This is a genomic window from Caulobacter sp., assembly GCF_017744445.1.
GTDB lineage: Bacteria > Pseudomonadota > Alphaproteobacteria > Caulobacterales > Caulobacteraceae > Caulobacter.
Window position 1 is genome coordinate 281600 of the sequence record NZ_JAGIBH010000003.1, and the last position, 47579, is coordinate 329178.

The 47579-nt window shown below is 68.1% G+C and carries 56 protein-coding genes and 1 pseudogene (1 of these 57 cut by a window edge); 17 read left to right on the forward strand and 40 right to left on the reverse strand.

What is annotated here, in order from left to right; all coding sequences use genetic code 11:
- Both J7528_RS06430 and J7528_RS06435 read right to left on the reverse strand, forming a co-directional pair.
- Positions 1–1878, reverse strand: the 5' portion of a protein-coding gene (locus J7528_RS06430; protein ID WP_291872111.1) for an FkbM family methyltransferase. The gene continues 147 nt to the left of window position 1, outside the view; only the first 1878 of its 2025 coding nucleotides appear in the window; the start codon lies at positions 1876–1878; its stop codon lies beyond the left edge, outside the window.
- 19 nt (positions 1879–1897) lie between these two features.
- Entirely contained in the window at positions 1898–2359 is a 462-nt protein-coding gene (locus tag J7528_RS06435) for a tRNA (cytidine(34)-2'-O)-methyltransferase (protein ID WP_291872112.1), read from the reverse strand.
- 202 nt (positions 2360–2561) lie between these two features.
- Here J7528_RS06435 and petA point away from each other — a divergent pair, with 202 nt between their 5' ends.
- From petA to J7528_RS06450, 3 genes are read left to right on the forward strand one after another with little or no spacing between them, the layout of a single operon-like run.
- Entirely contained in the window at positions 2562–3113 is a 552-nt protein-coding gene (gene petA, locus J7528_RS06440) for a ubiquinol-cytochrome c reductase iron-sulfur subunit (protein ID WP_291872113.1), read from the forward strand.
- A gap of 5 nt (positions 3114–3118) precedes the next feature.
- On the forward strand, positions 3119–4405 hold the full coding sequence (locus J7528_RS06445; protein WP_291872114.1) for a cytochrome b/b6: 1287 nt from the start codon (positions 3119–3121) through the stop codon (positions 4403–4405).
- 5 nt (positions 4406–4410) lie between these two features.
- Positions 4411–5265 (forward strand): cytochrome c1, encoded by an 855-nt coding sequence (locus J7528_RS06450; RefSeq protein ID WP_291872115.1) that lies wholly within the window; start codon positions 4411–4413, stop codon positions 5263–5265.
- A 300-nt stretch (positions 5266–5565) separates the two neighbouring features.
- On the opposite strand, the gene J7528_RS06455 is transcribed toward J7528_RS06450, so the two are convergent.
- Both J7528_RS06455 and J7528_RS06460 read right to left on the reverse strand, forming a co-directional pair.
- The gene (locus J7528_RS06455; protein ID WP_291872116.1) at positions 5566–6036 is read right to left on the reverse strand and encodes a GNAT family protein; all 471 of its coding nucleotides are present in this window, start codon (positions 6034–6036) and stop codon (positions 5566–5568) included.
- 158 nt (positions 6037–6194) lie between these two features.
- On the reverse strand, positions 6195–6959 hold the full coding sequence (locus tag J7528_RS06460; protein ID WP_291872117.1) for a hypothetical protein: 765 nt from the start codon (positions 6957–6959) through the stop codon (positions 6195–6197).
- 95 nt (positions 6960–7054) lie between these two features.
- Here J7528_RS06460 and J7528_RS06465 point away from each other — a divergent pair, with 95 nt between their 5' ends.
- Complete coding sequence (locus tag J7528_RS06465) at positions 7055–7744, forward strand: TMEM175 family protein (protein WP_291872118.1); 690 nt, start codon at positions 7055–7057, stop codon at positions 7742–7744.
- A gap of 2 nt (positions 7745–7746) precedes the next feature.
- Here the strand turns inward: J7528_RS06465 and J7528_RS06470 are convergent, their stop codons facing one another.
- From J7528_RS06470 to ychF, 4 genes are all read right to left on the reverse strand, one after another.
- On the reverse strand, positions 7747–8448 hold the full coding sequence (locus J7528_RS06470) for a hypothetical protein (protein ID WP_291872119.1): 702 nt from the start codon (positions 8446–8448) through the stop codon (positions 7747–7749).
- Positions 8449–8523: 75 nt separating this feature from the next.
- A complete protein-coding gene (locus J7528_RS06475) occupies positions 8524–9204 on the reverse strand; it encodes a dienelactone hydrolase family protein (protein ID WP_291872120.1) in 681 nt (226 codons plus the stop codon).
- The gene (locus J7528_RS06480; RefSeq protein ID WP_291872121.1) at positions 9204–9884 is read right to left on the reverse strand and encodes a dienelactone hydrolase family protein; all 681 of its coding nucleotides are present in this window, start codon (positions 9882–9884) and stop codon (positions 9204–9206) included. The genes J7528_RS06475 and J7528_RS06480 overlap by 1 nt, the downstream gene beginning before the upstream one ends.
- A 63-nt stretch (positions 9885–9947) precedes the next feature.
- The gene (ychF, locus tag J7528_RS06485; RefSeq protein ID WP_291872122.1) at positions 9948–11048 is read right to left on the reverse strand and encodes a redox-regulated ATPase YchF; all 1101 of its coding nucleotides are present in this window, start codon (positions 11046–11048) and stop codon (positions 9948–9950) included.
- Positions 11049–11170: 122 nt separating this feature from the next.
- Here ychF and J7528_RS06490 point away from each other — a divergent pair, with 122 nt between their 5' ends.
- Positions 11171–12001 (forward strand): pirin family protein, encoded by an 831-nt coding sequence (locus J7528_RS06490; protein WP_291872123.1) that lies wholly within the window; start codon positions 11171–11173, stop codon positions 11999–12001.
- A gap of 5 nt (positions 12002–12006) precedes the next feature.
- Here the strand turns inward: J7528_RS06490 and J7528_RS06495 are convergent, their stop codons facing one another.
- The 3 genes from J7528_RS06495 to J7528_RS06505 all read right to left on the reverse strand — a co-directional run bounded on the left by J7528_RS06495 (position 12007) and on the right by J7528_RS06505 (position 13840).
- Positions 12007–12285, reverse strand: coding sequence for a hypothetical protein (locus J7528_RS06495; protein WP_291872124.1), 279 nt, complete (start codon positions 12283–12285; stop codon positions 12007–12009).
- A 170-nt stretch (positions 12286–12455) separates the two neighbouring features.
- Complete coding sequence (locus J7528_RS06500) at positions 12456–12746, reverse strand: hypothetical protein (protein ID WP_291872125.1); 291 nt, start codon at positions 12744–12746, stop codon at positions 12456–12458.
- A 59-nt stretch (positions 12747–12805) separates the two neighbouring features.
- Positions 12806–13840, reverse strand: coding sequence for an aldehyde reductase (locus J7528_RS06505; protein WP_291872126.1), 1035 nt, complete (start codon positions 13838–13840; stop codon positions 12806–12808).
- Between the two features lie 91 nt (positions 13841–13931).
- Here J7528_RS06505 and J7528_RS06510 point away from each other — a divergent pair, with 91 nt between their 5' ends.
- Positions 13932–14864, forward strand: coding sequence for an AraC family transcriptional regulator (locus tag J7528_RS06510; RefSeq protein ID WP_291872127.1), 933 nt, complete (start codon positions 13932–13934; stop codon positions 14862–14864).
- Here the strand turns inward: J7528_RS06510 and J7528_RS06515 are convergent.
- From J7528_RS06515 to lgt, 12 genes are all read right to left on the reverse strand, one after another.
- Positions 14856–15698, reverse strand: a complete 843-nt coding sequence (locus J7528_RS06515; protein ID WP_291872128.1) for an alpha/beta hydrolase — start codon at positions 15696–15698, stop codon at positions 14856–14858. The genes J7528_RS06510 and J7528_RS06515 overlap by 9 nt on opposite strands.
- Positions 15699–15724: 26 nt before the next feature.
- Positions 15725–15973 carry a helix-turn-helix transcriptional regulator gene (locus tag J7528_RS06520; protein WP_291872129.1) on the reverse strand — a complete coding sequence of 83 codons (249 nt, stop codon included), beginning with the start codon at positions 15971–15973 and terminating at the stop codon, positions 15725–15727.
- Positions 15973–16575 (reverse strand): DUF2975 domain-containing protein, encoded by a 603-nt coding sequence (locus J7528_RS06525; RefSeq protein WP_291872130.1) that lies wholly within the window; start codon positions 16573–16575, stop codon positions 15973–15975. Before J7528_RS06525 ends, J7528_RS06520 begins: the two co-directional genes overlap by 1 nt.
- Before the next feature lie 64 nt (positions 16576–16639).
- Positions 16640–17866: a Xaa-Pro peptidase family protein gene (locus J7528_RS06530; protein ID WP_291872131.1), complete on the reverse strand. Its 1227-nt coding sequence runs from the start codon at positions 17864–17866 to the stop codon at positions 16640–16642.
- A gap of 25 nt (positions 17867–17891) precedes the next feature.
- Positions 17892–18641 (reverse strand): tetratricopeptide repeat protein, encoded by a 750-nt coding sequence (locus J7528_RS06535; RefSeq protein ID WP_291872132.1) that lies wholly within the window; start codon positions 18639–18641, stop codon positions 17892–17894.
- Positions 18642–18690: 49 nt separating this feature from the next.
- A complete protein-coding gene (gene pth, locus J7528_RS06540) occupies positions 18691–19308 on the reverse strand; it encodes an aminoacyl-tRNA hydrolase (RefSeq protein ID WP_291872133.1) in 618 nt (205 codons plus the stop codon).
- A 90-nt stretch (positions 19309–19398) separates the two neighbouring features.
- Positions 19399–19998: a 50S ribosomal protein L25/general stress protein Ctc gene (locus J7528_RS06545; RefSeq protein WP_291872134.1), complete on the reverse strand. Its 600-nt coding sequence runs from the start codon at positions 19996–19998 to the stop codon at positions 19399–19401.
- A 156-nt stretch (positions 19999–20154) separates the two neighbouring features.
- Positions 20155–21222, reverse strand: a complete 1068-nt coding sequence (locus J7528_RS06550) for a hypothetical protein (RefSeq protein WP_291872135.1) — start codon at positions 21220–21222, stop codon at positions 20155–20157.
- 294 nt (positions 21223–21516) lie between these two features.
- Positions 21517–22455, reverse strand: coding sequence for a ribose-phosphate pyrophosphokinase (locus J7528_RS06555; protein WP_291872136.1), 939 nt, complete (start codon positions 22453–22455; stop codon positions 21517–21519).
- A gap of 138 nt (positions 22456–22593) precedes the next feature.
- Positions 22594–23385, reverse strand: coding sequence for a peptidoglycan editing factor PgeF (pgeF, locus tag J7528_RS06560; RefSeq protein ID WP_291872137.1), 792 nt, complete (start codon positions 23383–23385; stop codon positions 22594–22596).
- Positions 23382–24476, reverse strand: coding sequence for a class I SAM-dependent methyltransferase (locus J7528_RS06565; RefSeq protein ID WP_291872138.1), 1095 nt, complete (start codon positions 24474–24476; stop codon positions 23382–23384). Before J7528_RS06565 ends, pgeF begins: the two co-directional genes overlap by 4 nt.
- A complete protein-coding gene (gene lgt / locus J7528_RS06570; RefSeq protein WP_291872139.1) occupies positions 24463–25359 on the reverse strand; it encodes a prolipoprotein diacylglyceryl transferase in 897 nt (298 codons plus the stop codon). Before lgt ends, J7528_RS06565 begins: the two co-directional genes overlap by 14 nt.
- Before the next feature lie 115 nt (positions 25360–25474).
- Between lgt and J7528_RS06575 the strand changes: the two genes are divergently transcribed.
- From J7528_RS06575 to J7528_RS06590, 4 genes are all read left to right on the forward strand, one after another.
- Positions 25475–25732, forward strand: a complete 258-nt coding sequence (locus tag J7528_RS06575; RefSeq protein ID WP_291872140.1) for an accessory factor UbiK family protein — start codon at positions 25475–25477, stop codon at positions 25730–25732.
- 132 nt (positions 25733–25864) lie between these two features.
- Entirely contained in the window at positions 25865–26371 is a 507-nt protein-coding gene (locus J7528_RS06580) for a YbjN domain-containing protein (RefSeq protein WP_223392991.1), read from the forward strand.
- Positions 26372–26447: 76 nt separating this feature from the next.
- Positions 26448–27230 (forward strand): pyrroline-5-carboxylate reductase, encoded by a 783-nt coding sequence (gene proC / locus J7528_RS06585; protein ID WP_291872141.1) that lies wholly within the window; start codon positions 26448–26450, stop codon positions 27228–27230.
- A 137-nt stretch (positions 27231–27367) separates the two neighbouring features.
- The gene (locus J7528_RS06590; protein ID WP_291872142.1) at positions 27368–27901 is read left to right on the forward strand and encodes a TetR family transcriptional regulator; all 534 of its coding nucleotides are present in this window, start codon (positions 27368–27370) and stop codon (positions 27899–27901) included.
- Here J7528_RS06590 and J7528_RS06595 read toward each other — a convergent pair.
- The 3 genes from J7528_RS06595 to J7528_RS06605 form a co-directional block, all read right to left on the reverse strand.
- Positions 27898–29238 carry an ATP-binding protein gene (locus J7528_RS06595; RefSeq protein ID WP_291872143.1) on the reverse strand — a complete coding sequence of 447 codons (1341 nt, stop codon included), beginning with the start codon at positions 29236–29238 and terminating at the stop codon, positions 27898–27900. The genes J7528_RS06590 and J7528_RS06595 overlap by 4 nt on opposite strands.
- A gap of 124 nt (positions 29239–29362) precedes the next feature.
- Positions 29363–30064 (reverse strand): response regulator, encoded by a 702-nt coding sequence (locus tag J7528_RS06600; protein ID WP_291872144.1) that lies wholly within the window; start codon positions 30062–30064, stop codon positions 29363–29365.
- A complete protein-coding gene (locus J7528_RS06605; RefSeq protein ID WP_291872145.1) occupies positions 30061–30564 on the reverse strand; it encodes a MarR family transcriptional regulator in 504 nt (167 codons plus the stop codon). The genes J7528_RS06600 and J7528_RS06605 overlap by 4 nt, the downstream gene beginning before the upstream one ends.
- A gap of 80 nt (positions 30565–30644) precedes the next feature.
- On the opposite strand from J7528_RS06605, the gene J7528_RS06610 reads away from it, so the two are divergent.
- A complete protein-coding gene (locus tag J7528_RS06610; protein ID WP_291872146.1) occupies positions 30645–31535 on the forward strand; it encodes a branched-chain amino acid aminotransferase in 891 nt (296 codons plus the stop codon).
- A gap of 543 nt (positions 31536–32078) precedes the next feature.
- Here the strand turns inward: J7528_RS06610 and J7528_RS06615 are convergent.
- Positions 32079–32528 (reverse strand): phosphatase PAP2 family protein, encoded by a 450-nt coding sequence (locus tag J7528_RS06615; protein WP_291872169.1) that lies wholly within the window; start codon positions 32526–32528, stop codon positions 32079–32081.
- A 252-nt stretch (positions 32529–32780) separates the two neighbouring features.
- A pseudogene (locus J7528_RS06620) lies at positions 32781–33863 on the reverse strand (phosphatidylinositol-specific phospholipase C1-like protein); the annotation flags it as partial.
- A gap of 145 nt (positions 33864–34008) precedes the next feature.
- Here J7528_RS06620 and J7528_RS06625 point away from each other — a divergent pair.
- Positions 34009–34896, forward strand: a complete 888-nt coding sequence (locus tag J7528_RS06625; RefSeq protein ID WP_291872147.1) for a hypothetical protein — start codon at positions 34009–34011, stop codon at positions 34894–34896.
- A gap of 10 nt (positions 34897–34906) precedes the next feature.
- On the opposite strand, the gene ahpF is transcribed toward J7528_RS06625, so the two are convergent.
- Both ahpF and ahpC read right to left on the reverse strand, forming a co-directional pair.
- Positions 34907–36493 (reverse strand): alkyl hydroperoxide reductase subunit F, encoded by a 1587-nt coding sequence (gene ahpF / locus J7528_RS06630; protein ID WP_291872148.1) that lies wholly within the window; start codon positions 36491–36493, stop codon positions 34907–34909.
- A 144-nt stretch (positions 36494–36637) separates the two neighbouring features.
- On the reverse strand, positions 36638–37201 hold the full coding sequence (gene ahpC, locus J7528_RS06635) for an alkyl hydroperoxide reductase subunit C (protein ID WP_291872149.1): 564 nt from the start codon (positions 37199–37201) through the stop codon (positions 36638–36640).
- Positions 37202–38051: 850 nt separating this feature from the next.
- Between ahpC and J7528_RS06640 the strand changes: the two genes are divergently transcribed.
- Positions 38052–38477, forward strand: coding sequence for a hypothetical protein (locus tag J7528_RS06640; RefSeq protein ID WP_291872150.1), 426 nt, complete (start codon positions 38052–38054; stop codon positions 38475–38477).
- Between the two features lie 279 nt (positions 38478–38756).
- Here J7528_RS06640 and J7528_RS06645 read toward each other — a convergent pair whose 3' ends face one another.
- The 7 genes from J7528_RS06645 to J7528_RS06675 form a co-directional block, all read right to left on the reverse strand.
- Positions 38757–39743 (reverse strand): tetratricopeptide repeat protein, encoded by a 987-nt coding sequence (locus tag J7528_RS06645; protein WP_291872151.1) that lies wholly within the window; start codon positions 39741–39743, stop codon positions 38757–38759.
- 154 nt (positions 39744–39897) lie between these two features.
- Complete coding sequence (locus J7528_RS06650) at positions 39898–40311, reverse strand: hypothetical protein (RefSeq protein WP_291872152.1); 414 nt, start codon at positions 40309–40311, stop codon at positions 39898–39900.
- 3 nt (positions 40312–40314) lie between these two features.
- On the reverse strand, positions 40315–40683 hold the full coding sequence (locus J7528_RS06655) for a DUF4870 family protein (protein WP_291872153.1): 369 nt from the start codon (positions 40681–40683) through the stop codon (positions 40315–40317).
- 247 nt (positions 40684–40930) lie between these two features.
- Positions 40931–41482, reverse strand: a complete 552-nt coding sequence (locus J7528_RS06660; protein ID WP_291872154.1) for a hypothetical protein — start codon at positions 41480–41482, stop codon at positions 40931–40933.
- A gap of 3 nt (positions 41483–41485) precedes the next feature.
- Entirely contained in the window at positions 41486–41890 is a 405-nt protein-coding gene (gene folB, locus J7528_RS06665; RefSeq protein ID WP_291872155.1) for a dihydroneopterin aldolase, read from the reverse strand.
- Positions 41891–41901: 11 nt separating this feature from the next.
- A complete protein-coding gene (locus J7528_RS06670) occupies positions 41902–42660 on the reverse strand; it encodes an SDR family oxidoreductase (protein ID WP_291872156.1) in 759 nt (252 codons plus the stop codon).
- Positions 42660–42788, reverse strand: coding sequence for a hypothetical protein (locus tag J7528_RS06675; protein ID WP_291872157.1), 129 nt, complete (start codon positions 42786–42788; stop codon positions 42660–42662). The genes J7528_RS06670 and J7528_RS06675 overlap by 1 nt, the downstream gene beginning before the upstream one ends.
- A 29-nt stretch (positions 42789–42817) precedes the next feature.
- On the opposite strand from J7528_RS06675, the gene J7528_RS06680 reads away from it, so the two are divergent.
- Both J7528_RS06680 and J7528_RS06685 read left to right on the forward strand, forming a co-directional pair.
- On the forward strand, positions 42818–43288 hold the full coding sequence (locus J7528_RS06680; protein WP_291872158.1) for an NUDIX domain-containing protein: 471 nt from the start codon (positions 42818–42820) through the stop codon (positions 43286–43288).
- 265 nt (positions 43289–43553) lie between these two features.
- Positions 43554–44993, forward strand: a complete 1440-nt coding sequence (locus J7528_RS06685; RefSeq protein WP_291872159.1) for an aldehyde dehydrogenase family protein — start codon at positions 43554–43556, stop codon at positions 44991–44993.
- 65 nt (positions 44994–45058) lie between these two features.
- Here the strand turns inward: J7528_RS06685 and J7528_RS06690 are convergent, their stop codons facing one another.
- Together J7528_RS06690 and J7528_RS06695 are read right to left on the reverse strand one after the other, a co-directional pair.
- A complete protein-coding gene (locus J7528_RS06690) occupies positions 45059–45637 on the reverse strand; it encodes a hypothetical protein (protein WP_291872160.1) in 579 nt (192 codons plus the stop codon).
- Between the two features lie 176 nt (positions 45638–45813).
- Entirely contained in the window at positions 45814–46155 is a 342-nt protein-coding gene (locus J7528_RS06695) for an endonuclease domain-containing protein (RefSeq protein WP_291872161.1), read from the reverse strand.
- A gap of 129 nt (positions 46156–46284) precedes the next feature.
- On the opposite strand from J7528_RS06695, the gene J7528_RS06700 reads away from it, so the two are divergent.
- Both J7528_RS06700 and J7528_RS06705 read left to right on the forward strand, forming a co-directional pair.
- The gene (locus J7528_RS06700; RefSeq protein WP_291872162.1) at positions 46285–46458 is read left to right on the forward strand and encodes a hypothetical protein; all 174 of its coding nucleotides are present in this window, start codon (positions 46285–46287) and stop codon (positions 46456–46458) included.
- Positions 46458–46640 carry a DUF3606 domain-containing protein gene (locus J7528_RS06705; RefSeq protein ID WP_101716176.1) on the forward strand — a complete coding sequence of 61 codons (183 nt, stop codon included), beginning with the start codon at positions 46458–46460 and terminating at the stop codon, positions 46638–46640. Before J7528_RS06700 ends, J7528_RS06705 begins: the two co-directional genes overlap by 1 nt.
- A gap of 151 nt (positions 46641–46791) precedes the next feature.
- Here J7528_RS06705 and J7528_RS06710 read toward each other — a convergent pair whose 3' ends face one another.
- Positions 46792–47442, reverse strand: a complete 651-nt coding sequence (locus tag J7528_RS06710; RefSeq protein WP_291872163.1) for a glutathione S-transferase family protein — start codon at positions 47440–47442, stop codon at positions 46792–46794.
- Positions 47443–47579 lie beyond the last annotated feature (137 nt).

The following is a 47579-nucleotide window of genomic DNA, read 5'->3' on the forward strand; positions in this document are numbered from 1 at the left end:
GCACTCCATGTAGATCAGCGGGCGGTGGGCCTTGATGGTCTTGGCCGCGCCGCGCAGCACGTCGATCTCCATGCCCTCGACGTCGATCTTGATCAGGTGGCAGGCGGAGAGATTCAGGCTGTCGACCGTGATCATCGCCACCGCCTCGCCGGCCTCGTCGTCGAGATAGGTGAGGGTGTCGGCGCGGTTGCGGTCGGGCGCGAGGGTCATCATGCCGAAATTGCTGGGCTCGCCATAGTTGATGCCGGGCACGCGCATGGCGCCCTTCTTGGCCCCGACCAGGTTCATATAGGCGTGGACATTGGCCCAGCTGTTCAGGGCCACGCTGGCGACCATGGCCTGGAACATGATCCGCTGCGGCTCGAAGGCGTAAACCCGGCCGGTCGGTCCCACGAAGTTGCAGAAGGCCAGGGTGTGCGTGCCCATGTTGGCCCCGACGTCCAGAACGGTCTGGCCGGGCTGGATCAGTTGGCCCAGCAGATCGAGCTCATCGCCCGACCAGACGCCGGTCTCCTGGATGCCGCTGAAGATGTAGAGGTCGTTCTGATTCAGCAGCATCGGCCCGAAGCGCGACGGCACGACCTTGTTGAACTCGGGCCGCGCTGGCGGGGCTTCTGGCCCGGGCGGCACCTCGGGGAGGGCCGCCAGGGTCAGGTCGTCGTCGGACAGGATCCGGGCGGTTGGACACGCCTCGCGGGCCTGCCACAGGCAGACGCCGGCGGTCACCGGGCTCTTGCGCCACAGCCAGGGCAGGGCGGCCATGCGGATCGCATCGAGGAAGGCGTCGGCCTTGGGACCCGCGCGCAGGGCGATCAGGTCCTGGCTGACCTGATTCCACAGCAGGCCGTCGCGGCCGATCAGCGACACGCCCTGCTCGGTGTCCGGCAGGAGGACGGTCGGATCGGCCGAAAACACCGTGCGCGGATGGGCGAGAATCAGGTCGCCGCCGATCGCCGGGCCCGTCGCCGCCAGGGTGCGCAGCCGGATCACGCCGAAGCGATCGGCCAGGCTGTCGGGCGGGTCGGTGACCAGGGTCTCGGCGGAGACCCGAACGCGCTCGCCGCGCTCGCCGCCCCATTCGACAAGGACGCGCGCGACGTCTGGCGAGGCGTTGCACAGATGCAGGTGAACGTTCCAGTCCGGCGCGGCGGCCTCCAGCGACTGGGCCAGGCGCAAGGCCGCCAGGGCCTCGCGGTCGCCCAGGGCGACGCTGACCACGGTCCGCGCGGCCTTGGTCACGACGATCTCGAAGGCCTCGGGCGAGGAGAACCTGGCGTCGGGCCGCTGCGTCGGCCATTCCACGGCCTGGCCCAGGCGCTCCAGGGCGGCGGCCAGGCATAGCTCGGCGACGCCCTCGCCATTGACCTCCAGGGCGATGGCGTGGCGGGCGGCGTCGGCGCTGCCCTCGTAGTCGCCGCGCTCCAGCCGGATGACCGCCAGGGCCAGCCACGACGGGCCGTGGGCGTAGCGCTCCAGCCCGCTGCGGAATAGGCCCTCGGCCACGGCCAGGTCCTGGCTGTATTTCAGCAGCATGACGCCGCAGTTGTAGTGGTGCTCGGCCAGCTCCGGGTGCAGGTCGCGGGCCTGCTTGAAGGCGTCGAAGGCGGTGGTCAGGTCGCCCGAGCCCGCCGCGGCCAGGCCGGTCATCGACAGGGTCACGCCCTGGTCGCCCTCGGTCCCGAACAGGCGAGCGGCGGCGGCGACCGTATCGGTCATCCGCTGGAAACGCTTGAAGTAGGAATCGCGCGCGGCCTGCATCAGCAGCTGGTAGCGAACCGGCTCCATCGCGCCCTCGAGACGCAACGGCGTGAGCAGCAGCCAGTCCAGCTGCGATCTCAGATAGGCGATGTCGGCGCCGGCGCGCTGAGAATCGATCATGGGTTGATCTTAGAAAAGATCAGGCTTCCGGGAAGCCGCCCGTCTGCCTCAGGGCTTCACCCAGGGCCATGGCGGCGGTGGTGGCCAGGTTCATCGAGCGGGTCTCGGGACGGATCGGAATGACGATACGGCCCTGGACGGCGGCATGGACCTCTTCCGGGGCGCCCTTGCTCTCGTTGCCGAACAGCAGGGTGTCTCCGGCTTCGAACGAAAATCGGTGGAAAGGCGTCGCGCCGCGAGTCGTGAAAAGCAGCAGGCGACCCTCGGCCCGTTCCGGGGCGGCGAGAAACGCGTCCCAACTATCGTGCCGCTTGAGGTGCGCCAGAGGCCCATAATCCAGGGCCGCGCGCTTCAAGCTCTTGTCATCCAAAGGAAAACTGCAGGGCTCGATGACATCCAGGCCGGCGCCAAAGCACGCCGAAAGCCGAATGGCCGCCCCGACGTTCTGGGGAATACCCGGTTGAAAAAGTGCGATACGCATAATAAGCGAACCAACCACAAGGGCAGCAGGGGCTTTGCCGGGAATCGAAAGGGCTTGCGGACTTCGTCCGCGCGTCCGATACGACGATCCGACCGCTGCCTTGTGGCGGAGATCCGCATGCGGGTCGAGCAAGATATGGCGTCGAAAGGCGCTTCTCCAAGCCGGCCGCGTTTCGTGGCCTGCGGAATTAAGGGGTGACTAGGTGGCCGACACCGCCGTGGGCGCAACGACCGAGCCGGAACACGGGAGCGATCCCTCCCGGCGCGACTTTATTCACATCGCCGCGATCGCGGCCGCCGCCGGCGGCGCCGCGACTTTGGTGTGGCCGTTCATCGACCAGATGAACCCGTCCGCCGACACGCGGGCGCTGGCCTCGACCGAGTTCGACCTGACCAAGGTCGCAGAGGGCCAGCAGGTCACGATCAAGTGGCGCGGCAAGCCGCTCTTCGTGCGTAACCGCACCAAGGCGGAAATCGCCAAGGCGGTCGCGGACGACAGCGCGTCGATGAAGGATCCGGCGACGGACGCCTCGCGCGTGAAGCCCGGCAAGGCCAACTGGCTGATCGTCGGCGGCAACTGCACCCACCTGGGCTGCGTGCCGACCTTCGGCGGCGGCGAGTACGGCGGCTGGTTCTGCCCGTGCCACGGCTCGGTCTATGACACCTCGGGTCGTATCCGTAAGGGCCCCGCGCCCCTGAACCTGGTGGTTCCGGAATACGCCTTCCTCACCGACACCAAGGTCAAGATCGGCTAAGCGATATGAGCGGACATTCGACCTATCAACCGAAGACCGGTATCGAGCGCTGGCTCGACGCCCGTCTGCCGATCGTGCGCCTGGGCTACGACTCGTTCGTCGACTACCCCACCCCGCGCAACCTGAACTACTGGTGGACCTTCGGCGGCATCCTGTCGCTGTGCCTGGCCTCCCAGCTGATCACCGGCATCATCCTGGTGATGCACTACAACCCGAGCGCTCAGGGCGCCTTTGCTTCCGTCGAGCACATCATGCGCGACGTGAACTATGGCTGGCTGATCCGCTACATGCACGCCAACGGCGCGTCGATGTTCTTCATCGCCGTGTACATCCACATGCTGCGCGGCCTGTACTACGGCTCCTACAAGGCGCCGCGTGAAGTGCTGTGGCTGCTGGGCTGCGTGATCTACCTGCTGATGATGGCGACCGCCTTCATGGGCTACGTCCTGCCCTGGGGCCAGATGTCGTTCCACGGCGCCGTCGTCATCACCAACCTGTTCGGCGCCCTGCCGCTGGTCGGCGAAAGCATCACCACCTGGCTGTGGGGCGGCTTCGCGGTCGACAACCCGACCCTGAACCGCTTCTTCTCGCTGCACTACCTGCTGCCCTTCATGATCGCGGGCGTCGTGATCCTGCACATCTGGGCTCTGCACGTCGTCGGCCAGAACAACCCGACCGGCGTTGACCCCAAGTCGAAGGCCGACACCGTTCCCTTCACGCCGTACGCCACGGTGAAGGACGGCTTCGCGATGAGCGTCTTCCTGATCCTCTTCGCCTTCTTCGTCTTCTACATGCCCAACGCCCTGGGCCACGCCGACAACTACGTCGAAGCCAACCCGCTGGTGACGCCGTCGCACATCGTTCCGGAATGGTACTTCCTGCCGTTCTACGCGATCCTGCGCGCCGTTCCGGACAAGCTGATGGGCGTGCTGGCCATGTTCGGCGCCATCGCCTGCCTGTTCGCCCTGCCGTGGCTGGACACCTCGAAGGTGCGCTCGATGCGCTACCGCCCGACCGCGAAGATCTACTTCGTGTTCTTCCTGGTGGCCTGCATCGTGCTGGGCTTCTGCGGCGCCAAGTTGCCCGACGATCCCGTGATACCGCACCTGACCACGTTCCAGCTGGGCGGTTCGGACCTGAACAGCTTCGTGTGGCTGTCGCGCGTCGCCTCGCTCTACTACTTCGCTTTCTTCCTGGTCGTTCTCCCGGTCCTGGGTCTGGTCGAAAAGACCCTGCCCGTGCCGGACTCGATCGCCTCGCCGGCCCTCTCGGCCGACGCTCACAAGGGTTGATCCCGATGCTCCGCAAACTCTCGGTTATCGCGGCGGCGGCGGGTCTCCTGGTCGTCGGCGCCGCCGGCCCGGCCCTCGCCAACGGCGGGGCCCTGAAGGCCAAGGAAGTGCACTGGTCGTTCGAAGGCCCCTTCGGCAAGTTCGACCAGGCGCAGCTGCAACGCGGCTTCAAGGTCTATCGTGAAGTCTGTTCGGCCTGCCACTCGCTGAAGCTGGTTTCGTTCCGGAACCTGGGCGACAAGGGCGGTCCGTTCTACAACGAGAAGTACCAGAACCCGAACGACAACCCTTGGGTCAAGGCGATCGCCAAGGACTACGAGGTCAACGACATCGACGGTGAGACCGGCGACGCCATCAAGCGTCCCGCGACCAGCGCCGACCACTTCCCGTCGCCCTTCGCCAACGAAGCCGCGGCCCGCGCCTCGAACGGCGGCGCCCTGCCGCCGGACATGTCGCTGCTGGCCAAGGCGCGCGAAGAAGGTCCGGACCACATCTACTCGGTCGTCACCGGCTATGTGGATGCTCCCAAGGGCCTGACGGTCCCGACCGGCGGTCACTACAACCCGTACTTCCCGGGCGACCTGACCTCGGCCTGGCACGGCGATCACAAGCACACCCCGCCGGGTGGCTTCATCGCCATGGCCCCGCCGCTGAAGGCCGGCCTGGTGACGTTCGACGACGGCACCAAGTCGACCCTGGACCAGCAAGGCAAGGACGTCGCGGCGTTCCTGATGTGGGCCGCCGAGCCCAAGCTGGAAGAGCGCAAGCAGACCGGCTTCGCCGTTCTGATCTACCTCGTCCTGCTCTCGGGCCTGCTGTACGCCAGCTACAAGACGGTCTGGAAGAACGAGTCGCACTGAGCCTGCCTTAGCAGGCTCAGCCTCTAAAGATGGAGCGCGTCGTCGTGCTCCGAGCGGCTGGTTCACAGAGCTGAATACGGAAAGGCCCGGTGGAAACACCGGGCCTTTCTTTTGGTTTGAACTCTGAAACCAGCAAACCAACCCTGCCTTCCTCGCCCTTGTGGCGAGGACCCATGGCGCGGCTTGGCTCGGCGGCTTTGATCGTGACGCCGCCAGCGTGTGCGAGCTCCCGCAAAGCGGCGCCGGCTGAACGATGGGCCCTAGGCACAAGGCCTAGGGAGGCAGTTGAGGGTTAGGCGCTTAAGTCTCCAACCGCCACAGGATCAGCGGCCCGTCCTCGGCGTCCTCCCGCTCGCCCACGGCGGCGAAGCCGTTACGGGCCAGCACAGCCTGCGAGGCCAGGTTCTCCACCGAGGTCTCGGCGGTCAGCGCCAGAACACGCTCGTCCGCCCGCGCCCAGGCGGCCAGGTCGGCGACGGCGCGGGTGGCGACGCCTTGGCCCCAGCGGGTGGGGGCCACGCCATAGCCGATCCGCAAGCTGCGGTCGGAGGCGTCCAGCGGCTGGGTGGGCGAGATCAGGCCGACGATCTCGCCGTCCTCGACGATCATCCAGGCGGCCGGGCTGAACACCAGCCGGATGCCGTCGGCCAGCTGAGCCAGCATGGCCAGCACCTCCGGCGGGGCCAGCGGGCTGTCGGGCAGGCGATAGGGAGCCGGAGCCTCGCCGCGCAGCAGGGCGGCGAAGTCTTGGGTCTTGGCTTCGATGAGCATTCTTGAAAGGTCTCGGCAGGGCATGCGCCGCGAAGGGCGCGATAAACCGAGCGGCGGACGTCAGGCGTGCGAGCGCGCGTCGCCGCTGCGGCGGCTGTGGGCGATGGCGACGACGATCAAAGGCGCTCTCCTGCGTCTGAGCGTCCAGCCTTAGGCCCTCAGGGCGCGACCGACAAGGTGCGGGCGTCGGCGGCCAGCCGCAGGCGGTGACGGCCCCACAGGCCCGTGCCCAGGGTCCCGGTCACGCCCTCGGGCAGGTCGTCGGCCAGGCTGGCGGGCACGTTCTCCGCCAAGACCCCGCCGATCGACAGGGCGCGCAGGCGGGCCGGGGCCTTGTGGCGGGCGGTCATGTCCAGCTTGCCGGTCGCGGCCGCGCCGCGCGTCGACAGCCGCGCCATGGCCTTGGAGGCGGTGTCGATCGCGAAGGCCCCCTGCAGGGCCACGGGGCCGTCGCTGACGGCCGCGACGATGGTCGGCAGGCCCTCGACCACCTCGACCGGCAGAACGACCTGACGGCGCGCCCGCCAGGGCTTGTCGATCCGCACTCGGCAGTCGGCGAAGTCGATCTCGACGCTGTGGCCGGCCAGGACGTCCATGCCGATGACGCCGGCGATCGGGGTGACGAAGCCGGCGCCGCGCGCGTCCAGGTCGGCGACCTTGATCGGCACGGCCGGCGTCTTCAGTCCGGCGACCTCGACGGACAAGGGCAGTTCGGGCTCGGTGATCCCGGCCATCTGGGCCTTGGTCTCGTGCAGCAGGGTGCGCGGGGCCGACAGGTCGATGACGTAGTCGCCGGCCATGTCGCCGATCACCGCCGGCGCGATCACGGCTCCATTCTCGAACCAGCACGCCGTCTCGCCGGCCCTCGCCGAACCGGCGGCGAGGACAACGGACAGGGCCAGGACGGAAACGCGGCGACGCATGCGACTCAGCCTAGCCCAGCCGTGACGCTTGCGCGACGATCTCGACAGCTTCGCCGAACGGCGTTCATCATGGCGTCGGGCTGAGGGCGATGACCATGGCGGACGAGTACGATCCTGAACGCGAGGCGGGCAAGCGGCTGGACGCCTTCGTCGACGCGGCCTTCGCCTTCGCCGTCACCCTGCTGATCATCGCCAGCGCCGAGCCGGCGGCCGATATCGCCGCCCTGTGGGACGCCCTGGGGCGCATCCCGGCCTCGCTGGGGGCCTTCGCCCTGATCGCCATGTTCTGGCTGGCCTATCGCGAGTACGGACGCCTGGTCCCGCGCCGCGACACCCTGTCGACCCTGAACGCCCTGGCCATCGTCTTCACGGTGCTGGTCTATGTCTTCCCGCTGCGGATGCTGGTCGAGTCCGGCTTCGTCTGGGCCTCGCGCGGCCTGCTGTCGGGCGAGAAGATCATCCGCACCTTGAGCGACCTGCGCGACCTTTTCCGCATCTACGGCGTCGGCTTCGCGATCCTGGCGGGACTGTTCACGGCCCTGTACTGGCGCGCGATGCGCCACCCCGAGCGCCTGGGCGTGGTGTCCGAGAGCCTGGCCCAGATCCGCTTCAGCTTCGAGATCTGGGCGCTGGCGGCGTTCACGGGCCTGCTGTCGGCGGCCATGACCTTCGGCCCGATGGCCAACGCGCCGTGGATGCCGGGTTTCGCCTACTGGCTGATCCCCGTGGTCATCGGCCTGCGCGCGCCGGTGGGACGCCTGCTGAAGCGCGGACGCCCCGCCTGAGGTCAGCCCGCCTGCTTGCGGCTGCCCAGCTTGCACGGCGCGCCGGCCTGGGCGGCTTCGGCGCAGGTCATGGAGCTGAGCGTCGCGGCCGAGCCGGGCGCGGGATTGTCGACCACATAGCCCTTGCCGTTCTTGCAGCTCAGCTCGTAGCGGGTGATCGGCGGCGTGCCGCCCGAGCCCAGATAGGCGCCGTTGGCGACTTCGCAGTCGGGGGCGATCTTGGCGGCGATCGGGGCCAGGCCCATGGCCGGCTGGAAGTTGCCGCGCATCAGGCAGTACAGCCCGCGCGGCCAGGCCTTGCCGGCCGCCTCGGCCGAGTCCTGCACGGCCAGGCAGTCCAGCGGCTGGACGTCCGCGACGGACTTGCGATTGATGATCCAGCCCATGGCGTCGCGGCACACCAGCTCGTAGCTGGGCACCTTGGACGGCGTGTCCGACAGCTCGGCGGCGTCGGTGACGTCGCACGGTATCTTCAGCTGGGCCGCTAGCTCCCGGGCCATCTTCACCTGCATCGGATTGCCCGACTCGCGCGGCTTGATCCGAGGCCCCGACTTCTGGGTCCGCAGGAAGTCGATGTTCTTCATGTCCTGTCGCGCCGGCGGAGGCGGCGGCATGTAGCCGCCGAACTGCGCCATGGCCGGCGCGACCCCGATCGCCAGAACCGCGATGGCGCTGATAACGATTCCGGACAAGATCCTGCGCATGAGCCTGCTCCCCCTCGATGCTTAAGGTTGAGCAGACTGATCCGCTATCGGCTTTCGGTCAACAGCACCTGCTCGTCAGGCTTCGGCTTTGCCGCCGCCGGACCGCTGGAACAGCTGCAGCGTCCGCAAGAGAGCCAGGCGGGCGCTGTCGGGATGGTGACCGCTTGGGGCCACGAAGGCATGGCCGGCCTCGTACAGATGGATCGGCAGCTCGGGATGCGTGTCCCGGATCGCCTCGACGTCCGGCAGCGGGATCATGCTGTCGGTCTTGCCGAAATGCAGGATGGTCGGGACCTTAGGCGTCTCGTCGCGATAGGCGACGATATCGCCGCCGTAGAAGGCCGAGACCGCCGACAGCCCCTCGCAACGGCAGGCCGCCAGCCAGGCCGTGGTGCCGCCATAGCAGAAGCCCATGGCGAACACTGGGCCCTGCATGGCCTCGATACAGGCCTGGACGCGGGGCAGGGTCGAGAGGCCCCAGCCGGTCGCCTTGCCCATGGCCATGCGGGCGTCGAGGATCGCGGGCGTCAGGTCCTCGACCGGAAAGTCGGCGTCGGCCGCGTCCATCAGGCTGGGAACGATGACCTCATAGCCCTGCTCGGCCAGGCTGTCGGCCAGCTGGCGCAGGTGCGGGGTGACGCCCCAGATGGCGTGCAGCATGACGATACCGCCGCGCCTGGCTTCCTGGGGCGGGGCGTGATAGGCGGCGAACGGCGCGCCGTTCTCGCGGCACGCGAGGGCGATACGCTCTCCCATCACCGGGCTCCGTGAGCTTCGAACAGTTCGACCGTACGGGCGCGGGCCTGCTCGGCGTCGGCCAGGTCCGAGTCCGGACGGCCGTCATTGTTGAAGCCGTGGCCGCTGTTCTCGTAGACGTAGACCGGCACGTCCGGATGCGCGGCCTCGACCTTGGCCTTGACCTCGTCGGCGGGGATGTGGCCGTCCTTGCGGCCCAGGTGCACGATCACCGGCGCGTTCAGCGCCAGCTCGGCATTGGCGGCGATCATGCTGCCGTAATAGGCCGCGCCCGCCGCCAGGCCCTTCAGCCGGGCGGCCGACAGCCACACCAGCGATCCGCCCAGGCAATAGCCGACCGCGAACACCGGACCGCGCGCGGCCAGGTCGTCGATGCAGGCCTGGATGTCCGACAGCATCGCGTCGATCCCGATCTTCTGCACGTAGCTGACGCCGGTCTGGAAGCCCTTGGGATCATGTTCGGCGGTGAAGCCCGGCTCGGCGCGGTCGAAGATCGACGGCGCCAACACCTCGAACCCCCGCGCCGCCCACCGCGCCACGTCGGCCTGGACGTACTGGTCGAGGCCGAAGATCTCCTGGATCACGACCACCCCGCCCTTGCGCGCGCCTTCGGGCTGGGCGTGCAGGGCGGTGAACGAAAAGCCGTCGATGGCGGAGGTCAGGGTGACGGTGTCGGACATGGCGATACTCCCTAAAGCAAACGGCCGGGGCGTTTCCGCTCCGGCCGCTGATCTTTTGAACGCTTAGACGTTGAAGCGGAAGTGCATCACGTCGCCGTCCTTGACGACATATTCCTTGCCTTCGGCGCGCATCTTGCCGGCTTCCTTGGCCGGGCCTTCGCCGCCCAGCTTGACGAAGTCGTCATAGGCGATGGTTTCGGCGCGGATGTAGCCCTTCTCGAAGTCGGTGTGGATGACGCCGGCCGCCTGCGGGCCGGTGTCGCCGACGTGGATGGTCCAGGCGCGGGCTTCCTTGGGGCCGACCGTGAAGTAGGTCTGCAGGTTCAGGAGCTTGTAGGCTTCGCGGATCAGGCGGTTCAGGCCCGGCTCTTCCAGGCCCAGGGTCTCGAGGAACTCGTTGCGCTCCTCGGCGTCCAGCATGGCGATCTCGCTCTCGATCTGGGCCGAGATGACCACCGACTTGGCGTTGTCCTTGGCGGCGCGTTCGGCGACCAGGGCGCTGTACTTGTTGCCCTTGTCGGCGCTGCCTTCCTCGACGTTGCAGACATAGAGGGCCGGCAGCGAGGTAAGCAGCTGCAGCATGTGCCAGGCCTTCTCGTCCTCCTTGTCCACGGTCGCGGCGCGGGCCGGACGGCCCTCGCGCAGCTGGGCGAGAGCCAGGTTGATCAGGCGCAGGGTGTTGGCGGCGTCCTTGTCGCCGCCCGACTTGGCCTTCTTCTCGACGGCCGGCAGGCGCTTTTCCAGGCTCTCCAGGTCGGCCAGCATCAGCTCCATCTCGATGATCTCGAGATCGCTGAGCGGGTCGATGCGGCCCTCGACGTGGGTGATGTCGTCGTCCTCGAAGCAGCGGGCCACGAAGGCCACGGCGTCGCAGTCGCGGATGTTGGCCAGGAACTGGTTGCCCAGGCCTTCGCCCTTGGACGCGCCGCGCACCAGGCCGGCGATGTCGACGAAGGTGATCCGGGCCGGGATGATTTCCTTGGAGCCGGCGATCTTGGCCAGGGCGTCCAGGCGCGGCTCGGGCACGGCCACGTCGCCGGTGTTGGGCTCGATCGTGCAGAACGGATAGTTGGCGGCCTGGGCCGACGCCGTCTGGGTCAGGGCGTTGAACAGGGTGGACTTGCCGACGTTGGGCAGGCCGACGATGGCGACTTTCAGGGCCATGGAACTCTCGTGAATTTCGTTGGGCGGGCGATTAGCACGGATGGCCGGGAAAGGCGAACGAGAGGGGCCTCTTGCATCAATTGCAACCAGACCTGATATCAATGCGCGATAAGGAGCTTCCCATGAGCGTTCGTCCCGTCCTGAAAGTCGTGAAGGGCCTGCCCGCCTCGGATGGCGACGGCGTGGGGCTGACCCGCATGCTGGGCACGCCGGAAGCCCAGATGTTCGACCCGTTCCTGATGCTGGACTGTTTCGACAACGACCAGGCGTCGGACTACATGGGCGGCTTCCCCGACCACCCGCATCGCGGCTTCGAGACCGTGACCTACATGCTGGAAGGCCGGATGCGTCACAAGGACAACACCGGCCGCGAGGGTGTGATCGGGCCGGGCGGGATCCAGTGGATGCGGGCCGGCAAGGGCATCGTCCACTCCGAGATGCCCGAGCAGGCGGAAGGGCGCATGCGCGGCTTCCAGCTGTGGGTGAACCTGCCTGCCAAGCTGAAGATGAGCGAGCCCGGCTATCAGGAGTTCGAGAGCGACGCGATCCCCGTGGAGGCCCGCGACGGCGGCGTCACCGTGAAGGTGATCTCCGGCGCGACGGATGCGGGTACGCCCGGCCCGATCGGCGGCGGCGCGGTCGACGCCCTCTATTTCGACGTCGTGCTGCCGGCCGGGACCGTGTTCGAGGAACCGGTCGGCGACGACCGCAACGCCATGCTGGCCGTCTATGAGGGCCAGGTGCGCGTTGCGCACGACACCGTGGACGCGCTGTCGGGCGTGTTCCTGGGGCGCGGTGACACCGTCCGGGTCGAGGCCGTCACCGACGCCCGCGTGCTGCTGCTGGCCGGTCGTCCGATCGACGAGCCGGTGTTCTGGCACGGGCCGTTCGTCATGAACTCCCGCGAGGAAATCGCGCAGGCGTTCGAGGACTATCAGCGCGGGCGGTTCTAACCGCTTTAGCGGATGTCGGTCGCGCTCTCGAAATAGGCCGTGGCGCTGCCTTCGGCATGGGCGACGATCGAGACGTCGAAGCCCTTGCCGTCGTCCAGCGCCAGATGGACCCGTCCCCGGTGAAAGGCTTCGCGCATGACCTCGGGCTCGCCGGTCAGGCCGCCCTTGGCCGAACGCAGGCCGCGGTTGTCGAGATAGTGCAGCGAGAAGGTCACGGGATGGACCTGACGCGCGATCGTCAGTTCGCCTGCGCCGGTGTGCGGCGGCTTGGGTTGTCTTGCCATGAGGTATGAACGCGCGAAGCGCGGTCATGGGTGCGGCGAAAGCTGTGGAAAGAGGGGCGGCCCGGCGATCGTCGGGGGGGCGTGTGGCCGGGCCGCTGTGTCTGGAGGGCTATGACGCCGTCGGGACGCTTAAGAGAAATCGCCAGGGCGTGGTCGGTTCCCTTGGATCTTTAGCGAACGCCGCACGCGCGCAGCATCGCGGTGGAAGCGGCGATGGCCTCCTCGGCGGGCAGGCCGCGCGTATCGCGGGCGCGGGCCAGGGCAGCCTTGCAGGCCGGCTCGTCGGCCTTCGGGATCGGCGAGGCGGCAGGCGCTGGTTGGGGCGCCGAGGCTTGTGCGGGATGCACGCCGACAAAGACCAGAACCGCGATCACGCTGAACAGCAGCAAGGCGGCCAGGGCCACGGCCATGACCGCGCGGCCGTCGTCGTTGGCGATGACAATCCGCTGGGCCAGGGTCATGGCGACGTCTCGCTTGGCTTGATGAGGCCAAGTGTTAACGCGCGACGGGGCGAGATGTTCTAGGCGCCGTCGATCAGGCCCAGCCGCAGCAGGCTCTCGGCGGCGGCGATGATGGACTCCTCGGCCGAACGTGGCGACCAGCCCAGCAGGCGGATGGCTTTTTCGCTGGTGGCGTTCATGGTCACGCCCAGGAACGGGACCAGGGCCTTCAGCGCCGGATTGCCCGCGGCCGCGCCCAGGCGCACGACGGTGTTGGGGATCTCCTTGGTCGGGACCTTGGCCGCCGCGTCGCCGAGCCGCGCGCGCAGGATCGCCGCCACCTCGCGCATCCACAGGCTCTGGCCCGCGATAGCCAGGAAGCGCTGGCCCTTGGCGGCGGGGTCGGTCATGGCGCGCAGGTGCAGGTCGGCGACGTCGCGCACGTCGACAAAGCCGGAATTGACCTTCGGACAGCCGGGGATGCCCTCCAGCATCTGCTTGATCAGTCGGATCGAGTGCGAATAGTCGGCCCCCAGCGCCGGGCCCATCACGGCGGTCGGGTTGACGGCCGCCAGCTCCAGGCCGCGCCCTTCGGTGGCGATGAAGTCCCAGGCCGCGCGTTCGGAAAGGGTCTTGGACTTCTGATACGGCGGGACCTTGTCGTTCAACTCCGTCCAGTCAGTCTCGTCGAACGGCCGCGTCATCGGCTTGTGGCCCATGCCGACCGCACCGAAGGCTGAGGTCAGCACCACCCGCTTGACGCCCGCGTCCCGCGCCGCGCGTAGGACCCGGAAATTGCCCTCGACCGCGGGGATGATCCATTCCTCCTCGCTGGCATAGTCGCCCGACGGCGTCGGCGAGGCGCCGTGCATGACATAGGCGCAGCCTTCGGCGGCCTCGCCCCAGCCGGCGTCGTCGCTAAGGTCTGCCGTGACGAAGCTCAGGCGATCGCCCGGTTCGGCCCCGCCGACCTTCAGATAGGCGCGGACCTCGGCCTCGCGCCCAGGCGTCCGCAGGGTGGTGCGCACCCGATAGCCTTGGGCCAGCAGCGCCAGGATGCAGTGCTGGGCGATGAAGCCCGTGCCGCCCGTCACCAGAACCAGATCGTCTCGCATAGGTCTCTCCTGATCGATGGCGGGACCCTATCGATCAGATGTCGGACGCAGAATGCTTGTGGGTCCGCAATACTTGCGCAAAAATCCGAAAATGATCGTCGATCCGTTCTCCGAAATCCTGAGCCTGACCCAGGCCCAGGCCGTCCACGCCGGCGGCTTCGAGGCCGGCGGGCCGTGGGCGATCCGCTTTCGCTCGCGCCACCGGATCAAGATGTCGGCCGTGCTGCACGGCGGCTGCTGGTTCTGGTTCGAGGACGAGCCGCAGGCCAAGGTGCGGCTGGAGGCCGGCGACATCGGCCTGCTCACCGCCCAGCGCGACTATGTGATGGCCAGCGCGCCAGGCATCGAGCCGGTCGAGGCGACCAGCCTATTCGCGCGCGAAGGCCTGGCCTCGGCCGTGCTGGGCGACGGCGCGGACTTTGGCTTCATCGGCGGCCACATCTTGCTGAACCAGGGCAATGGCGGACTGCTGGCGGACGTCCTGCCGCCTTGGCTGCACATCAAGGGCGGCTCGTCCCAGGCCGCCGCCTTCGGCTGGCTGCTGGGCCGGCTGGTCGAGGAGGCGCGCGGCGATCTGCCCGGCGCGCAGCTGGCGTCGACGCACCTGGCCCAGCTGCTATTCACCGAGATCCTGCGCTCGCACTTGGGCGCGGGCGGTCCGCTGCCGGCCGGCTGGCTGCGGGCCCTGGCCGATCCTCGCACCGCGCCGGCTCTGCGGCTGATGCACGGCGATCCCAGCCGGGCGTGGCGGCTGGACGAGCTGGCCAGGGCCTGCGCCATGTCGCGGACCTCGTTCGCCGAGCACTTCAAGGCCGTGTCGGGCAAGGCGCCCCTGACCTACCTTACCGATTGGCGGATGCGCCTGGCCGAGCGGGCCCTGCGCGACGAGGCGACGGCCGTGGCCCAGATCGGCCTGGCCCTGGGCTATGCCTCGGAAAGCGCCTTCAGCAACGCCTTCAAACGCGTGACGGGCAGCTCGCCGCGCGCCTGGCGCGGCGCGGCGAGAGCGGTGGCGCTAGGGTGAGACGAAGGCCGTCACCCGGTCGGCGAAGTCCTTCGGTTTTTCCAGGTACATGAAGTGCCCCGTCGCCGGGACGGTTTCCAGCTTGGCGCCGGGCACGGCGGCGGCGACGGCGTGGGCCTGGTCGAAGACGTCCTTGATGTCGACCTCGCCGACCAGCACCAGGGTGGGGACGCGGATCTGGTCCAGGCGGTCCTTGGCGTCGGGGCCGGCGCGCTCGACCTTGCCGCTGGGATTGGCCAGGTTTTGCGGGTTGGCCTTCAGCAGGGCCACGACGCGAGCGCGTTGGGCGTCGGCGGACTTGGTCAGGATGTAGGGATCCTTCACCGCGCCCTCGAGATTTCCGGTCTTGATCAGCACCGCCAGCTTCAGGCCGCGCGCGATGAAGCCTGCCGAGGGCTTGAAGCCGCTGATCCACGGGCCAGCCAGGACCAGGCCGTCGACCGCCTCCGGGTGGGCCAGGGCGAAGTCCACGGCGATGCCGCCACCGGCCGACGAGCCGACCAGGGTCGCGTGCTCGACGCCCGCCGCCTTCATCACCGCCGACAGGTCGTCGACCGAGGCGAACGGCGTGGTCGCCGCCGGCGTCGCGCCATAGCCGCGCCGATCGTAGCGCACGACCTTGAAGCGCTGGCACAGCAAGGGCCAGACGTCGTCATAGGCCGCCGAGTGCAGGATGCCGTCGTGCAGCAGCACGATAGCCTTCTCCCCGGATCCGCAGGTCTCGTAGGCGACCTTGCCGCCCTCGGCCTCGGCGAAGGTCTGGGCTTGGGAGAGCCCGGCCCAGAACAACAGGCAGCCGGCCGCGATCGCCCGAGCGGGCGTTGAAAGTCTCATGGCGTGTCTCCGGGAAAAGGGCGCCGTCAGCCGGCGCGTTTGACGTCTTCGGTCTGCACGTCGGGCGGCTGTTCGGGCTGGTACTCCAGGATGTCGCCCGGCTGGCAGTCCAGGAAGTCGCAGATGGCTTCCAAGGTCTCGAACTTGACGCCCTTCACCTTGCCGGACTTGAGCAAGCTGAGGTTGGCGTCGGTGATCCCGATGGCGCGGGCCAGCACGTTGGAGCGCACCTTGCGCTTGGCCAGCACGACGTCGAGGCGCAGGACGATCGGCATCAGACGAAGGCCTCCCGGTCCTGCTCGATCTCGCGGCCCACCTGCATGACCTGGCCGATCACGAAGACCAAGAGGCCCAGGATGAAGGCCTGCAGGCTGGCCATGTGCGCCCAGTTCTTGTCGATCTCATAGTGGGTGGCGGCCAGGACGACGTGGCACAGGAACGGCGAGACGGCATAGGCGCACAGCCAGGCCCCGACCCGGCCGAAGCGGCGGGCGGCCTGCGCGGAGAACACCTCGCCGCGAGCATAGCCGGCGAACAGCGCGCGCAGGCTCCAAAACATCATCAGGATGGGCGTCGCGCGGGCGATGCCCACGGCGACATAGACCAGGCGATGGCCCAGGGGCAGCGAGCTGAACGCCACGGTGTTGGCCGGCGCTTCGCCGATATAGCAGTTGTCGGGCCCGATCCGGACCAGCTCGCCCTTGTAGAACAGCATGGTCGCGATGGCCGCGACCAGGATCGCCGCCGCCAGGGCGAAGACGCTGGTGAACAGCCAGACCGCCGCGCGGCTGCCCAGGCGCACGCGGCGCTGGGCTGGGCTTTCCTGGGGCGCGGGCGGGGCGCGGTAGAGCGGTTTCAGATGCAGAACCGTGGCCATGACGTCCTCCATGACGCCACAGTCGATTCTAAAAAAGTTTCTGTCAATCGATATTGATTGGGCGTCAGCCCATCGGCTTGTCCAGCGACTTCGGCGGCTGGCTGAACCAGCGCGGGCCGTCCGGGGTCAGGTGGATGCAGTCTTCCAGGCGCACGCCGAACTCGCCGGGGATGTAGATGCCGGGCTCGTCCGAGAAGCACATGCCGGGGGCCAGTTTGGTGGTCTCGGACATCACGAAGTTCACCGGCTCGTGGCCGTCCATGCCGATGCCGTGGCCGGTGCGGTGCGACAGGCCCGGCAGTCGGTAGCGCGGACCCCAGCCCAGGCTGTCGTAATAGGCGCGGACGGCGCGGTCGACCGAACCGGCCTCGGCCCCGATCTTGGCCGCCTCGAACGCCACCTGCTGGCCCTTGGCGACGTCGTTCCAGACCTTGCGCTGGCGGGCGGTGGGCTCGCCGAACACGAAGGTGCGCGAGATGTCCGACTCGTAGCCGCCGACATTGCAGCCGCAGTCCATCAGCACGACCTGGCCCTCGCCCAGCACCTGGGGCTGGCGCGAGCCGTGCGGATAGGCCGAGGCCTCGCCGATCAGGATCAGGTTGAAGCTGACCCGCGCGCCCTGGCCCGTGGTGTAGGCGGCCATCAGGGCGGCGATGTCCTTGGGCCCCATGCCGGCGCGAACATTGGCGTGGGTGTGCTTCAGCGCCGCGACGGTGATGTCGGCGGCGACCTGCATCAGGGCGATCTCGGCCGGCGACTTGATCATCCGGCAGCCGCGGAACACCGCCGCGCCCGAGATGACCTCGGCGCCTGGCAGCGCCGCCTTCAGGCCGTCGACGATGAAGAGGCGGGTGGTCTCCTCCATGCCGATCTTGCCCGAGGCCAGCTTGCGGTCGGCCAGCAGGCCGGCGGCGATGGCGTAGGGGTTCTCGTCCTCTTCCCAGGGACGGATCTCGGCTGGCACGCCCAGGCTCTGGCGGATCGAGGGCTCCTCGAACTTGGGCATCACCATGCCCACCTGGCCTTCGCGCGGGATGATCGCCAGGCACGGGCGCTCGCTGCGGCTCCATTGGACGCCGGTGAAGTAGTCCAGCGACGAGCCGGCCTCGGTGACGATCGCCGACAGGCCCAGCTGGACCATCAGCGCCTGGGCGCGCGCCAGGCGCGAGGCGCGCTCGGCAGGGCCGATCAGGGCGATGCCGTCGGTCAGCTTCTTGTCCCGGGCCCAGGCGGGTGCGGCGGCGAGGGCGGCGGCGCCAGCCAGGAAACCGCGACGCGGGAGGTCTTGCATGGTGGTCTCCTAGGCCCAGATGGCCTTAACCGATGGCCTGGGCCGCCAGGTCGCGCCAGCCCTTGGCTTCCTTGCGGAAGTGGCTGTGGGTCTTGGACAGGCGCTTGTCGATCTCGGCCAGCTTGGCGCGGGCCTCGTCCTTGCGGCCCATGCGGGCCAGGAAGACGGTGTAGCGGGCGATGCCCTCGAAGCCTGGATAGTGGTCGGCGGCCCACGACAGGGCGGTCTCGGCCTGCTCCTCGCGGCCCAGGGCGTGATAGACGCGGCCCAGGGCCAGCATGGTGTGGGGCGTGCGGCCGGCATTGGGCTGCTCGCCCAGCTTTTCCAGCAGCGGCAGGGCGTCGTTCGGGCGGTTCAGCTCGATCAGGGCGTTGGCGCGGCCCAGCAGCAGCTGGGCATCGTCGGCGTACATGCCCGTCAGGCTTTCATCGTACAGGCGCTCGGCCTCGGCGTGCTTGCCAAGCTCGGTGGCGGCCACGGCCATGCGGACGCGGTTGGCGACGGTGGGGGCGTCATCGACGGCGCGGGCGGCTTCGCGATACTCGCGCTGCGGGTCCAGGGCCTTGCGGGCGGCCTGACCCATCTTCTGGGCCGTGCGGCCGCCGAACCATGCCGGGGCGATGATGGCGACGAAATAGACCAGCCCGCCCACCGGCTGGAACGCCAGGATGATCCACAGCCAGTACATCTGCTGGCCGGTGCGGACCACGTGGACGCACAGGGCGATGGCGATCAGGAGCGACAGGCCGATCAGCGGCAGCGGTAGCGAGAACATCGATAACCCCGGACTTGCCCCCGGTCTTTCCCGCGCCTGCCGCTTTCCGTCAATCGTCCTTAGGAGGCTTGCGAGGATCCGCCTTCGGCGCGGGCGCCAGGCGCATCACCTCGGCCTGGTAGCGCTCGTCGTCGCCCACGGCGGCGAAGGGCAGGGCGTCGGCCAGGGCGTCCAGCATCGGGTCCAGCCACTGGTGCTCGACCTTGTGGAAGTCGCCCAGCACATAGTGCATGACCGCGTCCTTGTGGCCCGGATGGCCCACGCCGATGCGACCCCGGCGGAAGGCGTCGCCGACCTGGCTGGTCACCGAGCGGATGCCGTTGTTGCCGGCCGCGCCGCCGCCGGCCTTCATGCGGAAGCGGCCCGGGGCCATGTCGATCTCGTCGTGGAAGACGATGACGTCCGACGGCGCCAGCTTGAAGAACTTCATCGCCTCGCCCACGGCGCGGCCGCTCTCGTTGTAATAGGTCTTGGGCTTGAGCAGCAGCAGCTTGACCACGCCGTCGGGGGTCGAGACCTGCCCCTCGCAGGCCAGGCCCTGGAAGCGCGCGCGCCATGGGGCCGTGCCCCACTTTCGGGCCAGGGCGTCGACGGCCATGAAGCCGACATTGTGGCGGTTCTTCTCGTACTTGGGCTCGGGATTGCCCAGGCCGGCGAGGATCAGCATCGCGGTGTTCTCAAAAGCACAAAGCAAAACGGGCGGACCGTGAGGCCCGCCCGCTTCTTAGATCGGTTCGGAGACCAGACCGAGAGGCGATTAGCCTTCGGTGGTGGTGTCGCCGGCGTCCGACTGGGCCGAGGCCGAGGCCTTCAGGTTCGCGATCACGAAGTCGCGTTCCATGGCCGGCTTCACGCCTTCCGGCAGCTTCACTTCCGAGATGCGGATGACGTCGCCCAGGTCGTGCGAGGCCAGGTCGATGACCAGCTCTTCCGGGATCTTGTCGGCCGGGCAGGCCAGCTCGACGGTGTGACGGATGACTTCCAGAGTGCCGCCCTTCTTCAGGCCGATCGAGGTTTCCTGGTTCTTGAAGTGAACCGGAACTTCGATCTTGATCAGCTGGTGCTCGCTGACGCGGAACAGGTCGAAGTGGACCGGCTCGTCGGTGACCGGGTGGAACTGGACGCTCTTTGCGATGACCGATTGCTTTTCGTCGCCGTATTGCAGGGTGACCAGGTGGCCCAGCAGCTTGCCGGTGTACAGCGACTTGCGGAATTCGTTGGCGCGAACAGCGATGTTCACGGGAGCCTTGCCGCCGCCGTACAGGGTGCCCGGGACCTTGCCTTCGCGGCGCACAGCGCGGGCCGCGCCGGTGCCGGCGCCTTCACGGACTTCAACGTTCAGAATGATCTCAGCCATTGGACTGTCTTTCTAGAGAGCCGGATGCTCTCTGCTATGGCCATGGCGCCTATGGCTGGATTGCCACGCTCGCCCGGCCGTTTTGGGGTCGCGCTACATACACAAAAGGGCCGGGCGACGCAACGCCCGGCCCTTCGCTAGGGATTGGAGCTGAAATCAGCCCTTCTTCTTGGCCGCGGTCTTGGCCTTGCGCGAGTTGGAGCCGGCGCCCTTCACGGCGATCGATTCCTTGACCGGCAGGGCGCGCGGCGGCTCGGGCGGCAGGGTCGCGCCGGCGCCCTTGACCACGCAGGCGCCCGTATCGATCAGGATGTGCTGACCCAGGCAGAAGATGTCCTCGTAGTGCGGCTTGGACACGGCCAGGCACTGATAGAGGTTCAGCTTGGCCATGTTCAGGCAGTTGGCCGTGGCCCAGTCGCTGCTGAGGGCGTCGATCGTGGCCAGGTTGTTGTCGCCGGCCGCGCCCAGGGCCGCCAGCGCCGCCACGGCCAGGCCGCGGATGACGATCGGCTGGTAGGGGGCGGGCGCCGCGCGCGGGGTCAGGCCCAGCGGCTGGCCGCCGGTCGAGGCCTGCTGCAGCACGGCCACGTCGGCGCTCTCGGCCAGGGCCGGGGTGGCCGACAGGGTCTTGGCCGAGGCCAGGCGACCGTCGCGATCGACCACGGCGGCCTTGGACCATGACGCCTTCTGCACGTCATAGGCGGCCTGCTTCACGGCCTTGCCGGCCATGTAGACCTTCAGGCCGTCGCCGCCGATCTGGTCGATGATCAGGCCCGCGGCGCTGTCGGCGCCCTTGAACACGGCCGCGTAGGACGGGTTGGAGATGATGTTGGCCACCATCTCCTGGCGCTGGGTCGGATTGGCCGCCACTTCGCGCACCGAGGCGACGAAGGTCGGGTCCTGCAGGGCCAGGACGGCGGCATAGGCCACCGCGCCGTTCATGAACGACTTGGTCTCGTAGGCCGAGCCGACCTTCAGCGAGGCCTGGATCTGGTCGCCGTTCTGGAAGGACGACGACACCTGGCCGGCGCGGGCCATGTAGCCGCGGAAGGCGCTGGCGCGCTCGACCAGGCTGGCCGACAGGGTGATCGGCGGCGGGGGCGGCGGCGCCTGGACGACCGGCGGCGGCGCGGGCGGGGGCGGCGAGCTACAGGCCGCCACCAGGGCGGCCAGCGCCACGACGGTCGTCGTCAGGACGACGCGCGTACGCGAAAAGGAACGCATTCTCGAAACTTCCCCATCAAGTCTAGGCGGCCGGCAGGTCCCCTGGCGGCGCGCTTAGCACCCCGGGTCGGCGAGATTGTGACTGTCGCCCCGTTAACCAGACTTTTACAAGCGTGACCGTGCGAGAGGCGAGTAGGCGCTTCTTAAACCCGCTTCCCCGGCGAAAGCCGGGGCCCAGATGGAATGGCGCTGGGGTGGGTTCTATGAACTCTGCGTTCTTCCGATCAGCCCAAACGCCTTGAGATCTGGATCCCGGCTTTCGCCGGGAAGACGGAGAAGGGGAAAGTGCCGCCCTTAGTCGAACAGCTTCGACACCGACTCTTCGTTGGCGATGCGGCGGATGGCTTCGCCGATCAGCGGGGCGCACGAGACGTAGCGGATCTTGGGGCAGGCCTTGGCGGGGTCGGAGGCCTCGATCGAGTCGGTGACCACCAGCTCGGTCAGCACCGAATTGGCGACGCGGTCGACCGCCGCGCCCGACAGCACGCCGTGGGTGATGTAGGCGCTGACCGACTTGGCGCCGTGGCTCATCAGAGCCTGGGCGGCGTTGCACAGGGTGCCGGCCGAATCGGCGATGTCGTCGAACAGGATGCAGCGGCGATCCTTGACGTCGCCGATGATGTTCATGACTTCCGACTGGCCCGGGCCCGAGCGGCGCTTGTCGACGATGGCGAGGTCGGCGTCGTCCAGGCGTTTGGCCAGGGCGCGGGCGCGCACCACGCCGCCGACGTCCGGCGACACGACCATCAGGTCGGGGCCCATCGGATAGTGCTTGCGCACGTCCTCGGCCATCAGGCGCGAGGGCAGCAGGTTGTCGGTCGGGATGTCGAAGAAGCCTTGAATCTGACCGGCGTGCAGGTCCATCGTCAGGACGCGGTCGGCGCCCGAGCGGGTGATCAGGTTGGCGACCAGCTTGGCCGAGATCGGCGTGCGGCCGCCGGTCTTACGGTCCTGGCGGGCATAGCCGAAATAGGGCAGCACGGCGGTGATGCGCTTGCCCGACGCGCGCTTCAGGGCGTCGATGCAGATCAGCAGCTCCATCAGGTTGTCGTTGGCCGGATAGCTGGTCGACTGGATGACGAAGACGTCCTCGCCCCGCACGTTCTCGTCGATGGTGACGAAAACCTCGAGGTCGGCGAACCGGCGCACCTGGGCGCGGGTCAGCGGCATGTCGAGATATTCCGCGATCGCCTGGGACAGCGGGCGGTTGGAGTTGCCGGACAGCAGCTTCATGGGGATATCTCGGGGTGGGGGCGGCCGATGCGGGGCCTTCTAGCAGCGATCGCCCCAGGCACAAGTGTTAACGGCCAGACTTTTTCGCTTCCGTATGCGGAGGATCGGTTCCGTGTCCTTTGGGCCTCAGGGTTTGCCCTAGGCTTCCAGCGAGATCGCCGACAGCAGACGGCCGTAGTCGCCCTCGTTGTTGAGGAAGGCGCGACGGTTGGAGAAGAACCACTCTTCCTCCGCCCGCGTGTCGCGGCCGACCCATTCGCGGCGCTCGACGCCGGCGGTCGCCAGGCGGTCCAGCACGAACGACGGCAGGTCGAAGAAGCGCTTGTCCTCGGCTGCGCCCGGCTTGAAAAACCGGCCCGAGCCCGGGCAGTCGGCCTCGAACCGGTGCAGGAAGTCGAGGCCGACCTCGTAGGACTTGGGACCGATGCAGGGGCCGACGACGCCGGTCATGCGCTCAGGCTTGGCGCCCAGCTCGACCATGCAGTCGACGGCGGCCTGGACGACGCCGTCCAGGGCCCCGCGCCAGCCGGCATGGGCGGCGGCCACGATCCGGGCCTCGGGGTCGACCAGCAGCACCGGCGCGCAGTCGGCGGCCAGGGCGCCGCAGATCACGCCCGGCGTCCGGGTCACCACCGCGTCGCCCTCGGGGCGGACATCGCCCCACGAGCCGTCGGCCTTGATCGCGATGGTCGAGTGGATCTGGTAGCAGGTGTTGAGGTCTTCCGGATCGCCGCCGAACCAGCGCGCGGCGCGGGCGCGGTTCTCGACCACGTCGGCCGGATCGTCCTTGCTGCCGCGCCCGACGTTCAGGCTGTCGTAGATCCCGGTCGAGGTCCCGCCCTTGCGCGTGAAGAAGGCGTGCTTCACCCCCGGCAGGCTGGAGAGCAGCGGCGACTGGATGGTCGGCAGGTCGGGCGTCTTCTTGGTCATGTCGCGTCCTCGAAGAGGGGGGGCGAAAGGTCGGGCGCGGTCAGGCACGCGACCTTGAACAGAGCGCCCATCTGCGCCTGTCCGATCAGCCGATCAAGCTGTCTTGCGACCTGCTCGGCGCGATCGGGGCGAGCCGTAGCCAACGCCTGGGCGCGGGCTTCGATGCCCAGGGCGGTCAGGAACTGCGCCTGGGTGATGACGGGGCCGGCTTTCGCGCCGGTTTCCCGCGCGGCGGCGACCACCGAGGGGAAGTCGGCCCAGACGGTCAGGTCGGCCAGGCCGGCGGTCTTCAGCGGGTCGACCTTCTGGTGGCCCTGGATGGCTTGCAGCGTATCGCCGGCCTCGGGCGCGGCCCGGCCGTAGTCGATCAGCAGCGCCGCGCCGCCGTCCGTTGCGAGGCGGTGAGCGATGTCGGAGGCCAGAGCGGCCTGGGCGGGGGATGACTCTAGAACGGAGCCAGGCGGCAGGCTCTCCTCCCCCACTGGGGGGGGAGGACCGGCGAAGCCGGTGGAGGGGCCTTTCGCCGACAGGGCCCGCAGCCCGAACGCCAGCTCACCATCCTCGCCAAGCCCGATCACGCGCTCGGCCCAGCCGCTTTCCGTCCGCACGAACTGCCGCGCGGGCAGGCAGTCCAGCAGCTCGTTGGCGACCAGGATCATCGGACCGGCTGGCACTTCATCCAGCCGTCCCACCCAGCGCGGCCCATCACCCAGCTTGGCCGCTTGCCGGGCCTTCAAAGGCCCCGACACCTCCACCAGCCACACCTCGGCCGCCTCGAGGAACGCCGGCTCCAGCCGCCCCGCCCGCAGCAGGTCGCTCATCAGCGTGCCGTCGCCCGGCCCCATCTCGACCAGCCGGAACGGCGAGGGCCGGCCCATCCGCGTCCAGGTCTCGATGGCCCACAGGCCGATCAGCTCGCCGAACATCTGGCTGACCAGCGGCGCGGTGATGAAGTCGCCGCCGGCCCCGAGATCAGGGCGCATGGCGTAGTAGCCGTCGCGCGGGTCGTGCAGGCAGCGGGTGAAGAACTCGGGAACGCCGATCGGCCCGTCCTGGGCGATCTGCGCCTTCAGGCGATCAAGCAGGCTCATGAGCCTCGACAGGTTCTTTCAGGGCCTTCCACATCAGCCAGCCGCCGATCAGGATCATCGGCGTCGACAGCAGCATCCCCATGGTCAGGCCCAGCGGGAAGTCGGGCATGCCCAGGTCGGGGTTGCGGACGTTCTCCAGCGACAGCCGGAACAGGCCGTAGGCGATCAGGAAGGTCGCCACGATCGCCCCGCGCCGTTGCAGCCATTTCAGGCGATAGACGCAGAAGGCCAGGATCGCGAACAGCAGCAGGCCTTCCAGGCCCGCCTCGTACAGCTGGCTGGGATGGCGCGGCAGCGGGCCGGCCGGGCAGATGTGCTGCGGGTGGCTGGCCTGGATGGTGGCGTTGCAGAAGATCATGCCGAACGGGCTGTCGGTCGGACGTCCCCACAGCTCGCCATTGATGAAGTTGGCGATGCGGCCAAAGAAGATGCCGATCGGCGCGACCGGCGCGATCAGGTCGCCCAGCTTCAGCACGTCGATCTTCTGCTGGCGGGCGAAGAACCAGATCGCCGCGCACACGCCCAGGAAGCCGCCGTGGAACGACATGCCGCCTTCCCAGATCTTGAAGACGTCCAGCGGATGCGCCGTCAGCCAGATCCGCTGGTCGGTGTTCAGCAGCATGTAGAAGAAGATGTAGCCCAGGCGTCCGCCCAGGATGATGCCCAGCGTGATCCAAAGGACCAGGTCGTCGATCTGCAAGGCCGTCGCCGTCGGGGCGCGGCCGCCCCACAGGCTGGGCGTGCGGGTCATGCGGATGGCGAAGCGCCAGCCCAGCAGGATCCCCGCCACATAGGCCAGGGCATACCAGCGCAGGGCCAGCGGACCCCACTGCAAGGCCCAGGGGCCGATGTGCACGATGGGGTCGATATCGGGGAAAGGCACGCGGCGGGGCTCCGTGCGGACAGATCGTCGCAGGTCTATAGGGTTCGCTCTTCGCTTTCACCCCCTGTTTCCCATATAAGAGCTGTCGCCCAACCTCGGGCCTTTCGGAACCGCGATGCACAGCCAGAACCCCTTCCTCGACGAATTCGCCAAACTGACCCAGGCGGCCATGGGCATCGCCCAGACGGCCGGCGAGGAGGCGAAGACCGCGATGCGGGCCCAGGCCGACCGTCTGGCGGCCGAGTTCGACCTGATCCGCCGCGACGATTTCGAGGCCCTGAAAGCCGAGGTCGCCGCCCTGCGTGAAGAGGTCGCCGCCCTCAAGGCGACGAAGAAAGCCCCGGCCAAAAAAACCGCGGGTTCAGGCGAATAGGCGAATCATCGCTCGCTTCCGACGTGAAGCGGGTTGAGACGAACGCAACGAAGCAGATTAGTGTCCCCTGGTACGTGAGCGATTCATGGCGGGGGTAACCCCCGCCGTCGCGGGCGGGGACGTAGGTTTTTCATGGATACCCAACCGGAAGACGACGACGTCCTGATGGCTCTCGATCCCCTCGAGGTGGTCGAGCATGTGCTGTCGGCTGAAAATCTCACCTTTGATCGCACCGAAGACGGCGACCTGGCGTTCGCGCTGAAAGGCGACTGGAAGGACTACGAGCTGTGGTTCGCCTGGCGGCCCGAGGCCGACTGCCTGCAGCTGTGCCTGTCGCTGGACCTGCGTGCGCCGAAGTCCAAACGCGCCAACGCCTACGAGCTCTTGGCCCTGATCAACCAGCGCGTCTGGCTGGGCCATTTCGAGGTCTGGACCGAGGACGGCGAGGTGGTCTTCCGCCACGCCCTGGCCCTGCCGGCCGGCGAGCGCCCGACCATGGCCCAGGCCGCCTCGATGATCGACGCCGCCGTGGAAGCCGCCGACCGCTTCTTCCCGGCCTTCGAATTCCTGCTGCAAGGCGCCAAGACCCCGGACCAGGCCATGGCCGCCTGCATGTTCGAGACGGTGGGCCAGGCCTGATTGACGCCTTGGCCCTTGGCCGGGACGTTTTCGAAGCTTAAGGGCTCCGGCGAGACATCGTCGGAGCCCTTTGCCTATGACCCCCATCCTTCTTCTCGGCGCCGGACGCATGGGCGGGGCTCTGGCGCAGGGCTGGCGTGACGCCGGCGCCTTCTCGGCCGCCGACCTGATCATCCGGGATCCGAACGTCGACGCCGCCGCTTTCGAGGGCGCGACGGTCAATCCGTCGCTGGAGGCCCTGGGCGCGGCCAAGACCGTGCTGCTGGCCGTGAAGCCGCAGATTTGGCGCGAGGCGGTCAAGGACGTAGTTCCGCACTTGGCGGCGGACGCGGTGGTGGTCTCGATCGCCGCCGGGGTGCGCGCGGCGGACATCGCCGAGGCGTTCGGCGGGCGTCGTGTCGCGCGGGTGATGCCGACCACGGCGGTGGCGATCGGGCGCGGGACGGCCTCGATCTATGCCGAAGATGCCGATGCCCGCGCGGCGGCGCATGCGCTGTTCGCGCCGGTGGCGACCGTGGTCGACCTGCCGAGTGAGGAGCTGATGCATGCGGCGACCGCGGTGTCGGGTTCGGCGCCGGCCTATCTATACGCCTTCGTCGAGGCGCTCGAAGCGGCCGGCGCGGCGCAGGGCCTGAACGCGGAAGACAGCGCGAAGCTGGCGCGGGCGACGATCATCGGGGCGGCGGCGCTGATGGAGCGCGGTGGCGAAGAGCCGGCCGAGCTGCGCAAGCAGGTGACGTCCCCCGGCGGCACGACGGCGGCGGCGCTGAGCGTGCTGATGGGCGAGGGCGGGTTCGGGGACCTCCTGCCGAAGGCGCTGGAGGCGGCGGTCAACCGCTCTAAGGAACTGGGCGGCTGATACAGGCCCCCTCCGCGCTGCGCGCTCCTCCCCCGGAGGGGGAAGAAGGATCCTTCCGCCCCCTCCGGGGGCGGACGACCGCGAAGCGGTCCGGTGGGGGCTTGCTGAGCCGGCCGTCCTGACCCCATCTCTTTCCGATGAGTGAAACCCTAGACCGCGCCGCCGACGCCGCCCTGGCCCTCGCCGCCGACAAGGCCTGGCCCTCCGTCACCCTGCGCGACATCGCCGCCAAGGCCGAGCTGCCGTTCCCCGACCTCTACGCCGCCGCGGCCAGCAAGCCCGCTGTCCTGGCCCACCTGTCGGCCCGCTTCGACCGCGCGGCCCTCGCCGTCGACTATCCGGAAAACTCCGAGACCCACGACCGCCTGTTCGACGCCGCCATGGCCCGCCTGGAGGCCATGGAGCCCCATCGCGCCGCCTTGCTGGCCATCGCCGGCGCCGAAGGCCCGCTAGCCTCGGCCGCCCGGTTCCCCCGCATCGCCCGCGCCATCCTGGAAGCCGCCGGCCTCCCCGCGACTCCGCCGCGTCTCATCGCCATGACCGCCGTCTGGGCCCGCGTCGTCCAGGTCTGGCGCGACGACGAAGGCGCCCTGAACCGCACGATGGCGGAGCTGGACAAGAGGTTGAAGCAGATGGCGGAGCGGCTGGGGAAGATCGGAGCGGGGTTCTAACCCGGCAACCGGATCAGCGCCCGCAACCCCCCCATCATCGACCGCGACAGCACTAGGTCCCCGCCCAGCCCGCGCGCCATGTCCCGCGCGATGGCCAGGCCCAGGCCGACGCCCTTCTCGTTCTGGTTCCGGCTCTCGTCGAGCCGCGAGAACGGCTTGAACGCCTCTTCGTAACGATCTTCCGGGATGCCCGGCCCATCGTCGTCGACGGCGATCTCCACCCCGCCGGTGAGCCGCGCCGTCGCCGTGACCTTCACCCGGTCGGCATGGGCCACGCCGTTGTCGATCAGGTTGGCCAGCGCCCGGCGGAAGGCCAGCGGCCGCAGCCTTGCCTCCAGCCCCCGGGTGATCTCGGTCTCGATCATCGCCCCGCCGCGCTCGGCGTCGGCGACCACCCCCTCGACCAGTTCCGACAGATCCACGATCCGAGCGTCCTCGCCGCCCTCGCCACGCGCGAAGGCCAGGTACTCGTCGATCATGTGCTCCATTTCGGAGAGATCGCCCTTCATCGCCTCCAGCTGTTCGCTGGGCTCGGACATGGCCATTTCCAGCTTCAGGCGGGTCAGCGGCGTGCGCAGGTCGTGGCTGACGCTGGCCAAGAGGGCCGTGCGCTGTTCGATGTGGCGGACGATGCGGGCCTTCATGGCGATGAAGGCGTAGGCGGCTTTTCGCACCTCGCGCGCGCCATGCGGCTTGAAGTCGGGATCCTCGCCCCGGCCAAAAGCGTCGGCGGCGTCGGCCAGGCGCTCGATGGCCCGCACCTGGTTGCGGATGAACAGGATCGCCACCGCCGTCAGCAGCATGGTCGCCACCACCATCCACAGGATGAAGATGTGGCCCTGCGTGGCATAGGCCCGGTCGCGCAGGGCGTAGATCTGCAAGACCCCGCCCGGCACCTGCACGCGGATATCGATATAGGCCGTGTAGCGGGTGGTATCGAACCAGAACGGATTGTCGAGGCGGTCTTCCAGGGCGTTCTGCAACGACCGGTCCAGGGCCGCGAACAGCGAGGGCCGGTGGCCGGTCGGCAGCTTCTTGCCCGGCTGGAAGGCCAGCGACAGCGACATCGAGTCCTCGGCCCGCTTGGCCAGCTTGTCGAGCGCGGCGGGACTGGGGTCGTCCTCGTAGGACTGCACGGCCCAGGCGATGTCGCCGGCCAGGCCTTCGGACAGGCGCGAGGTCACCGCCTGCCAGTGGGCGTCGAAGAACGCCCAGGTCACGGCGATCTGCATCACCGCCACCGGCAGGATGATGATCAAGAGACTCCGCCCGAACAGGGTGGTGGGCAGCAGGCGCTTGAGGGGTCTGGGGATGTTGAAGCGAGCGGAGAGAGGCATGGCTACTGGCCCCCTCCGCGCCTGCGGCGCTCCTCCCCCGGAGGGGGAAGAAGGGGGCAGCCGCTATCCTTCTTCCCCCTCCGGGGGAGGAGGATGCGCAGCATCCGGAGGGGGCCAGTGATCATCAATCCGGCGCCAACCGATACCCAACCCCCCGCACCGTCTGGAGATAGCGCGGGTTCTTCGGGTCCGGCTCGATCTTGCGGCGCAGGCGGGTGACCTGGACGTCGACGGCGCGGCCGGTGGCGTCGGCGGTGTCGCGGGCCAGTTCCAGGCGGTCGACGGGCTCGTGGGCCGAGCGGGCCAGGCGGCGCAGCAGCGTGACCTCGGCCTCGGTCAGGCGCACGGCCTCGCCGTCGCAGGTCAGCTCGCCCCGGTCGCCGTCGAAGGCGCACTTGCCCAGGCTCAGCGCCTTGCTGCCCGTCGGCCGGGCCTGCGAGCGGCGCAGGATGGCCTCGATGCGCAGGAGCAGCTCCTGCGGCTCGAACGGTTTGCCCAGATAGTCGTCGACGCCGCTGGACAGGCCCTCGATGCGGTCGGCGGTCTGGTCGCGGGCGGTCAGCATCAGAATCGGCGTGCGGCCGCTCTCGCCGCCCTTGGCGCGCAGGCGCTTGGTGAAGGCGTAGCCGTCCTCGCCCGGCATCATCACGTCCAGCACCATCAGGTCGAAGTCCAGCGCGCCGAACAGGCGATCGGCCCCGGCCGCGTCCGAGGCGGCCGTGACCCGGAAGCCGGCCCGGCTGAGGAATTCCTTGATCAGCTTGCGCAGGCGGTCGTCGTCGTCGACCACCAGGATGTGGCGCTCGCGGCGCTCGTCAGGGGTCATGGCGCGCGCCGTCCGGGGCCCACGCCCTGCCGCGAGCCGGCCAGGGCCGCCAGGATCCGGCGGGTGCCGGCCACGCCGTCGAGGCCGCCCGTGCGGTACGCACGCGCCAACAGAGCCCGCAGGCGCTCGGCCGTGCGCTGCTCGAAGGCCACGCCCTCCGGGGTCAGGGTCGCGGGACGGCGGCGGCCGTCCAGGTCGCCCGAGCCGCGCTCGACCAGGCCGGCCTTCTGGAGATCCGCGAGGGTACGGCTAGCGGCTTGTTTCGACAGGCTGGTCAGCTTCGACAGGTCCTGCACCCCGATGCCCGGCCGGCGGCGCAGCAGGAAGGCCGCGCGCCAGTGCGAACGACCCAGCCCCAGGGTCTCGCTTTCCAGCGCCGCGTCGACGGCGGCCCACAGAGCGGCCTCGGCCAGCAGGATCAGTTCCAGCCCGCCATCCAGTTCCTCCTCGCGGAGGATCAGACGGGGATCGTCCGAACCGGGCTGTAGCGGGGCTATCATCACCAAGAGTCCATTTTATTTGACGCGTTGGCCCTCGGGGCGTCTAAGGGCCGGGTTTCCCATAAGGAGGTCTTGGGCCGATGTCTCTGGTTCCCTTCGATGATCGTGACGGCTGGATCTGGCTGGACGGCCAATTCGTACCCTGGCGCGACGCGAAGGTGCATATTTTGACCCATGGCCTTCACTACGCTTCGTCCGTCTTCGAGGGCGAGCGGATGTACGGCGGCGAGATTTTCAAGCTGACCGAGCATACCGAACGCCTGTTCAAGTCGGCAGAGATCCTCGATTTCAAGATCCCGTACAGCGTGGCCGAGATCGACGAGGCCTGCAAGGCGACGGCGGCCAAGAACAATCTCACAGATTGTTATGTTCGCCCGATCGCCTGGCGCGGCAGCGAAATGATCGGTGTTTCGGCGCAGCAGACCAAGATCCACGTCGCCATCGCCGTGTGGGACTGGCCCAGCTACTTCGACCCGGCCACCAAGGCCAAGGGCATCCGCCTGACCTGGGCCAAGTACCAGCGTCCGGACCCCAAGACCGCCCCGGTCGCGGCCAAGGCCGCCGGCCTCTACATGATCTGCACCATCTCCAAGCACGCCGCCGAGAAGGACGGCTATGCCGACGCGATGATGCTGGACTATCGCGGCTATGTGGCGGAAGCCACGGGCGCGAATGTGTTTTTCGTCAAGGACGGCGCGCTGCACACGCCCAAGCCCGACTGCTTCCTGGACGGCATCACCCGCCGCACGGTGATCGACATCGCGCGGGCTAAGGGCATCGAGATCGTCGAGCGCCACATCCAGAAGGAAGAGCTCTCGACCTTCACCGAGTGCTTCATCGTCGGCACCGCCGCCGAGGTGACCCCGGTCTCGGAGATCGGCGAGTTCAAGTTCACGCCCGGCAAGCTGTCGCTGGACCTGATGGACACCTACGCGGCCCTGGTGCGGAACGAGGCGCTGCAGCCGGCGTAGGGTGACGGTTCGTCGCTAGAAATGATGACGCCGCCTGGGAGACCTGGGCGGCGTTTTTCATGCGGCATCCCCTCATGAGGGGAGTGTCTCAGATGGGTGGGGAGCGGCCACCGCCGCAGGCCCCCACCTGACCGCTACGCGGTCGTCCGCCCCCAGAGGGGGCGGAAGGTGATCGCGCTCCTTCTTCCCCTTAAGGGGGAGGAGCGCGTCAGCGCGGAGGGGGCAAGTATGGGTCGTTATCGGGCGCTCGGAGCACCAGCTTCCAGTCGAGCCAGCGCCAACGCGAAAACCCTCTCTCATAGAGAGAGGGAGGGGCCCGCCGCCGGAGGCGGGGGGAGGGTGAGAGGCTTCACCGCCTGCCGGAGAATCCCGAGACTTACCGTTTGGGCGCCTGCAAGGGCGCGGTTGATCCGCCGTGAATGCGGCCACCAACATTCCGTCTTCGTCAGAGCTTCGATCTGAGAGGGTGTAACCTCTCACCCTCCCACCGCTTCGCGGTGGGCCCCTCCCTCTCTCTATGAGAGAGGGGTTTGGGTGGCGCGCCTACTTCGCCGCAGCAGCCGCCATCGCCGCCGCCACCTCGGCCCGCGCCATGGCGATGTCGCGTTCGAACGCCTCCGACGCATGCTCCGCCCCATAGATCACCGCGCCGGACATCACGCCGGCCTCGGTGGCGCTGACGGTGTGGCTGCCGCAGATCCAGCGGCTCTGGGCGTAGTCGCGGCCGCGGGCGTACAGGGCGTCGGCGCGGGAGGGGACGACCTCGGCCAGGATCATCGCCACGTGCTCGCCAAAGGCCGAGTGGCCCGAGGGATAGTCGGGATTGGCCGTCAGGTCGGGGCGCTTGGGCTCGCAGACGGGGGCGGCGTCCTTGCCGACATAGGGGCGCTGCGTGCCCCAGTGAGTCTTGGCCAGGCCGACCACCGAGCGGTCGTCGCCGGCGCGCTCGAGCAGGGCGCTCAGGATCGGGGCGTTGGCCGGGGTCAGGGTCACGCCCAGGGCGGCTTCGAAGTGGTGGAAGGCCGTGCCGGTGACGTCGTCGGTCGCCTGCTTCCAGCGCGGGGTGTCCTTCAGGGACCGGGTCTGGTCGAAGATCGCCGCGTCGGCCAGGGCGCGGGGCGAGCCGGGCTCGGGCGGCTGGGGCAGGATCTTGGTCAGGTCCGGACGGGCGGTGGGCTGGAGATAGCCGCGCGCGGGCGCGCCGGGCAGGGCCTCGATCGCCAGGCCATTGCAGGCCTTTGCCGCGCGGACGGGGTTGCAGACGGCGACGTCGCCGCCGGTCAGGCGCACCGTGTAGCCGCCCGGCAGGCGCGGATCGGCCCACATGTAGTCGGTCGAGACATACTGCGCGCCGCTGGTCAGGGCGGCGGTGCGCTGGGCGACGTCGTTCTTGCGCGCGGCCCAGGTGTCGGCGTCGGCGCGGGTGCGGACGATGAAGCCGGCCTTCACGGCGGCGGCGATGCGGTCCTTCTGGCCGATGGGATCGTTCAGGGTCAGATAGGCGGCGGCCGGCGAGGCCTCGTCGGTGTTGATGAACACCGCCCGGCCCTCCAGCGAGGCGCGCTTGCCGCGATAGACGGCGACCTTCTCTGGGCTTTCGTCCAGGGCGAAGAACACCTTGCCGCGCGCCGCGCCCAGCTTGGGCCAGCCGCCGGCCAGGACACCCTCGCGCAGGGTCTTGGCCTTGCCCTGCACCTGGTCGGGGGTGATCAGGCGATCGTCGCCGAACACCGAGCGGATCTCGGCGTCCAGGTCGTCATAGAGCTTCTCGGTGAAGGCCAGCGGGACCACGCCGCCCGGCATCGAGGCCGCGCCGTCCTTGGCGTTCATCATGATCAGGATCGGCGCGTGGTCGCGGTGGGCGTCCGACCAGGCGCGAACCTCCTTCAGGCAGGCCACGAAGGTCACGCACGACGAGCGGAAGTCGACATCGGGCATGTGGATGGTCTTGAAGCCGGGTCTCGCCATGGCGGCGGCGACCTCGGGGGTCATCACCGTGCCGCGTCCGAACACGGTCAGCGGCTTGGCGTAGCGGCCGCCCTCGGGGTCGGCGACGATGTCGATCTCCAGCTGGCGGGCGCCGGCGTCCAGTTGCTCGGCGAGCGGACGATGGCCGTAGTCGATGCCCAGGGCGGCCTGGCCCTTGGCGGCGACCATGACCGCCATCTCGTCGGCGGGCGGCAGCAGCTTGTAGGAGTTGTGTGTGCCCACGGCCATCAGGTCGTTCATGCCCAGGGCGTCCATCCGGGCTCGCACGCAAGGCGAGCTCTCGTCGCCGGCGGGGCAGGGCGTGGCGGCGACCGCGAGGGCGGCGAGCAAGGGCAGCATGGGCGAACTCCGGGAACCAGAGCGTCGCAGTTATCGGCGGTTTGTGAAGCTTTGACGTCGGCGGGGGATCGCGCGGCGGGCGACGCGACTTGATCGCGGCGCGCGTCTCGGGTTCTTGCCTCCCAGGGTAGAGCTTGAGGCGCGCATGAAACCGATAGGCCGTGACGGCTCGCCGATCCCATTGCCGCCGGGGACGCCCAGCGGATGGACGCTACTGGCTGAAAACTTGCGCGCGAACATCGGGCCGTTGGCATGGGTGCTGGGCGCGGGAGGCGTGTTCCTCCTAATGAGCGCGGACCCGTTCACACGGTTCGTCTGGAGCGCGCCGGTGAAGGCGGTCGCGCTGATCGGCGGCGGGCTTGTCGCATTGTTCGTCGCTTTCACGCTCTTGAACCGCTCGGTGCGCCTGCTGACGCAGCCCTTGAGGCGCAGGAAGATCGGACGGGCGCTGGAACGGCGCATGGCCCGGTTTTCGCCCGAGCAAGTCGCGGCGGCGATCGCGGACGCGCGCCAGGGCATGGACCAGACCCGCAGCGAGATGCTGCGGCGTCGATGGCGGGCCTGGCTCGGCTGGCTGGAGGCGCAGTCGCCCACGCTTCCGGCGACGCGGAACACGCTCGGGCCCGGCATATACGGCGCCAGCCTGGGCGCGTGGACGGGGCGCGCCTGCTGGATGGGGGTCATGCTCGCCGCGGCGACCTGGGCGGCCCTGAGCCTTGTCGTATCGGGAGGCTGGCTCTTGGTCGGGCTGGTCTTGGCGTACTTCGGCTGGAGCTTTGTGGAGCTGTCGCGCGAGCGCCTTGTATTAACGTCCGACAGCCTCAGCCACGACATTGGCGAACGGCGGCTGTGGTCGGTCCCGCTTGAACACATCGCCACCTGGGAAGAAGGCGCGATGCGGGCGAAGTATCGTCTGTACGATCAGCGCACCCAGGCGCCACTGGGATTGATCGAGGGCTCGACCTTCGGCGACGAGGTGATCGAGGCTCTGGTCGACCTCTTCCCGCCGTTGCTGGAGCGAGAAGAGGCCTGACCGAAGCGCCTTACGCCGCCTCCTGCTCCTCGTTCGCCGGCACTTGGCGGATCAGGTAGTCGAAGGCCGACAGCGAGGCCTTGGAGCCTTCGCCCATGGCGATGATGATCTGCTTGTACGGCGTGGTGGTCGCGTCGCCCGCGCCGAAGACGCCGGGGATCGACGTCTCGCCGCGATAGTCGACCTCGATCTCGCCGCGGTTGCTGAGCGCCACGCCCGAGTCCTTCAGCCACTCGGTGTTGGGAACCAGGCCGATCTGGACGAACACGCCTTCCAGGTCCACGCGGTGAGCCGTGTCGTGGTTGCGGTCCTTGTAGGAGAGGCCCGAGACCTTGCCGTTCTCGCCGTGGATCTCGGTGGTCATGGCCGAGGTGACGATCTTGACGTTCGGCAGGCTGGCCAGCTTGCGTTGCAGGACGGCGTCGGCGCGCAGCTGGCTGTCGAACTCGATCAGTGTCACGTGCGCCACGATGCCAGCCAGGTCGATGGCCGCCTCGACGCCGCTGTTGCCGCCGCCGATCACCGCCACGCGCTTGCCCTTGAACAGCGGGCCGTCGCAGTGCGGGCAGTAGGCCACGCCCTTGTTGCGGTATTCGGCTTCGCCCGGGACGTTGACGTTCCGCCAGCGGGCGCCGGTCGACAGGATCACGGTGCGAGCCTTCAGCGACGCGCCGTTCTCCAGCTTGACCTCGTGCAGGCCGCCCGGGGTCTTGGCCGGGACCAGGCCGACGGCCTTCTGCAGGTTCATCACGTCGACGTCGTAGTCCTTGACGTGCTGCTCCAGCGCCGAGGCCAGCTTGGGGCCCTCGGTGTGCGGGACCGAGATGAAGTTCTCGATGGCCATGGTGTCCAGCACCTGGCCGCCGAAGCGCTCGGCCGCCACGCCGGTGCGGATGCCCTTGCGGGCGGCGTAGATCGCCGCGGCCGCGCCGGCCGGACCGCCGCCGATGACCAGCACCTCGAAGGCGTCCTTGGTCTTGATCTTCTCGGCGGCGCGGTCGGCCGCGCCGGTGTCCAGCTTGGCCAGGATCTGCTCGACATCCATACGGCCCTGGCCGAAGGGCTGGCCGTTCAGCAGGATGGTCGGCACGGCCATGACCTCGCGGGCCTCGACCTCGGCCTTGAACAGCGCGCCGTCGATGGCGACGTGGGTGATGCGCGGGTTCAGGGCGCTCATGGTGTTCAGCGCCTGCACCACGTCGGGGCAGTTCTGGCAGGATTGCGAGAAATAGGTCTCGAAGCGGTAGTCGCCGTCCAGCGCCTTGATCCGCTCGATGACCTCGGCGTCGATGCGCGGCGGGTGGCCGCCCACGTGCAGCAGGGCCAGCACCAGCGACGTGAATTCGTGACCCAGCGGCAGGCCGGCGAAGCGGACGTCGGCGTCGTTGGCGGCGCGGGTGATGGCGAACGACGGCTTGCGCTCATTGTCGCCGGCGAAGTTCACGCTGACCTTGTCCGACGTGGAGGCGACGTCTTCCAGCAGCGCGCGCATCTCCCGCGAGCCCGCGTCGTCGGCGAGGGACGCGACCAGTTCGATCGGCTGGCGCAGGTTCTGCAGATAGGCAGTCAGTTGAGTCTTCAGACCAGCGTCCAGCATGAGGCGCTCCCAAAAAGCTGAGGGGGAGGAAAGGTAGGCGTTCGCCCAAATTCGATTGTCAGGGGAGGGATCGAACGCGGCGAACGATCGGAGGGTTGCGCGCCGCCCGTCCGATGACGGGCGGCGACGCGGATAGTTCAAGTCTTAGATCTTGCCGACCAGATCGAGCGACGGGGCCAGGGTCTTTTCACCCTCTTCCCACTTCGCCGGGCAGACTTCGCCCGGGTGCGAAGCCACGTACTGGGCGGCCTTGATCTTGCGCAGCAGCTCGATGGCGTTGCGGCCGATGCCTTCGGCGGTGGTTTCCGTGAACTGGATGACGCCTTGCGGGTCGATCAGGAAGGTGCCGCGGTCGGCCAGGCCGACGCCCGGACGCATCACTTCGAAGTTGTTGGTGATCGTGCCCGAGGGGTCGCCGACCATGTGATACTTGATCTTGCCGATGGCCGGCGAGCTGTCGTGCCAGGCCTTGTGCGAGAAGTGCGTGTCGGTCGACACGGCGTAGATCTCGACGCCCAGGCGGGTGAAGACGTCATAGTTGTCAGCCAGGTCTTCCAGCTCCGTCGGGCAGACGAAGGTGAAGTCGGCCGGGTAGAAGAAGACCACCGACCACTTGCCCTTCAGGTCGGCGTCGCTGACGTCGACGAACTTGCCTTCCTTGTACGAGGTGGCGGTGAAGGGTTTGATCTCGGTGTTGATCAGCGACATGAGACGCTCCGGTTGAAAAACGATGCGCCCTTGTAGCGAACGGGTTTCCGATTAATCAAATTGATAAAACTAGTTCTGACGATAGATTGGATCTATCAATCTCGCAAAAGCGAGATGGGTCCGGGGTTTGGCGGCCGGCCGGGTTGGTCGGATGATGAATTATCGAATGTCGAGTACGGTTTTTGGGCGCGCGCTGCGCAAGGCGCGGTCATAAAAACTTGTGGGGAAACTTGGCTTTGGAAGCGGTGAACCTCTCCTCCCCCGCTGGGGGAGGTGGCCCGAAGGGCCGGAGGGGGCAGCTCGGCCTATACGGCGATGCCCCTTCAGTCGCTCCGCGACAGCTCCCGCAGCGAGGGAGCAGAACGCGTGAGCGTCTGCAATGGGTGATAAAGTAGACCCGGGCTCACCGATTAGATGGGCTGACGAGCTGGCGGGTATGTCCAGCTAAAGCCGGCGCCACGAACGAAGACAGCAGTCATCCTGGCACCCCATTATCGACGCCACTTTTAACCTGAGGCAAGGACTGCTACTAGTGCAATGGTAGCGTCTAAGCGATATCACACTCACTAAGTGTGGATCTTTCATGCGACCTCATCACTTTTCCCGCTATGGCAAACAGCGCGACTGCTCCGTCCTCCGCACGGACGTCGAACCAGATCGTCTCTGGCGCCGGCGTCGCCGATTTGAGCTGTGGGACTCAGAGTGACGGATGGTCGGCGCGCCCAGAAACCGGATGTCCGCTAGCGCCGCCGGATCGTGCTTAGAGCACGTTCCGCGAACGAAGCGTAGCGACCGCCGGCAGCAAGGAGATCCTCGTGCTCTCTATCGTCGGCTGGCCAAGGAACCACTCATGCAGACCTCAGTTGCCCACGCGGTCCGAAAGGGCCTTCAGATCGGCACGCTTGCTGCCGTTGCCATCACGCTCGCCGCCTGCAGCGACAAGCCATCCTCGTCCCAGGCGCGGCATGCGTTCGACGAGCAGCTCAAGTCGAAGCTGGGGGCGACGCCCTATCGGATCAAACGGTTCGAGAAGATCAACGGTCAGATCCAGTCAGTATACGGCACTGAGTTCTACGTCGTCTCGTATAGGGCGACGGTGACGTTCCCGCAGGGCATTCGGCCGGAGTGCGTGAGCGCGAGCGGCCGATTTGTTGGATGGAATTGCTATAACGCGAGCCTCTTCGGGCTTCCGCCGCAGCCCGTCGGCGCGACGGTTCAGTTCAACAGCACGATCCCACTACAGAAGACGGAGCGTGGGTGGATGCGCGTGAGCTGAGCACGAGACAAAGTCGCGCCCTCGCGGCTTCGTGAAGGCGCTCCTCTCCCATTTTAGGTACGCATCCGGTGAACACCGCGTGCGGCCGGGTCCGGTTAGCGGACGTCTTCAAGTTCCCGGTGGGGGGGCGAAAGTGGATCCAACCCCTTCTCCCCTTGCGGGAGAAGGTGTCAGCGCAGCTGACGGATGAGGGGTTGATAGGCCTGTCCGGATAGGGGAGCGCGACCCCTCACCCGACCGCCTTTGGCGGCCACCCTCTCCCGCAGGGGGAGAGGGACATCACCCCTGGATCTTCGCTTCCAGCTCGTTCATCCGCGCCCGCGTCGCGGCCAGGTCCGGGCCGAACCGCGCCGGGTCGGCGGCGGCGAGGCGGCCGGCGATGTCGTAGCTTTCGCGGTAGAGGTCAAGGGCGCGCATGCGGTGGCCGCGGTCTTCGCGCAGGTCGGCCAGGCGTTCCAGGTTCACCGACAGGGCGCGCTGGGCCTGGGTGTCGCCGGCCTCGCGGCCGCCGCGCGAGCGGCGCAGGGCCAGGGCTTCCTCGAAGGCCGACAGGGCGGCGTCCAGGCGGCCTTCGGCTTCGGCGGCGTCGCCGACGCCGGAGAGCGCGCCGGCCAGCAGTTCAGCGGTGTCGTCGTTGGGGCGGGCCTGGCGCACTTCGCGGGCGTAGGAGACCGAGGTCTCATAGGCTTCGGCGGCCTCGTCGGCCTGGCCCTGGCCGCGCGCGAAGTCGCCCAGGTCGCGATAGACGATGGCCAGTTCTTCGTTGGTCTGGGCAGCGCGCTTCATCGCGGTCAGGATGCGGGCGGCTTCGGCCCAGGACCCGCCATGGCTGAGCGCGACCAGGCGCACGCGCATCTGGGCGAAGGTCTCGGGTTGGGGCGGGGGCGGCGGAGCTTGCGGCTGCGGCGCCGGGGCGGCGACCGGCATCACCGGCGGCGCGACGGGCTGAACTTGCTGAACGGGCGCCGGCGCCGGCGTGTGGACCGGCGGGGCGCTCACGGGCTGGGCCTGAACGGTCGGCTCCAGCGCCATCCCAAACGCCATCGGCGCGGCTTTCTTCTTGGGCTTACGGCGGGGTAGCAGGGCGGCGATGATGAGCCCTCCGCCCACGATCGCCGCCACCGCACCCGCGGCCGGGCGATGCGGCTCGAACGGTCCGAGATCGAGAGACGTGGCCCATGCCCCCAGCGAGCCCCAGCCCGCCACCACGTATCCCGATGTCGCCAGGATCACCCCCAAGATGATCCCAACCAGTCGCGCCAGCATCACGTCCCCCCGAACGTCACCCAGAAAAAGGGCGTCCCACCGCCAGGGCGCACAAGTCAGCTCACCGCCCTACCTCCGTCGAGCCGTCTCAACCGGCAGGGGAAGCTAGCGGCGACGCTGACCTATCGGTGGGCGCCTGGCGCGGACGGCGCCTCTAAATCAGCCATGCGCGAGGACGCGGATACGCCTCGCCACGGACCAGATAATAGATGCCCATGACGCAGCGGGCCACGAACCAAAGGCTGACCGCGCCCATAATGAGGCCGCCGACGATCATCATCGGGATGCCGATCAGCAGCAGGGTCAGCGGGATGCCGAAGGCCAGCAGCAGGCCGCCGATGATAAACCAGGCGATCGACAGCCAGAAGGTCCGGATGGCGAAGGTGTAGTGGCTCTCGTTGATCGGGCCGGCGGCGTCGCGGTTCACATAGGCCACGATCAGGCCGATGATGAAGGTCAGGCCGTTGGTGAAGCCCAGCAGATACAGGCCGTAGACCACGGCGGGCAGGATCTTGTCCTCTTCCGCCCCAGTGGCATTTGGGGGGGCGATGACGGTCGTGTCGGTCATGGCTTAGAGCATCCAGTTCTTGGGAGTGGGATAGGGTTGGCCCTTGAGCAGGACCGACAGGCCGACGACGCCGCGCACCACCAGCCAGACGCCCGTGGCGACCAGGGCGACAACGCCGATGCCGACTGGGGTCAGGATGATGCTGACCACGCTGAACGCCAGGGCCAGCCAGAAGGTTCGGATCTGGAACTCGTAGTGGCTGGCCAGCCACTCGGGCGCGTCCTTGCGGCTGACATAGGCGATGATCGCCCCGATCAGGCAGGTCAGGCCGCCGGTCGGCGCGCCGGCGATGTGCAGGGCGTAGACGACGCCCGGCAGGGTCTTGTCGTCCTGCAGCCGGGGCGGCACGGCGGGGTCTAGAGCGGGGTCCATTGTAAGGTCTGGCAAAGCTTGAGCCTGGATAACGTCGTTGGCTCAATGGTCGCGCGGTTGGCGGTGCGATGCAAATGAAGGTGCGGTAACCCAGCGAGCGCCCCCTCCGTCTCGCTGCGTATTCGCAGCGATCCACCTCCCCCGTTTCACGGGTGAGGAGATGCAGCTTCACCCTCCTGCCCCGCTTGCGGGGGAGGTGGCGCGGCGCCGATAGGCGGCGTGACGGAGGGGGCGCTCTGCGGCGCTCCTAGGGCAACAGGTCCGTCGGCGGATCATGCGGGTCGAAGACCGCGCCGCGGTTCAGCCAGGGCAGAGCGGCCAGCAGCAGGATCAGGACGAAGCCCATCCGCGCCGCCATCTCGATCCCCACGGCCGCCATGCCGGCGGTCAGCGAGAACATCAGCATCGCCGCCGCGCCGAACGCCAGCAGGCCGATCATCCAGGTGAAGGCTTCGCGCAGCTGGAACCCGGCCGTGCCGAACTTGGCGCGCGGGGCCAGGTCCGCGCCGACGGCGGCCAGGGCGCGGGCCAGGGTCGAGAAGTTGGCCAGGCGGTCCTCGAACCGTCCGGGGCCGACATAGCTCTGCGAGGCGATGACCACCCGGCGGCGGCCGAAGGTCACCAGCAGGCTGCGGCGACGTCCGCCGTTCCTGTCGGCGGCCAGGCGGTAGCGAGTCAGGCTGGACAGCGGGAACTGGCGGATGACCTTGCCGCGCGTCTCGGTCAGCGTGCCGGCGTCCAGGGTCCAGGCCGTTTCGGGCTGGAAGGGGGCGAGCCGGGCGCTGTGCGAGACTTCCAAAGACTAGCTCCGGACGGCGGTGATCTCGACGCCGGCGGCGGCCGCGTGCGGGGCCAGGGCCTCGGGCTTTTCGATCCGCACCCGGGCGCGGGTGACGCGAGGGTCGAAGAAGCAGGCCTGGGCCAGGCGCTCGGCGAAGGTCTCGACCAAGCCGACATGGCCCTCGGCGGCGATCGCGCGGGCGGCCTCGCCGATGCGCTCGTAGTTGACGGTGTCGCCCAGGCGCTCGAAGTGGCTGGCGGCCACGTCCAGCTCGACATCGACCACCAGGGTCTGCAAGCGGCCGTACTCGTGGTCATAGACGCCGATGCCGGCGTCGACCTTGAGGCCGCGCACGAAGACCTTGGTCACGATCACGCGGGCCAGGTCCTGCGGCGCGGTGTCTTCGGCGAGAGGGGAAGCGGCCAAGCGGTGGCCTCCTAAGGTGCTACGATGTCGGGCGTTTTCCAGCCCAGGTGCTGGCCGCCGTCCACCGCGATCATCTGGCCCGTCACTGACCTTGCGTCAATGAGGTAGCGCAGGGCGGCGGCGATGTCCTCGGGCAGGGCGCGGCGTTTCAGCAACACGCCGGCCGCCTCGGCCTCGAACTCGCCGGGGGCCTGGTGCACCGAGGGCAGGGTCGGGCCAGGGCCGATGGCGTTGACGCGCACGCGCGGCGCAAGCGCTTGAGCCAGGGTTTGGGTGGCCCACCACAGGCCGGCCTTGGCCAGCGAATAGCTGAAGAACTGAGGGTTCGGGCGCAGCACCCGCTGGTCGACGATATTGACCACCAGGCCCTGCATATCCGCCGGCAATGCGGCGGCGAAGGCCTCGGCCAGCACGATCGGGGCGCGTAGGTTGGTCTCGAGGTGCAGGTCCCAGGTCTGGCGCGACAGCCCGCCGACGCGATCGTCCTCGAAGGCCGAGGCGCTGTTGATCAGCAGGGTGAAGGGAGCGATCTCGCTGGACGCCGCGATCAGGCCGCGCACGGCGGTCTCGTCGGACAGCTCGGCGCGAACCGGGACCGCGCGGCGGCCTAGGGCCCGCACGGCCTGCGCCGTCTCCTCGGCTTCGTCGGCCGAGGCGCGATAGTGGACGGCGACGTCGTAGCCGGCGCGGGCGGCCTCCAGGGCCAGGGCCCTGCCGATCCGGCGCCCCGCGCCGGTGACCAGGGCAGCGCCGCGCGCCGGGCCGGTCATTAGTCGATGCGGCCGAACTCGACGTAGTTCAGGGCGAGCACGACGCCCAGGAAGATAACGATGACACCGATCGCGAGCATGGCGCGGCTCCGGAAGAGAAAGACAGTTGCTGCGGCTTTAGCTGTCACGACGGCCGACCGCAAGCTACTACACGGCCATGCTCTGGCGACGCCGCATCGAACCCTTCACCCGGCCCCTGGTCTACGCCTTCTTCCGGTTCAGGCGCGGCCTGACCCTGGGCGTGCGGGCGGTGGTCACCAATGAGGCCGGCCAGGTGCTGCTGCTCCAGCACACCTACATCCACGGCTGGTACCTGCCCGGTGGCGGCGTCGAGCGTGGCGAGACAGCCGAGACCGCTGTCGTGCGTGAGCTCCAGGAAGAGGCCGGGATCCGCGCCCTGTCCCGCCCGCGCCTGATCTCGGCCCACAGCAACGAGATCGTCCACCCCGGCGACCACGTCCTCGTTTACCGCGTCGACGCCTGGGAGCCCTGCGCCTCGAACGCCGCCGGCGAGATCCATGAGGTCGGCTGGTTCGACCCGCACGCCTTGCCCGAGGGCGTTTCCCCCGGCACCCGGCGGCGGCTGGCGGAGGTGTTCGGCGAGGCGGAAGCTGGCCCTATGTGGTGACTCCGCCAGTTCGCGGATCTCCCCTTTTCGTCTTCCTAGGCCTTGCGCCTAGGATCCATGGCGCCGCTGGGCTTGGCGTCGACGTGTCTGGCTCAGCGGTGGTGGAACGATGGGTCCTAGGCACAAGGCCTAGGAAGACAGGAAAGGTGGATGTGGCGGCGGGACCCCCTTCACACCTGAACGCCGATCACATTAAATGCTTGTTTGAAACCGCCCGCCGCCTCTCCAACTAGAGCGGGCTCCAATCCAAGGGCAGGAGAACGGCATGCGCGAGTACACCAAGTTCTACATCGACGGCGCCTGGGTCGATCCGGCCGCGCCCAAGCCGCTGGACGTCATCAACCCGGCCACCGAAGAGGTCGCCGGCGTGATCTCGCTGGGTTCGGAAGCCGACGTCGACAAGGCCGTCCGCGCCGCCCGCAAGGCGTTCGAGACCTTCTCCCAGACCAGCCGCGAAGAACGCATCGATATCCTCGAGCGCATCATCGCCGAGTACCAGAAGCGCTTCGAGGACATGGCGAAAGCCATCACCGAGGAGATGGGCGCTCCCGCCTGGCTGGCCCAGCGCGCCCAGGCCGCCATGGGCATCGCCCACGTCCAGACCGCCGCCGCCGTGCTCAAGGGCTACAAGTTCGAGGAAGACCGGGGCACGACCCGGATCGTCAAGGAGCCGATCGGCGTCTGCGCCTTCATCACGCCGTGGAACTGGCCGGTGAACCAGATCGCCTGCAAGGTCGCGCCGGCCATCGCCACGGGCTGCACCATGGTGCTGAAGCCGTCGGAAATCGCGCCGTTCTCAGGCTACATCTGGACCGAGATCCTGCATGCCGCCGGCGTCCCGGCCGGCGTCTTCAACCTGGTCAATGGCGACGGCCCCACGGTCGGCGCGGCGCTGTCCAGCCACCCGCAGGTCGACATGGTCTCGTTCACCGGCTCCACCCGCGCCGGCATCGAGGTGGCCAAGAACGCCGCCCCGACCGTCAAGCGCGTGCACCAGGAGCTGGGCGGCAAGAGCCCCAACATCATCCTGGACGACGCCGACTTCGCCCGCGCGGTGGGCGGCGGCGTGGCCTCGGTGATGATGAACTCGGGCCAGTCGTGCAACGCCCCGACCCGCATGCTGGTCCCCGGTCGGCGCATGGACGAGGTCATCGCCATCGCCAAGGCCGCCGCCGAGGGCCACACGGTCGGCGACCCGAACGGCAACCACAAGATGGGCCCGGTGGTCTCCGAGGTGCAGTGGAACAAGATCCAGGGCCTGATCCAGAAGGGCATCGACGAGGGCGCCACCCTGGTCACCGGCGGCGTCGGCCGGCCGGAAGGCCTGGACAAGGGCTACTATGTGAAGCCGACCGTCTTCGCCAACGTGAAGCCCGACATGACGATCTCCAAGGAAGAGATCTTCGGTCCGGTGATCTCGATCCTGGGCTACGACACGGTGGAAGACGCCATCACCGTCGGCAACGACACCGAGTACGGCCTGGCGGCCTATGTCTCGGGCACGGACGTCGACGGCGTCCGCGCGGTGGCCGCGAAACTCCGCGCCGGCCAGGTGAACCTGAACGGCGCCAGCCCCGACCTGATGGCCCCGTTCGGCGGCTACAAGATGAGCGGCAACGGCCGCGAGTGGGGCGATCACGCGTTCGGGGAATTCCTCGAGACGAAGGCGATCCTGGGTTACGCGCCGAAGGCGGCGGCGGAGTAGGTAGCTGCTTGCATTGAGCTTGAAGTTTTGAAGGGCGGGGCTGTGACGCTCCGCCCTTTTTATATCTAATTTCGACGATCTCTTGCCAATTCGGCTTCAATGGCTTTGGCAAGAAGAGAAAGGGTCGATTTCAATTCGACTATAACTTCTCTTATTGGTCTGCCTTCTGCCATCGCAACATTCAGGCGATCGGCTATTTCTTGTAGGGGAAGGTCAAGGCTTTCTCCAAGTCTTCCGGCCAATTGGGGGTGATTTCGGACGATATTGTGAATCCAAATCGATATGTGACCGGTGCTTGTGAAGAGGCTGCTGAGCGATGACGTGTAGGTGTCGAAGTATCCTTGATCGATCTCAAGGGAGGTCGTTAGCAGGCGTGTCGGAGCGTCATAGAATTGAATATCTGGGCTGGGCGAGCCGAAATCTACCGCGCGCTGCAAGGATTTTAGGTGGCTTTTTGTGCTGTCAATTGTTCGCTCAAGTTCCATCAAGGGTTGTTGCTGAATGACGTGAACGTGGACCTCAGTAGGGGGCTGCTTTCGGAACATCTGGACCAGAGGGACGACCGCTCCAACAAGACTTATTGCGAGACCCGCAATTGCCATTGGATCTGGATCTATAAGGTGATCGCTATTGTTATCTGCCATCAGTTAGATCTCTCCGTATCAGTCCGAACATCGACCCCCAGGGTCGGTGATCACCTTACATCTCTTGGAGGCTGCAGCGTGCCGGACTGACCACGCCAGTCAAGGACCGCCCTCCCGAACCCCTCTCTCATAGAGAGAGGGAGGGGCCCGCCGCGTAGCGGTGGGAGGGTGAGAGGTTACGACCTGGCCGAACGAAGCGCCGCCAGGATATCGTCCGCCGTCCCGCCGGGATCGGTCAGCACCCGCTGGTTAGGGAAGCGGATGACCACGTACCCGAACAGCCCCAGCGTCGCCGTACGGCGAGCGTCATACTCTTCCCGATCGTCGTGAACCGGCCCGTCCAGTTCCACGATCAGCTTCGCCGCCTCGCAGGCGAAGTCCACGATGTAGCGGTCGATCGGGTGTTGCCGGAGGAAGCGGAAGCCGCCGAGGCGGCGGTTGCGGACGAGCTTCCACAGGGTCTTTTCGGCCAGGGTCTGGTCCTGGCGGAGGCGACGGGCGTTGGCGATCTTGTCCATGGTGGAGGTTGGACATGTTGAGCTTACGGGCTCAACGGAAGGAATCGGGGTTTTCCGGTTGGTGGTGAAACCTCTCACCCTCCCACGCTTCGCGTGGGCCCCTCCCTCTCTCTATGAGAGAGGGGTATAATGCGCTCCATGACCGCCGACACCCCGCCCGACGAAACCCCCATTCAGCGCGCCCTGCGCCTGAAGCAGGCCGCGCTCGACGCGCGGCCGAAACCGCCGCGGGGCGGGAAGTTCCAGCGACAACAGGCCAACCGCGCCGCGGCGGGCGATTCCAGACCGTGGGGGAGCCGCTGATGGCTGGCCTGAAGGACAAGCGTGGGTTCATCGACAAGGACCGCCTGGACCTCTCCGAGCGCCAGGCCGTCGAATACTGGATGAAGCGCTGGGGCGTGACCCGCGAGCAGATCACGACCGCCCACCGCAAGGTCGGCCGGATGACCAAGGACATTGCCGCCGAGCTGGGCAAGAAGCGGTAATCCACACGCGTCTCTCCCAGCTTGGATCCCCGCGAAGGCGGGGATCCAAGCTGGGTTTCAGGAAGGGGTGAGGCCGAGCGACGGCCCTCGGACTCGGCTTGGATCCCCGCTTTCGCGGGGAAGCTCGGGTTGGGTCAAGGTTTGGGGTTGGCTAGCCCTTCGACGCCTCGACCCACACCTGGTGCTGGTCGTCATAGGCCCGCCGGAACGCCGGCCGCGCCTCGGCGCGCGCCACATAGGCGGCCAGGGTCGGATAGTCCGCCAGCATGCCCGACGGCCCCAGGCGCCGCAGCACGCCGACCATCATCAGGTCGCCGGCGCTGAAGTCGCCGTCCAGCCACTCGGCGTCGCCTAGGCGGGCGGCCAGCTGGTCCAGCCGTGTACGGACGGCTTGCTCCAGCATCGGCTGGCGAGCCTCGAACCAGGGCTTGTCGCGCTCCAGGATGGTGGCCATGCCGAACTCGACGATCGGCGGCTGCATCGTGCTCATCGCGGCGAACATCCAGGAGAGGGCGCGGGCCTTGCCGCCTTCGTCCGCCGGCAGCAGGCCGGGGTGGTTCAGGGCGATGTGGTGGACGATGGCGGCGGACTCGAAGAGGCAGAGATCGCCGTCCTGGAAGGTCGGGATCTGGCCGAACGGCTGCCGGGCCAGGTGCTCGGCCTGCTTCATCTCCGGGAAGGTGACCAGCCGCACGTCGTAGGATTGGCCGACCTCCTCCAGCGCCCAGCGCACCTGCATGTCGCGCGCCAGGCCCCGGCCGCGATCGGGGGAGGCCTTGAAGGCGGTGATGGTGGGGGTCATGGCGGGGTCTCCGGGGTGAAGTCCACCCTAGGACGGATGGCGAGGTAGCGCGCCGACACGAGCGTGAATCTTTTTCTTGAACCCCTCTCTCATGGAGAGAGGGAGGGGCCCGCGCCGAAGGCGTGGGAGGGTGAGTG

What these genes read in the sequence shown, in the direction of transcription:
- J7528_RS06435 (WP_291872112.1), bottom strand. Translation starts at nt 2,359, where the DNA reads ATGCGTATCGCACTTTTTCAACCGGGTATTCCCCAGAACGTCGGGGCG.
- J7528_RS06445 (WP_291872114.1), top strand. Translation starts at nt 3,119, where the DNA reads ATGAGCGGACATTCGACCTATCAACCGAAGACCGGTATCGAGCGCTGG.
- J7528_RS06450 (WP_291872115.1), top strand. Translation starts at nt 4,411, where the DNA reads ATGCTCCGCAAACTCTCGGTTATCGCGGCGGCGGCGGGTCTCCTGGTC.
- J7528_RS06455 (WP_291872116.1), bottom strand. Translation starts at nt 6,036, where the DNA reads ATGCTCATCGAAGCCAAGACCCAAGACTTCGCCGCCCTGCTGCGCGGC.
- J7528_RS06460 (WP_291872117.1), bottom strand. Translation starts at nt 6,959, where the DNA reads ATGCGTCGCCGCGTTTCCGTCCTGGCCCTGTCCGTTGTCCTCGCCGCC.
- J7528_RS06465 (WP_291872118.1), top strand. Translation starts at nt 7,055, where the DNA reads ATGGCGGACGAGTACGATCCTGAACGCGAGGCGGGCAAGCGGCTGGAC.
- J7528_RS06470 (WP_291872119.1), bottom strand. Translation starts at nt 8,448, where the DNA reads ATGCGCAGGATCTTGTCCGGAATCGTTATCAGCGCCATCGCGGTTCTG.
- J7528_RS06475 (WP_291872120.1), bottom strand. Translation starts at nt 9,204, where the DNA reads ATGGGAGAGCGTATCGCCCTCGCGTGCCGCGAGAACGGCGCGCCGTTC.
- J7528_RS06480 (WP_291872121.1), bottom strand. Translation starts at nt 9,884, where the DNA reads ATGTCCGACACCGTCACCCTGACCTCCGCCATCGACGGCTTTTCGTTC.
- ychF (WP_291872122.1), bottom strand. Translation starts at nt 11,048, where the DNA reads ATGGCCCTGAAAGTCGCCATCGTCGGCCTGCCCAACGTCGGCAAGTCC.
- J7528_RS06490 (WP_291872123.1), top strand. Translation starts at nt 11,171, where the DNA reads ATGAGCGTTCGTCCCGTCCTGAAAGTCGTGAAGGGCCTGCCCGCCTCG.
- J7528_RS06495 (WP_291872124.1), bottom strand. Translation starts at nt 12,285, where the DNA reads ATGGCAAGACAACCCAAGCCGCCGCACACCGGCGCAGGCGAACTGACG.
- J7528_RS06500 (WP_291872125.1), bottom strand. Translation starts at nt 12,746, where the DNA reads ATGACCCTGGCCCAGCGGATTGTCATCGCCAACGACGACGGCCGCGCG.
- J7528_RS06505 (WP_291872126.1), bottom strand. Translation starts at nt 13,840, where the DNA reads ATGCGAGACGATCTGGTTCTGGTGACGGGCGGCACGGGCTTCATCGCC.
- J7528_RS06510 (WP_291872127.1), top strand. Translation starts at nt 13,932, where the DNA reads ATGATCGTCGATCCGTTCTCCGAAATCCTGAGCCTGACCCAGGCCCAG.
- J7528_RS06515 (WP_291872128.1), bottom strand. Translation starts at nt 15,698, where the DNA reads ATGAGACTTTCAACGCCCGCTCGGGCGATCGCGGCCGGCTGCCTGTTG.
- J7528_RS06520 (WP_291872129.1), bottom strand. Translation starts at nt 15,973, where the DNA reads ATGCCGATCGTCCTGCGCCTCGACGTCGTGCTGGCCAAGCGCAAGGTG.
- J7528_RS06525 (WP_291872130.1), bottom strand. Translation starts at nt 16,575, where the DNA reads ATGGCCACGGTTCTGCATCTGAAACCGCTCTACCGCGCCCCGCCCGCG.
- J7528_RS06530 (WP_291872131.1), bottom strand. Translation starts at nt 17,866, where the DNA reads ATGCAAGACCTCCCGCGTCGCGGTTTCCTGGCTGGCGCCGCCGCCCTC.
- J7528_RS06535 (WP_291872132.1), bottom strand. Translation starts at nt 18,641, where the DNA reads ATGTTCTCGCTACCGCTGCCGCTGATCGGCCTGTCGCTCCTGATCGCC.
- pth (WP_291872133.1), bottom strand. Translation starts at nt 19,308, where the DNA reads ATGCTGATCCTCGCCGGCCTGGGCAATCCCGAGCCCAAGTACGAGAAG.
- J7528_RS06545 (WP_291872134.1), bottom strand. Translation starts at nt 19,998, where the DNA reads ATGGCTGAGATCATTCTGAACGTTGAAGTCCGTGAAGGCGCCGGCACC.
- J7528_RS06550 (WP_291872135.1), bottom strand. Translation starts at nt 21,222, where the DNA reads ATGCGTTCCTTTTCGCGTACGCGCGTCGTCCTGACGACGACCGTCGTG.
- J7528_RS06555 (WP_291872136.1), bottom strand. Translation starts at nt 22,455, where the DNA reads ATGAAGCTGCTGTCCGGCAACTCCAACCGCCCGCTGTCCCAGGCGATC.
- pgeF (WP_291872137.1), bottom strand. Translation starts at nt 23,385, where the DNA reads ATGACCAAGAAGACGCCCGACCTGCCGACCATCCAGTCGCCGCTGCTC.
- J7528_RS06565 (WP_291872138.1), bottom strand. Translation starts at nt 24,476, where the DNA reads ATGAGCCTGCTTGATCGCCTGAAGGCGCAGATCGCCCAGGACGGGCCG.
- J7528_RS06575 (WP_291872140.1), top strand. Translation starts at nt 25,475, where the DNA reads ATGCACAGCCAGAACCCCTTCCTCGACGAATTCGCCAAACTGACCCAG.
- J7528_RS06580 (WP_223392991.1), top strand. Translation starts at nt 25,865, where the DNA reads ATGGATACCCAACCGGAAGACGACGACGTCCTGATGGCTCTCGATCCC.
- proC (WP_291872141.1), top strand. Translation starts at nt 26,448, where the DNA reads ATGACCCCCATCCTTCTTCTCGGCGCCGGACGCATGGGCGGGGCTCTG.
- J7528_RS06590 (WP_291872142.1), top strand. Translation starts at nt 27,368, where the DNA reads ATGAGTGAAACCCTAGACCGCGCCGCCGACGCCGCCCTGGCCCTCGCC.
- J7528_RS06595 (WP_291872143.1), bottom strand. Translation starts at nt 29,238, where the DNA reads ATGCCTCTCTCCGCTCGCTTCAACATCCCCAGACCCCTCAAGCGCCTG.
- J7528_RS06600 (WP_291872144.1), bottom strand. Translation starts at nt 30,064, where the DNA reads ATGACCCCTGACGAGCGCCGCGAGCGCCACATCCTGGTGGTCGACGAC.
- J7528_RS06605 (WP_291872145.1), bottom strand. Translation starts at nt 30,564, where the DNA reads ATGATAGCCCCGCTACAGCCCGGTTCGGACGATCCCCGTCTGATCCTC.
- J7528_RS06610 (WP_291872146.1), top strand. Translation starts at nt 30,645, where the DNA reads ATGTCTCTGGTTCCCTTCGATGATCGTGACGGCTGGATCTGGCTGGAC.
- J7528_RS06625 (WP_291872147.1), top strand. Translation starts at nt 34,009, where the DNA reads ATGAAACCGATAGGCCGTGACGGCTCGCCGATCCCATTGCCGCCGGGG.
- ahpF (WP_291872148.1), bottom strand. Translation starts at nt 36,493, where the DNA reads ATGCTGGACGCTGGTCTGAAGACTCAACTGACTGCCTATCTGCAGAAC.
- ahpC (WP_291872149.1), bottom strand. Translation starts at nt 37,201, where the DNA reads ATGTCGCTGATCAACACCGAGATCAAACCCTTCACCGCCACCTCGTAC.
- J7528_RS06640 (WP_291872150.1), top strand. Translation starts at nt 38,052, where the DNA reads ATGCAGACCTCAGTTGCCCACGCGGTCCGAAAGGGCCTTCAGATCGGC.
- J7528_RS06645 (WP_291872151.1), bottom strand. Translation starts at nt 39,743, where the DNA reads ATGCTGGCGCGACTGGTTGGGATCATCTTGGGGGTGATCCTGGCGACA.
- J7528_RS06650 (WP_291872152.1), bottom strand. Translation starts at nt 40,311, where the DNA reads ATGACCGACACGACCGTCATCGCCCCCCCAAATGCCACTGGGGCGGAA.
- J7528_RS06655 (WP_291872153.1), bottom strand. Translation starts at nt 40,683, where the DNA reads ATGGACCCCGCTCTAGACCCCGCCGTGCCGCCCCGGCTGCAGGACGAC.
- J7528_RS06670 (WP_291872156.1), bottom strand. Translation starts at nt 42,660, where the DNA reads ATGACCGGCCCGGCGCGCGGCGCTGCCCTGGTCACCGGCGCGGGGCGC.
- J7528_RS06680 (WP_291872158.1), top strand. Translation starts at nt 42,818, where the DNA reads ATGCTCTGGCGACGCCGCATCGAACCCTTCACCCGGCCCCTGGTCTAC.
- J7528_RS06685 (WP_291872159.1), top strand. Translation starts at nt 43,554, where the DNA reads ATGCGCGAGTACACCAAGTTCTACATCGACGGCGCCTGGGTCGATCCG.
- J7528_RS06690 (WP_291872160.1), bottom strand. Translation starts at nt 45,637, where the DNA reads ATGGCAGATAACAATAGCGATCACCTTATAGATCCAGATCCAATGGCA.
- J7528_RS06695 (WP_291872161.1), bottom strand. Translation starts at nt 46,155, where the DNA reads ATGGACAAGATCGCCAACGCCCGTCGCCTCCGCCAGGACCAGACCCTG.
- J7528_RS06700 (WP_291872162.1), top strand. Translation starts at nt 46,285, where the DNA reads ATGCGCTCCATGACCGCCGACACCCCGCCCGACGAAACCCCCATTCAG.
- J7528_RS06705 (WP_101716176.1), top strand. Translation starts at nt 46,458, where the DNA reads ATGGCTGGCCTGAAGGACAAGCGTGGGTTCATCGACAAGGACCGCCTG.
- J7528_RS06710 (WP_291872163.1), bottom strand. Translation starts at nt 47,442, where the DNA reads ATGACCCCCACCATCACCGCCTTCAAGGCCTCCCCCGATCGCGGCCGG.